This is a genomic window from Chroogloeocystis siderophila 5.2 s.c.1, assembly GCF_001904655.1.
In the GTDB taxonomy this organism is placed as follows: Bacteria; Cyanobacteriota; Cyanobacteriia; order Cyanobacteriales; family Chroococcidiopsidaceae; genus Chroogloeocystis; species Chroogloeocystis siderophila.
Window position 1 is genome coordinate 1 of the sequence record NZ_MRCC01000013.1, and the last position, 57,671, is coordinate 57,671.

The 57,671-nt window shown below is 43.4% G+C and carries 53 protein-coding genes, 2 tRNA genes, 1 pseudogene and 1 riboswitch (1 of these 57 running past the window's edge); of the genes and pseudogenes, 31 read left to right on the forward strand and 25 right to left on the reverse strand.

What is annotated here, in order from left to right:
* Positions 1 to 99: 99 nt before the first annotated feature.
* Positions 100 to 762, forward strand: a complete 663-nt coding sequence (locus NIES1031_RS15690; RefSeq protein ID WP_073550467.1) for a Uma2 family endonuclease — start codon at positions 100 to 102, stop codon at positions 760 to 762.
* Positions 763 to 883: 121 nt separating this feature from the next.
* Here NIES1031_RS15690 and NIES1031_RS15695 read toward each other — a convergent pair whose 3' ends face one another.
* Entirely contained in the window at positions 884 to 1,903 is a 1,020-nt protein-coding gene (locus NIES1031_RS15695) for a helix-turn-helix transcriptional regulator (protein ID WP_073550468.1), read from the reverse strand.
* Between the two features lie 160 nt (positions 1,904 to 2,063).
* Between NIES1031_RS15695 and NIES1031_RS15700 the strand changes: the two genes are divergently transcribed.
* The 5 genes from NIES1031_RS15700 (at position 2,064) to NIES1031_RS15715 (ending at position 7,408) form a co-directional block, all read left to right on the forward strand.
* Positions 2,064 to 2,717 (forward strand): TVP38/TMEM64 family protein, encoded by a 654-nt coding sequence (locus tag NIES1031_RS15700; protein ID WP_084544374.1) that lies wholly within the window; start codon positions 2,064 to 2,066, stop codon positions 2,715 to 2,717.
* Positions 2,718 to 2,861: 144 nt separating this feature from the next.
* Positions 2,862 to 3,830, forward strand: a complete 969-nt coding sequence (locus tag NIES1031_RS15705) for an AraC family transcriptional regulator (protein WP_073550470.1) — start codon at positions 2,862 to 2,864, stop codon at positions 3,828 to 3,830.
* A 143-nt stretch (positions 3,831 to 3,973) separates the two neighbouring features.
* Positions 3,974 to 4,312, forward strand: coding sequence for an AMIN domain-containing protein (locus NIES1031_RS25735; protein WP_236738861.1), 339 nt, complete (start codon positions 3,974 to 3,976; stop codon positions 4,310 to 4,312).
* The gene (locus NIES1031_RS15710; protein ID WP_236738862.1) at positions 4,313 to 6,427 is read left to right on the forward strand and encodes a TonB-dependent siderophore receptor; all 2,115 of its coding nucleotides are present in this window, start codon (positions 4,313 to 4,315) and stop codon (positions 6,425 to 6,427) included.
* Between the two features lie 12 nt (positions 6,428 to 6,439).
* Positions 6,440 to 7,408 carry an iron-siderophore ABC transporter substrate-binding protein gene (locus NIES1031_RS15715; RefSeq protein ID WP_073550471.1) on the forward strand — a complete coding sequence of 323 codons (969 nt, stop codon included), beginning with the start codon at positions 6,440 to 6,442 and terminating at the stop codon, positions 7,406 to 7,408.
* 379 nt (positions 7,409 to 7,787) lie between these two features.
* On the opposite strand, the gene NIES1031_RS15720 is transcribed toward NIES1031_RS15715, so the two are convergent.
* A complete protein-coding gene (locus NIES1031_RS15720) occupies positions 7,788 to 8,207 on the reverse strand; it encodes an acyl-CoA thioesterase (RefSeq protein ID WP_073550472.1) in 420 nt (139 codons plus the stop codon).
* Positions 8,208 to 8,420: 213 nt separating this feature from the next.
* On the opposite strand from NIES1031_RS15720, the gene NIES1031_RS15725 reads away from it, so the two are divergent.
* Positions 8,421 to 9,029 (forward strand): DUF2062 domain-containing protein, encoded by a 609-nt coding sequence (locus tag NIES1031_RS15725; protein ID WP_073550473.1) that lies wholly within the window; start codon positions 8,421 to 8,423, stop codon positions 9,027 to 9,029.
* 13 nt (positions 9,030 to 9,042) lie between these two features.
* On the opposite strand, the gene NIES1031_RS15730 is transcribed toward NIES1031_RS15725, so the two are convergent.
* Positions 9,043 to 9,696 carry an SGNH/GDSL hydrolase family protein gene (locus NIES1031_RS15730; protein ID WP_073550474.1) on the reverse strand — a complete coding sequence of 218 codons (654 nt, stop codon included), beginning with the start codon at positions 9,694 to 9,696 and terminating at the stop codon, positions 9,043 to 9,045.
* A gap of 338 nt (positions 9,697 to 10,034) precedes the next feature.
* Here NIES1031_RS15730 and NIES1031_RS15735 point away from each other — a divergent pair, with 338 nt between their 5' ends.
* Positions 10,035 to 10,790, forward strand: a complete 756-nt coding sequence (locus tag NIES1031_RS15735; protein ID WP_073550475.1) for a hypothetical protein — start codon at positions 10,035 to 10,037, stop codon at positions 10,788 to 10,790.
* Between the two features lie 145 nt (positions 10,791 to 10,935).
* Here NIES1031_RS15735 and NIES1031_RS15740 read toward each other — a convergent pair whose 3' ends face one another.
* The 5 genes and pseudogenes from NIES1031_RS15740 to NIES1031_RS15760 form a co-directional block, all read right to left on the reverse strand.
* On the reverse strand, positions 10,936 to 12,294 hold the full coding sequence (locus NIES1031_RS15740) for an ABC transporter substrate-binding protein (RefSeq protein ID WP_073550476.1): 1,359 nt from the start codon (positions 12,292 to 12,294) through the stop codon (positions 10,936 to 10,938).
* 151 nt (positions 12,295 to 12,445) lie between these two features.
* Positions 12,446 to 12,537: transfer RNA gene (locus NIES1031_RS15745), tRNA-Ser, on the reverse strand.
* Positions 12,538 to 12,641: 104 nt separating this feature from the next.
* Positions 12,642 to 13,574 carry a 15-cis-phytoene synthase CrtB gene (gene crtB, locus NIES1031_RS15750; RefSeq protein WP_073550477.1) on the reverse strand — a complete coding sequence of 311 codons (933 nt, stop codon included), beginning with the start codon at positions 13,572 to 13,574 and terminating at the stop codon, positions 12,642 to 12,644.
* A complete protein-coding gene (locus tag NIES1031_RS15755; protein WP_073550478.1) occupies positions 13,558 to 14,220 on the reverse strand; it encodes a hypothetical protein in 663 nt (220 codons plus the stop codon). The genes crtB and NIES1031_RS15755 overlap by 17 nt, the downstream gene beginning before the upstream one ends.
* A gap of 218 nt (positions 14,221 to 14,438) precedes the next feature.
* A pseudogene (locus NIES1031_RS15760) lies at positions 14,439 to 15,414 on the reverse strand (Rpn family recombination-promoting nuclease/putative transposase).
* Positions 15,415 to 15,545: 131 nt separating this feature from the next.
* Here NIES1031_RS15760 and dnaK point away from each other — a divergent pair.
* The 3 genes from dnaK (at position 15,546) to NIES1031_RS15775 (ending at position 20,132) form a co-directional block, all read left to right on the forward strand.
* Positions 15,546 to 17,558 carry a molecular chaperone DnaK gene (gene dnaK / locus NIES1031_RS15765; RefSeq protein ID WP_073550479.1) on the forward strand — a complete coding sequence of 671 codons (2,013 nt, stop codon included), beginning with the start codon at positions 15,546 to 15,548 and terminating at the stop codon, positions 17,556 to 17,558.
* Positions 17,559 to 17,669: 111 nt separating this feature from the next.
* Positions 17,670 to 18,659: a DnaJ C-terminal domain-containing protein gene (locus NIES1031_RS15770; protein ID WP_073550480.1), complete on the forward strand. Its 990-nt coding sequence runs from the start codon at positions 17,670 to 17,672 to the stop codon at positions 18,657 to 18,659.
* Between the two features lie 402 nt (positions 18,660 to 19,061).
* The gene (locus NIES1031_RS15775) at positions 19,062 to 20,132 is read left to right on the forward strand and encodes an iron ABC transporter substrate-binding protein (RefSeq protein WP_073550481.1); all 1,071 of its coding nucleotides are present in this window, start codon (positions 19,062 to 19,064) and stop codon (positions 20,130 to 20,132) included.
* A gap of 81 nt (positions 20,133 to 20,213) precedes the next feature.
* Here NIES1031_RS15775 and uca read toward each other — a convergent pair whose 3' ends face one another.
* The 3 genes from uca to NIES1031_RS15790 all read right to left on the reverse strand — a co-directional run bounded on the left by uca (position 20,214) and on the right by NIES1031_RS15790 (position 25,576).
* On the reverse strand, positions 20,214 to 23,810 hold the full coding sequence (gene uca / locus NIES1031_RS15780; RefSeq protein WP_073550482.1) for an urea carboxylase: 3,597 nt from the start codon (positions 23,808 to 23,810) through the stop codon (positions 20,214 to 20,216).
* A 274-nt stretch (positions 23,811 to 24,084) separates the two neighbouring features.
* A complete protein-coding gene (locus tag NIES1031_RS15785; RefSeq protein WP_015188330.1) occupies positions 24,085 to 24,726 on the reverse strand; it encodes an urea amidolyase associated protein UAAP2 in 642 nt (213 codons plus the stop codon).
* A 118-nt stretch (positions 24,727 to 24,844) separates the two neighbouring features.
* Positions 24,845 to 25,576 carry an urea amidolyase associated protein UAAP1 gene (locus NIES1031_RS15790; RefSeq protein ID WP_073550483.1) on the reverse strand — a complete coding sequence of 244 codons (732 nt, stop codon included), beginning with the start codon at positions 25,574 to 25,576 and terminating at the stop codon, positions 24,845 to 24,847.
* Between the two features lie 93 nt (positions 25,577 to 25,669).
* Positions 25,670 to 25,798: riboswitch (guanidine-I (ykkC/yxkD leader) on the reverse strand.
* A 311-nt stretch (positions 25,799 to 26,109) separates the two neighbouring features.
* Between NIES1031_RS15790 and NIES1031_RS15795 the strand changes: the two genes are divergently transcribed.
* The 5 genes from NIES1031_RS15795 (at position 26,110) to NIES1031_RS15815 (ending at position 30,611) form a co-directional block, all read left to right on the forward strand.
* Positions 26,110 to 26,853 (forward strand): biotin--[acetyl-CoA-carboxylase] ligase, encoded by a 744-nt coding sequence (locus tag NIES1031_RS15795; protein WP_236738863.1) that lies wholly within the window; start codon positions 26,110 to 26,112, stop codon positions 26,851 to 26,853.
* Between the two features lie 42 nt (positions 26,854 to 26,895).
* Positions 26,896 to 27,372: a Fe-S cluster assembly sulfur transfer protein SufU gene (gene sufU / locus NIES1031_RS15800; protein WP_073550485.1), complete on the forward strand. Its 477-nt coding sequence runs from the start codon at positions 26,896 to 26,898 to the stop codon at positions 27,370 to 27,372.
* A 236-nt stretch (positions 27,373 to 27,608) separates the two neighbouring features.
* Positions 27,609 to 28,127: a Ycf51 family protein gene (locus NIES1031_RS15805; protein WP_073550486.1), complete on the forward strand. Its 519-nt coding sequence runs from the start codon at positions 27,609 to 27,611 to the stop codon at positions 28,125 to 28,127.
* A 22-nt stretch (positions 28,128 to 28,149) separates the two neighbouring features.
* Complete coding sequence (locus tag NIES1031_RS15810; RefSeq protein ID WP_073550487.1) at positions 28,150 to 29,355, forward strand: iron-containing alcohol dehydrogenase family protein; 1,206 nt, start codon at positions 28,150 to 28,152, stop codon at positions 29,353 to 29,355.
* Complete coding sequence (locus NIES1031_RS15815) at positions 29,352 to 30,611, forward strand: aspartate aminotransferase (protein WP_073550488.1); 1,260 nt, start codon at positions 29,352 to 29,354, stop codon at positions 30,609 to 30,611. Before NIES1031_RS15810 ends, NIES1031_RS15815 begins: the two co-directional genes overlap by 4 nt.
* A 55-nt stretch (positions 30,612 to 30,666) precedes the next feature.
* On the opposite strand, the gene NIES1031_RS15820 is transcribed toward NIES1031_RS15815, so the two are convergent.
* Positions 30,667 to 31,596, reverse strand: a complete 930-nt coding sequence (locus NIES1031_RS15820; RefSeq protein WP_073550489.1) for a serine hydrolase — start codon at positions 31,594 to 31,596, stop codon at positions 30,667 to 30,669.
* 164 nt (positions 31,597 to 31,760) lie between these two features.
* Here NIES1031_RS15820 and NIES1031_RS15825 point away from each other — a divergent pair, with 164 nt between their 5' ends.
* The 3 genes from NIES1031_RS15825 to NIES1031_RS15835 all read left to right on the forward strand — a co-directional run bounded on the left by NIES1031_RS15825 (position 31,761) and on the right by NIES1031_RS15835 (position 34,902).
* Positions 31,761 to 32,522, forward strand: a complete 762-nt coding sequence (locus NIES1031_RS15825) for a C40 family peptidase (RefSeq protein WP_236738872.1) — start codon at positions 31,761 to 31,763, stop codon at positions 32,520 to 32,522.
* Positions 32,523 to 32,557: 35 nt separating this feature from the next.
* The gene (locus NIES1031_RS15830) at positions 32,558 to 33,565 is read left to right on the forward strand and encodes a glycosyltransferase family 2 protein (RefSeq protein WP_073550490.1); all 1,008 of its coding nucleotides are present in this window, start codon (positions 32,558 to 32,560) and stop codon (positions 33,563 to 33,565) included.
* Positions 33,566 to 33,678: 113 nt separating this feature from the next.
* Positions 33,679 to 34,902, forward strand: coding sequence for an MFS transporter (locus tag NIES1031_RS15835; RefSeq protein WP_073550491.1), 1,224 nt, complete (start codon positions 33,679 to 33,681; stop codon positions 34,900 to 34,902).
* Between the two features lie 6 nt (positions 34,903 to 34,908).
* Here NIES1031_RS15835 and NIES1031_RS15840 read toward each other — a convergent pair.
* Positions 34,909 to 34,982: transfer RNA gene (locus NIES1031_RS15840), tRNA-Arg, on the reverse strand.
* Between the two features lie 39 nt (positions 34,983 to 35,021).
* Between NIES1031_RS15840 and moaC the strand changes: the two genes are divergently transcribed.
* Positions 35,022 to 35,522, forward strand: coding sequence for a cyclic pyranopterin monophosphate synthase MoaC (gene moaC, locus NIES1031_RS15845; protein ID WP_073550492.1), 501 nt, complete (start codon positions 35,022 to 35,024; stop codon positions 35,520 to 35,522).
* A 55-nt stretch (positions 35,523 to 35,577) separates the two neighbouring features.
* Complete coding sequence (locus tag NIES1031_RS15850; RefSeq protein WP_073550493.1) at positions 35,578 to 36,540, forward strand: arsenic resistance protein; 963 nt, start codon at positions 35,578 to 35,580, stop codon at positions 36,538 to 36,540.
* Positions 36,541 to 36,544: 4 nt separating this feature from the next.
* Here NIES1031_RS15850 and NIES1031_RS15855 read toward each other — a convergent pair whose 3' ends face one another.
* The 3 genes from NIES1031_RS15855 to NIES1031_RS15865 form a co-directional block, all read right to left on the reverse strand.
* Positions 36,545 to 37,294 carry a glucose 1-dehydrogenase gene (locus tag NIES1031_RS15855; RefSeq protein WP_073550494.1) on the reverse strand — a complete coding sequence of 250 codons (750 nt, stop codon included), beginning with the start codon at positions 37,292 to 37,294 and terminating at the stop codon, positions 36,545 to 36,547.
* A 101-nt stretch (positions 37,295 to 37,395) separates the two neighbouring features.
* Positions 37,396 to 37,848 (reverse strand): DUF29 domain-containing protein, encoded by a 453-nt coding sequence (locus NIES1031_RS15860; protein WP_073550495.1) that lies wholly within the window; start codon positions 37,846 to 37,848, stop codon positions 37,396 to 37,398.
* 22 nt (positions 37,849 to 37,870) lie between these two features.
* On the reverse strand, positions 37,871 to 38,740 hold the full coding sequence (locus tag NIES1031_RS15865) for an AraC family transcriptional regulator (protein ID WP_073550496.1): 870 nt from the start codon (positions 38,738 to 38,740) through the stop codon (positions 37,871 to 37,873).
* A gap of 299 nt (positions 38,741 to 39,039) precedes the next feature.
* Between NIES1031_RS15865 and NIES1031_RS15870 the strand changes: the two genes are divergently transcribed.
* From NIES1031_RS15870 to NIES1031_RS15880, 3 genes are all read left to right on the forward strand, one after another.
* Complete coding sequence (locus NIES1031_RS15870) at positions 39,040 to 39,729, forward strand: hypothetical protein (protein WP_073550497.1); 690 nt, start codon at positions 39,040 to 39,042, stop codon at positions 39,727 to 39,729.
* Between the two features lie 134 nt (positions 39,730 to 39,863).
* On the forward strand, positions 39,864 to 40,124 hold the full coding sequence (locus tag NIES1031_RS15875; RefSeq protein WP_073550498.1) for a 2TM domain-containing protein: 261 nt from the start codon (positions 39,864 to 39,866) through the stop codon (positions 40,122 to 40,124).
* A 68-nt stretch (positions 40,125 to 40,192) separates the two neighbouring features.
* Positions 40,193 to 40,501 (forward strand): DUF3181 family protein, encoded by a 309-nt coding sequence (locus NIES1031_RS15880; protein WP_073550499.1) that lies wholly within the window; start codon positions 40,193 to 40,195, stop codon positions 40,499 to 40,501.
* Positions 40,502 to 40,503: 2 nt separating this feature from the next.
* Here NIES1031_RS15880 and murJ read toward each other — a convergent pair whose 3' ends face one another.
* Genes murJ through NIES1031_RS15900 form a run of 4 tightly spaced genes read right to left on the reverse strand, consistent with a single transcriptional unit; the run spans position 40,504 to position 43,310 of the window.
* Positions 40,504 to 42,096, reverse strand: a complete 1,593-nt coding sequence (murJ, locus tag NIES1031_RS15885; protein WP_073550500.1) for a murein biosynthesis integral membrane protein MurJ — start codon at positions 42,094 to 42,096, stop codon at positions 40,504 to 40,506.
* A gap of 32 nt (positions 42,097 to 42,128) precedes the next feature.
* Entirely contained in the window at positions 42,129 to 42,446 is a 318-nt protein-coding gene (locus NIES1031_RS15890) for a type II toxin-antitoxin system HicA family toxin (protein WP_236738864.1), read from the reverse strand.
* Positions 42,439 to 42,705, reverse strand: a complete 267-nt coding sequence (locus tag NIES1031_RS15895; protein WP_073550501.1) for a type II toxin-antitoxin system HicB family antitoxin — start codon at positions 42,703 to 42,705, stop codon at positions 42,439 to 42,441. Before NIES1031_RS15895 ends, NIES1031_RS15890 begins: the two co-directional genes overlap by 8 nt.
* Positions 42,706 to 42,737: 32 nt before the next feature.
* Positions 42,738 to 43,310 carry a LysE family transporter gene (locus NIES1031_RS15900; protein WP_073550502.1) on the reverse strand — a complete coding sequence of 191 codons (573 nt, stop codon included), beginning with the start codon at positions 43,308 to 43,310 and terminating at the stop codon, positions 42,738 to 42,740.
* Positions 43,311 to 43,649: 339 nt separating this feature from the next.
* On the opposite strand from NIES1031_RS15900, the gene NIES1031_RS24440 reads away from it, so the two are divergent.
* The 3 genes from NIES1031_RS24440 to NIES1031_RS15910 are packed head-to-tail and all read left to right on the forward strand — an operon-like array spanning position 43,650 to position 46,403.
* Positions 43,650 to 43,823 (forward strand): hypothetical protein, encoded by a 174-nt coding sequence (locus NIES1031_RS24440; RefSeq protein WP_178378158.1) that lies wholly within the window; start codon positions 43,650 to 43,652, stop codon positions 43,821 to 43,823.
* Positions 43,820 to 45,889, forward strand: coding sequence for an AAA family ATPase (locus NIES1031_RS15905; RefSeq protein WP_073550503.1), 2,070 nt, complete (start codon positions 43,820 to 43,822; stop codon positions 45,887 to 45,889). The genes NIES1031_RS24440 and NIES1031_RS15905 overlap by 4 nt, the downstream gene beginning before the upstream one ends.
* 43 nt (positions 45,890 to 45,932) lie before the next feature.
* Entirely contained in the window at positions 45,933 to 46,403 is a 471-nt protein-coding gene (locus tag NIES1031_RS15910) for a DNA phosphorothioation-associated protein 4 (protein WP_073550504.1), read from the forward strand.
* Between the two features lie 11 nt (positions 46,404 to 46,414).
* On the opposite strand, the gene NIES1031_RS15915 is transcribed toward NIES1031_RS15910, so the two are convergent.
* The 3 genes from NIES1031_RS15915 to NIES1031_RS15925 form a co-directional block, all read right to left on the reverse strand.
* Positions 46,415 to 47,599, reverse strand: coding sequence for a DNA sulfur modification protein DndB (locus NIES1031_RS15915; protein WP_073550505.1), 1,185 nt, complete (start codon positions 47,597 to 47,599; stop codon positions 46,415 to 46,417).
* Positions 47,600 to 47,721: 122 nt separating this feature from the next.
* A protein-coding gene (locus tag NIES1031_RS15920) for an IS630 family transposase (protein WP_143167793.1) occupies positions 47,722 to 48,593 on the reverse strand; the annotation gives its coding sequence in 2 pieces (ribosomal slippage) (positions 47,722 to 48,264 and positions 48,267 to 48,593; 870 coding nt in all).
* Between the two features lie 67 nt (positions 48,594 to 48,660).
* Positions 48,661 to 50,229, reverse strand: a complete 1,569-nt coding sequence (locus tag NIES1031_RS15925) for a DGQHR domain-containing protein (RefSeq protein ID WP_073550506.1) — start codon at positions 50,227 to 50,229, stop codon at positions 48,661 to 48,663.
* A gap of 161 nt (positions 50,230 to 50,390) precedes the next feature.
* Between NIES1031_RS15925 and dndC the strand changes: the two genes are divergently transcribed.
* On the forward strand, positions 50,391 to 52,043 hold the full coding sequence (gene dndC, locus NIES1031_RS15930; RefSeq protein ID WP_236738865.1) for a DNA phosphorothioation system sulfurtransferase DndC: 1,653 nt from the start codon (positions 50,391 to 50,393) through the stop codon (positions 52,041 to 52,043).
* Positions 52,044 to 52,124: 81 nt separating this feature from the next.
* Here the strand turns inward: dndC and NIES1031_RS15935 are convergent, their stop codons facing one another.
* Positions 52,125 to 52,637: a hypothetical protein gene (locus tag NIES1031_RS15935; protein ID WP_073550507.1), complete on the reverse strand. Its 513-nt coding sequence runs from the start codon at positions 52,635 to 52,637 to the stop codon at positions 52,125 to 52,127.
* 295 nt (positions 52,638 to 52,932) lie between these two features.
* The gene (locus NIES1031_RS15940; protein ID WP_073550508.1) at positions 52,933 to 53,484 is read right to left on the reverse strand and encodes a L,D-transpeptidase; all 552 of its coding nucleotides are present in this window, start codon (positions 53,482 to 53,484) and stop codon (positions 52,933 to 52,935) included.
* A 304-nt stretch (positions 53,485 to 53,788) separates the two neighbouring features.
* Here NIES1031_RS15940 and dndD point away from each other — a divergent pair, with 304 nt between their 5' ends.
* The 3 genes in view from dndD to NIES1031_RS15955 are tightly spaced (at most 58 nt apart) and all read left to right on the forward strand, a layout consistent with a single transcriptional unit that may run on beyond the window.
* Positions 53,789 to 55,768, forward strand: a complete 1,980-nt coding sequence (gene dndD, locus NIES1031_RS15945; protein WP_073550509.1) for a DNA sulfur modification protein DndD — start codon at positions 53,789 to 53,791, stop codon at positions 55,766 to 55,768.
* A 58-nt stretch (positions 55,769 to 55,826) separates the two neighbouring features.
* The gene (gene dndE / locus NIES1031_RS15950; RefSeq protein ID WP_073550510.1) at positions 55,827 to 56,213 is read left to right on the forward strand and encodes a DNA sulfur modification protein DndE; all 387 of its coding nucleotides are present in this window, start codon (positions 55,827 to 55,829) and stop codon (positions 56,211 to 56,213) included.
* A gap of 54 nt (positions 56,214 to 56,267) precedes the next feature.
* Positions 56,268 to 57,671, forward strand: partial view of a DNA phosphorothioation-associated putative methyltransferase gene (locus NIES1031_RS15955; protein WP_073550511.1) — the 5' portion only. 117 nt of this gene lie beyond the right edge of the window; only the first 1,404 of its 1,521 coding nucleotides appear in the window; its start codon is at positions 56,268 to 56,270; the stop codon falls past the right edge of the window.

Here is a 57,671-nt window from a genome sequence, read left to right on the forward strand (position 1 = left end):
CATCTCTATATTTTACGCCGCACAGCGGCGGGGAATTTGACCCGCAGAGATTAAAAAATCAATACAAAAGTGATAGTAAATAGCCCAGGAGTGTCAGTGATGGTCATTGCTGCACCAGAACCAAAAGCTGAATTGCAACCTGTTGGCGAACAACGGGTAGTATTGCGGGGGTTGTCCTGGGAGGCGTATCTACAAATCTTAAATGCGCTGCCTCAGTCTCGTGGTTCTCGGTTGACTTATGACAATGAAGTGTTGGAAATTACGATACCGCTAGAAGATCATGAGTTTTCGGTTCGTTTAATAGAGTGTTTCCTGCGGACGCTGGTTGAACTGATGAGAATGCGAATTAAGACAATGGGTTCAACCACCATGAACTACCCTCGACTCAAGAAAGGCGCAGAACCTGATAGTGCTTACTACATCCAAAATCAACCGCTGGTGAAAGGTCGGAATGTGGATTTTAGCCAAGATCCGCCACCGGATTTAGTGGTAGAGGTAGATATTACCCACACGGATATTGCCAAAAATCAATTCTATTCCAGTATTGGAGTACCAGAGTTTTGGCGGTTTAATGGCAAGATATGGCGGATTTACCAGCTTCAAGAAGGGGTTTATGTGGAGTTTGAAGTCAGCCCGACGTTTCCACAAGTGCCGAAAGAACAATTGTATGCGTTTCTGAAGCAGGCGAAAGAAGATGAAATTGAAGCGGTAGAGTCTTTACGAACCTGGTGGTATAGCAGTATGATGGAAGCTACGATTTGAGTGGATGAAAATAAAGTGATCGCCATATACTCAAGCATAGTGTTATAGCACTACGCATACAATGCGGACCTTTTTAAAAGGTCAACATCACTAAGCGTAAGGTTTTCACCTCCTGCCTCCCTCAAACAATCCTGCGGCTAATTTGCCGTTGCCACACCTTGGGACTCATGCCAAACTGGCGGCTAAATGCGGCGGTAAAGCTACTATGACTTCGATAACCCACGGCGATCGCAACCTCTTCAACTGACATTTCAGTATCGCTCAACAATTGCCGTGCCAACTCCAACCGCTGTTCTCGAAGATAACCAAACGGTGTTGTTCCTACAACTTGACGAAAACCTTGCTTGAGCTTGTAGTCATTTAACCCTATCTGTTGTGCTAGTTCCATAATTGATGGAGGACACATTAGGTTTTGTGCCAAAATTTCCTTGGCATTATGTACTCGCTCAACGTCATCAGAGCGAAGCAAAAGCGTTGAATTATTTATTTGATCCTGTTCAAGCCACTGGGCAAATTGTAGCGAAAGTAGCTCTAAAGCTTGACCTTCTAAATAAAGCTGTTTGGTGAAACCCTGATAAGGACAATGCAACAATCGCTGCAACACCCGCTGCATTTCAGGAGTTGTTTTTCCCAGCGGATGGTGAAAAAAAGGTCGCGTGTTGCCCTCTATAAATTGCTGTAATTCGGGTGTCAACGAAGCGATATGTTCTACACCAAGCCCTCTCAAACGCTTAGGCTGCAACCAAATCATCACAAAGTGCAAGCGCTCAGTCGCAAAATACGTTTCAATTTCTGCGGTATCAGGTAAACAATAAAGATAATTTTGACCTGTTTGCTCGACATATTCATCAGCAATTCCGCGCGTCTGCACCTGCGAACAACCTGCTAAATAAAACTTAGCCGTTATTGGAAATTCATCATCATGGTTTCGCTGCAATGACCATTTAGAGTGATAACTTTCATCTCTGATTTCAATTCGCAGAGAGTCACTCAACCAAAGCGATCGCCGCTGTCCTTTTCCTAACCAAGATGGACACGATTCAACATCCTCAATACAATCCCCATACTGCACAACATCACCACTGCGCGCGCTTTCTTGCCACCGTTGATCAAAGCTATCTGCTGTAAACGCTAACACCATAATTTTCAGGTGAGTGATGCTACACTGCATTAAGTTTAAGTATATTGAGAAGTTTTGTCAAAAACTTATCGAAAAGCAGAGTTGTTATCTTCATTCATAGCTATCTTTCAGTTTATGCAAGGTAGTAGAAGTATTTTCAGGAAGTTGAAAAGCACTAATAATGATGAAGCGCAATTTTATTAAAATCTTTCAATTGAGTTTAATTGTCTTACTCATTGCTGTAGGAATCTGGTTTGTCAATCGTGTTGGGATTGAACAAATAAGAGCAAATGTCGATCAGCTTGGTGTTTGGGCACCGTTAGCTGTTATATCCTTGCGGATGATCAGCGTTGTGATTCCAGCACTACCAAGCACCGCTTACTCGATTTTATCAGGCGTGCTGTTTGGTTTTGCTCAGGGAATTGTGGTGATTGCGATCGCTGATTTGATTGCGTGTAACCTGAATTTTTACATTGCCAAACGCTATGGGCGCAATCTTGTGCAAAAGTTTGTCGGGCAAAGGTTTATGAGTAGAGTTGATTCTCTTAGCCAAAAGTATTTAGAACGCAATATTTTTCTGGTTACGGGATTTTTGATGACAGGGTTGTTTGACTTTGTTGCTTATGCTGTTGGACTCACGCAGATGAAATGGCGTAGTTTTATACTAGCGCTGATTCTCGGCATTGCCATTTCTACGCCGCCAATCGTTGCGCTTGGTGCGGGTGTTTTTGAAGGCGGTAGAATTTTACTTGTGGGTGCGATGTTAGGAATCTTTGCGCTGGCAATGTTAACAGGATGGTTAAGTCGGAAGAAAGGAGTGAGGAGTGAGGGGTAAGTGGAAGTGTTGGCGAGTGGTAGAGATTGAGAAACTTAATTGCGATTTTTCCTTCCTACCCACCTACGGTACTACCCGCCTAGCCTGTTGAATTGTGCGATAATTTTAGGAATTATTTGCAATAGTTGATAGCGCCTCCATGCCATGACAACCACTCTTTCAAAAGAAGCTTACTGGGAATTGTTTGAAGAAACAGCAACGAAGCAGGCGCACATCAACGATATCACTTATAAGTTTCCAACGCAGCTAGGGCAGGGCTATTGTCGTGAGATTGATCTACGCGAAGGATTAGAATTGGTGATCGCCCAGTATCAACTCTATGATGACATGATTTTAGAAATGCCTGAGCGATCGCATCCGATTGAATATATCTTCTTACTTTCGGGAACAGAACAATACGACGATCAATTCATAAATGCGGGAAATTATAGCCTGTGGAGTAGCGGCATCGCGCCGAAAGAGAAACCCAAATCTTGCGCTACTCAACCGATCTTTGCGATCAATGTTCACATCAAGCCAGAGTTGTTCACTGCATTTTGGCATAGCGAATCAGAAACTACATTATCAGCACAGCAGCTATTAAGAGGAAACCAAGAATATCAACTTTATTCGGGACGCACAACAACAATTGCAATGCAAACGGCTATTCAGCAAATTCTGCAATGTCCGTATCGAGGATTAACCAAACGAATATATTTCGAAAGCAAAGTTTGGGAACTGATGGCGTTGCTGATTCACGATTTGGAACATCCACGCCATCTACCTTACAATTCACTTAAACCCGATGATATCGACCGGATTCATTACGCCAAAGAACTTTTACTACAACAGCTAGACAATCCACTGTCATTGGTTGATTTAGCGCGACAAGTTGGTTTAAACGACTGTACACTCAAGCGCGGCTTTCGCTACTGTTTTGGTAAAACTGTGTTTGGCTACCTCCATGACTACCGCCTCGAACAAGCGCGTCAGCTACTCGAACAACGTCGCCTGAATGTTTCTGAAGTTGCTCGCAGTGTTGGTTTTGCTAACCGCAGTTACTTTGCATCTGCCTTTAGAAAGAAATTTGGAGTAAATCCGAGAGATTATCTTACACAAAAAAATTCCGCCTAGCGTTCAAAAAATTCCCGCTAGTAGTCAAAGCGATCGCCAATAGCATCATAATTTCCCTTAAACTTCTTTTGAAAAAGTTTAGCAACAGAAAAAGTACTAGGGTATTGAGCCTAGTTCTCAGTCTTTAACTGGTGTGTAGAGTGATGCGGCATTATTGGCAATTGGCATTCTTAACAGGATCGTTACTAATTTCTTTTCCGGCTTGGGCACAAACCATTACAGGTGCAGCAACCGCTGTTGAACAGCAAAAGCAAATTGCGCAAACAGTCCCTCAAATTACTGGAGTGAGAATAGACACGGTACAGGGCATTGCGGTAGTTTTGGAAACAGCAGGAGTATTATCTCCAACGACTTATACGATCGATAATACGTTAATTGCGGATATTCCCAACGCCGTGTTGGCATTACCTGAAGAATTTCAAGCCGTCAATCCCGCAGAAGGTATTGCCTTAGTGCGCGTGACGAACTTACCTAACAATTAGGTGCGTGTCACTATTACCGGAATCAATGCACCGCCGACAGTCGAACTACAAATTGCAACTGAAGGATTAGTCTTCGCAGTCACACCCCCCACAGATGAAGAAATTCAAATTGTCGTGACCGGTAAGTTAGAAGCACAAGGCTATTCTGTACCCAATGCGACAACGGCAACACGTACAAATACAGAACTGCGCGATATCCCGCAATCGATTCAAGTTCTACCACAACGGGTTTTAGAAGACCAGCAAATCAATCGTCTGAGTGAAGCCTTACGCAACGTTAGCGGTGTCAGCGTCGGTGATAGCTTTGGCGACAGTCTCAACCGCATTAATATTCGCGGTTTTCAGTCCGATGTATTGCTTGAAGATGGGTTTCGTCGCGGTTCGTTTAGTTCCAGAGGTACTTCTGATATTGAACTGATTGAGCGTGTTGAAGTCCTCAAAGGACCTGCATCGGTGTTGTATGGTAATTTGGAACCAGGCGGGGTTGTCAATGTCGTCACCAGGCAACCACAGGCTGATCCAGCTTATACGATTGGCACTGTTGTTGGTAGTTTTGGATTAGTACGTCCGAGTATTGACTTTACAGGATCGTTAGATGCTAACCAACGGTTGTTATATCGCTTCACCGCACTGTATGAAGCCGAAGATGGCTTTCGCGATTATGGTCAAGATGTGAATCGCTTTGTGCTAGCGCCATCACTGACATGGGATTTGAATGATCGCACCGCATTAACATTCAATTTTAGCTACGAAGATGCACAGCGCCCGTTTGATCGCGGTCTTCCAGCGATTGGTAACAGAGTTGCAGATGTACCGCGCGATCGCTTATTTCAAGATCCGAGTGCGATTATTGAAACCGAAGAATTGAGCGCCAGCTATCGCTTAACTCACAACTTTAACGACAATTGGCAACTCAGAAACGAGTTTCGCTATCTCTCAGTCGATACTTTCGATTTCCGTCTTGATAGCTGGATTATTGAAGACGATGGCACTCTCGATCGACGCTGGCGATCTAACGATGATTATTACGAATTCTACTCACTCCAAACGAACGTTGTGGGCGAATTTGCTACAGGTAGTGTTCAACATACGCTTTTAGCCGGAATTGATTTCAACCGCAGTACCGCCCAAGGTGGTCAGCGCCGTTTACCAGGCGATCCGAGTTTCTTTCTTAATATCTTTACTCAAGAAGGCGATTTGATTTCGCGTCCTAATCTAGACGATCTCACATTGGTAGTGCGTAGTGACACCAGTCGAGAAAATAATGTGGGCTTGTATTTACAAGATCAAATTACGCTGAGTGAAAGTCTGAAAATTTTAGCAGGTGGACGATTTGACGTTTACGATTTGCAATCGTTAGATAGCTTATCAAATACCGAAGCCGAAGATACTGTACAACGTTTCACTCCTCGCCTTGGTGTGGTGTATCAGCCTAGTCGCGAAGTTTCGCTTTATGGTAGCTATAGTCAAGCTTTTACACCTAACATTTTTGGTCGAACCGCTGATGGTTCTTTTCTCGATCCAGAACTTAGCGAACAATTTGAGATTGGTGTGCGCGGCGAGTTTGCGGATGGTCGATTAGTGACGAACCTTGCAGCTTATAATCTGATTAAGCGGAATGTGGAAGGTCCCGACCCATTAAACCCAGATTTTGCGATTGCAGTGGGGAAAATCAGAAGTCGTGGAATTGAACTTGATGTAGCCGGTGAAATTTTACCAGGGTGGAATGCGATCGCATCCTATGCGTATACCGATGCTGAAATCACAGAGGATAACTATTATCCTGCGGGAAATCGTCCTAATAATGTTCCTAGAAACAGCGCCAGCGTTTGGACTACGTATGAATTTCAAAATGGCAATTTACAGGGGCTAGGCTTTGGGTTAGGACTATTCTTTGTTGGAGAACGCACGGGTGATTTTGATAACACCTATGAACTTCCTAGCTATGTTCGCACTGATGCTGCATTATATTACCGTCGCGATAACTGGCGGGCTGCATTAAACTTTCAAAATTTATTCGATGTCAACTATATTCGCAATAGTGAAGGATTCCGCGAAGCAAATGCACCTGGTGCGCCCTTTACGGTGATCGGTTCCTTATCTATCACGTTTTAAGGTAATAGCAAAATGCTTCATCGTATCTATCGTCGCATTCGCTTTGGCTTATTAACGATCTTGACGGTCTCGATTGTGGCTTGCACAAGCAATGATCGTGTTGCAGTTAATGCTGATTGTTACACAGTACAACACATTGCTGGAGAAACTTGTGTACCGCGTCAGCCTCAGCGCGTTGTGGCGCTAGATAGTGTAACGCTCGAATATTTGTTGTCTTTAGGTATTCGTTCGATTGGTGCTGTCTCTAGTGCATTTGCAGCAGACTTGCAGCAAGACTTAACCGGAGTTGCAGATATCGGTAGCACAGGCGAACCTAATCTTGAAAAGATACTAGCACTCCAACCAGATCTCATCGTAGGTATAGACTACTATCAAACAATTTATACGCAATCTTCGCAAATTGCACCCACTATCCTTTATGAAGTTGAACACAGTGGAAAATGGAATGAGATCTTTCTAGATTTTGCCCAAATGTTGCAAAAAGGCGAGGTTGCTCAACAGGTGATCAACAATTACTACACGCGCCTAGAGCAATTCAAACAACAGATGGGAGAACGTCTTAACACCACAGAAGTCTCTGTTGTTCGCATCTATCCAAACCAAATCAATCTTTACCTTAAAGATTCCTTCTGCGGCACTATTTTACAAGATGCAGGATTACCTCGTCCCCCAGCACAGGCGATCGCCGCCGATGACGCTCAAAGGCGATTTGGCAATCCAATTCAAACATCAATTAGCCCCGAATTGCTATCTCAAGCCGATGGTGATGTTATGTTCGTTTGGACAGGTGAAAATACCGTCGAAGCCGATCAGCAAGCTCAACAAAAACTGGCACAATTAAAGTCCGATCCACTTTGGCAAAAATTGGAAGTGGTACAGCAAAACAAAATTTACCAAGTACCAAGTTACTGGATTGGAAGTGGTCCAATCGCTGCCAATTTAGTAGTTGATGACTTATTTAAGTATCTGATTAATCGGTAAGAACAAAGTAACTTTAGAAAAAATAAAAAAAATATAACCCTAATCACTAGATCTCCTGCGTGAAGAGAATCGCGTATAACGTATAAATTCGCTAGCTAAATAAAAGAAAGTCATCGACCTGGTATTACCCGTAAAAATTTTGTTTTAGTATACGAAGGTACACTTTGCTTGAGTAGCCCCAACTTTAGTCGGAGGGCGTCTGTGATTCATGCAGGATGTCTATCGAACACGCTAAGTTGACAGTTGACAAAGTCTTCCCACACTCTCTTCACTGTCAACTGACCTCTGATCCCTGACCCTACTGCTATGCCCGAATTCCTCCTGTGTCAGCAGTTCATTAGAAAAAAATCGCAGTAGAATTGACTTTCTTCTACAATCTTTAATCATACTCCAAATATTTCTGCTGTAGTTCTGTGGGTACAGGAACCGGACGCCTTGTTGTCAAGTCAATAAAACAACCTGTTTGTTCCGCAGTTGCTGCAATAACACCATCGACAGATATTTCAGCATTGACAAACCATTTCATCGTTTTTAGTTTACTAATCCACATTCTGCCTATGGGTTTATCGACTAAAGTAATCGATCTTTTGTAATCAATTTGTGTTTGGATGAGCAATGGCACAACTCCGTCTTTAAGTTGTTCTTCCATCGGTAAATGATTGACCAAAATCTCACAGCGTAAATCTTCTAACCAGCGAATGAATACAATATTACTCACAATGCCTGCAAAATCTATATCGTAAGTTCTGACAGATAACGGTAGGATAACTTCAAATGGTAAAATTTTTTCGTCTTCCATAAAATCAATGTTGAATTTGTTACATTTAACCTAAAATTAACCAATTGCTGATAGGATAACTAGTATGCACAGACTCATAATTTGCCAGTTGAGCGGACTTTAAATCCTACTTAGAGGATATGTAATTGTACGTGAAATCATTAAATAAATATATTGTTTGTACTTTAATTAATAATATAAAAATTCTGTATAGCTTTATTTCTGGCAGCAGTAGTGAAAAGATATAAAATTGCTCCAAAAATTAAAAAGTTTAAGAGGCATTGGCAACAACAAATTCATCATTGGTTTTGGCGCATACTCAATCTCCGAGGTACTCCGCAATACATTGCACGGGGTTTAGCCGCAGGAATCTTTGCTGGACTTTTTCCACTGTTTGGGTTTCAAACACTAATCAGTATAGCCTTAGCAACTCTGTTCAAAGGTAACAAGCTGATGGCAGCAGCAGGAACTTGGATAAGCAATCCGCTGACTTACATACCTATTTTCCTGTTTAATTTTCAAGTTGGTCGTCGGCTAGTAGGAAATCAAGATTTAGTTTTTACATCTGAAAGTGTTGCAAGTTGGCAGCAGTTTTTAGAAGTAGGAATCGAAATTATATTTGTGCTATTTGTGGGTTGTTTTGTTGTGGGGTTAGTGTGTGCGATCGCGAGTTACTACATATGTATAATTCTCGTCCAGCATTTACGTCATCATACTATCAAACAACCTTATCAAACAAATTCACATCATAATGAAACACTATCTTATTGCTCAAAATACTACACAAAAAAGATTAAGAGTTCTGACTCAAGAACTACGCACGAGGACGGTCAGTCGTTGTAATACTCAATAATTTTTAAGCAATTTCGTTAGAATACATCTTAAAAGCAAAGATTTCATCAATAATAGAAGCAACCTTTATACCCAGTTTTAAATGCTCGCCTGCTTCAAGGTGAATTCCATCTAGATCGCTAGAATTAATAACTTCTGCTGTATCGAGAAAAGCACATCCACAGCGCTGGGCAAATTGCATATACAGTTTGCCAAACTGTTTTGATTTAGGTTCTGCGCCTTTAAACGGTCCATTATCATTTGCTATTTTTCCGATTGGTGGTGGTGCCATCAACAAAACTTTTGGTGTGCTATTGTTAGGTCCTGTTTTACTTCGTTGTACAATATTCACTAAAATACCAGCACCTTTAGCAATATCGAAAGCAGAAAGACCAAAACGCTTTTTTAAATCATTAGTTCCTAGCATAATCGCGACTAAATTAATTGGCTTGTGCGAACTCAAGCAAGGAATTAAATACTCTTTGCCATTGGTATAACGTTCAAACAAATCTTTGCGCAGCGTCGTTCGTCCGCATAATCCTTCTTCAATAATGTAATATTCGTTACCAAGCTGCTGCTGTAAAACACCAGTCCACCTAACATCACGGGGAAAGCGTTGCTGTGTAGTAGGGTTCCATCCCCAAGTATTTGAATCACCAAAACACAAAATTGTCTTCATCTTTTTGTTAAATTTTTAGCTCTTTTGAGTAGAGCCCACCTGGATAAAAAAGCTTTTACTTCAACTTACGAGTAATTCATGAGTGCCATGCTACACGCCAACACAGCTTAAATTCCTGGTGTCTATACTTTCTACAAAAATTAGGTATGTAATTGCTCAAATATATAATCTTAGCAAACAATTCGTTGATATTTTCCCACCATTCACAGTCTTGTAAATCTGTCAAACTAGCAGCACAAAATTATAAATTCGCGTGCTAGATATTGAATATTGGCGAAAGTCAATCAAAAATGTCTGAAATTATCGTCAATTTTCCTAGAAGTGGTTGAGGAGTGACTATGAACGCGATTTTTACTCAACGTATTCCTTCCCTAGTCAAAGCAGTTGTGTTAGCACCGTTAATGGCAAGTTTAACTGTAGCTGTTCAAGCACAAACAGTGGATATCGTTCCAGCACCTGATGTTCAACTATCTGCACAACCGACAAATGATTTATTAGTAGAGAGGCTTCAAAATAAACAACCAGCTTCTTTAACATCAGAGGTACCAACTCCAGGAACAACCACAACAGCCTCTGCACCGCTGACACAAGCACCAGTTGTCCCCCCAGCAGTCGAAACATCAAGCGATCGCATTGCTCAAGTTCTCGTCGATCCTGGTCAACCAACAATCGGCGGCTCTAGCTATGTAGGTGTTGCGGGTAACATTGGTTTAAGCGACAATGGCAGCACTGCCCTAGGCGGTGGTAATTTTGCCATCATCAGCAAAATTGGCTTGACTAATACCCTATCAACACGTCCTTCAGCTGTATTAGGAGACAACGCGGTCATTCTGATTCCTGTTACCTACGATTTCTCTTTCCAACCTGTAGGCGCTTTTACCGATCCGTTGCCCATCGCGCCTTACGTTGGCGGAGGTGTAGCGATTTCTACTGGTGAAGATAGCACCTTTGGAGCCGTGTTAACAGGTGGTGTAGATGTTCCTCTGACATCTCAATTCACAGCAACAGCCGCGCTTAATGTTGCATTTGTCGATAGCACCGATATCGGAATACTCATCGGAGTCGGTTATAACTTCGGTGGATTTGGCTTATAAAGAGAGCAGAGCAGCAGGGGTACTGAAGAGATGGGGAGACGAGGAGTTATGAGTGACAAATGTTGAGTTAAGAAAATTCTTTATAATTCAAAACCCACGCATCAAAACTCAAAACTAATGACTATTCCCTCGCTCCTCTCTAAACTTACTTCGGGTTAACTTTGTCTATGACTGCTAATTTTCCATCATCATTAACCGTCCAAACGTCATAAACACCGACAACATCACCGTTTTGATCGATATCGACATTACCACTCGCGCCTTGGTAATTGATATCCTGTCCCTCGCGGAGTAATCTCAACCCCTCACAAACGTCACTCACTTCGGTTCCTGGCGCATTTGAAACTTCACGAATTTTGCTCGCAATTCCTTCACCTGTGTTAGCTTGTGCTGCTTGTGCTGCTAGTACGAGGAGGGCGGTAGCATCCCACGCTTGAGGAACATACTCGCCAGGCGGTCCACCTTTTTTTGATTGCCACAATTGTGTCAGCGCCTGTAAAGCCTTGCCATCAGCCCCTGGAACCGTGCCGATCGCACCCGATACAATGTATTTACCATCGCTTGATTTACCAACTTTGGTGGGAAAGCCTGCTGACTTCACGCCGTCGGTCAGCATAACTTGTACTCCCTGGCTCACGCCTTGCTGGTACGCTGATTTGAGGAGTAAACTACCCGTTTCTTCGTAAAGGACTGCGACGACAGCATCAGGATCGCCATTGAAAGCGGCAGCAGCCTCTGTTTCAAAAGTTGTTGCCTTGGGGTCATAACGCGTTGGGTTCGCTTCATTCACCACAGTTCCACCGAGTTGCTTAAACGCTTGCACAAATGCGCGTTCAAAACCAACGCCGTAGTCATTGTTGATCACCACTGTCGAAACTCGCTTGAAACCTCTTTGGTTTGCCAATTGAGCTAAGGCGAGTGCTTGGTAAGTATCTGGAGGTGCAGTACGCGCCCAGTAGCCTTGAAACTCACCTTTGCTAGCGCGTTCGGTAAATACCGGACTGGTACTACCAGGAGAAATCAGCATCACTTTGTTGCGCACGGCGATCGGGACAGCCGCACTCGAAACGCTACTCGCAAACGAACCAACGACACCTGCAACGCGATCAACTTCAGCTAACTTGGTCATCGCCGCCGCACCAGCGCGCGGATCAGTTTGATCGTCTTGCGCAATCAGTGTAACAGGCTTGCCGTTTACTCCACCACAAGCATTAACCGTTTCCACGACTAAAGGGACAGAATCTACCATCTGTTGTCCAATCGCAGCTAAATCGCCAGTTGATGGTAATAATGAACCAATTTTAAGTCCGTCGTTACTATTCGTTGCACTTGTGGTTGTCGCAGCGGGAGAAGCGCTATTTGCTCCTGTATTGCTGGCAGGAGGAGTATTTTCACAAGCCGCTAACAAAAGCGCACTACCCAACGTCGTTAGCGTAACTAAGGTACTACGCTTTACTTGCCGTTGAGGGAGATCTGGAGTCCTCACAGCATCAAGTCTTTTCATATGCTCGCTCCTGTGCTTATGCAGTCGTATCGATTTCTATACGATTAGGGAATGAGCTTGATTGTACGGCAACCAGTGAAATAATCAGCGTGAGAAATTGTTAATTCTTCACTCAAAATTCAGATTTTGATGACTTTGATGATTTAAACAACGGAGAGGGAGGGATTCGAACCCTCGGTACAGCCTTACGTACTGTACAACGGATTAGCAATCCGCCGCTTTCGACCACTCAGCCACCTCTCCATGGTGACGAAACAATATACTATCATACCTAGAGGCAATAAGCAAAAGGTAAAAGTCAATTTTAAGCTAAACTTTTTTGACCCGTTGCGGCTCAATGCCTCTAGTTACAGCACCTGCGATCGCAACCACGCGATCGGCAATGTGCGTAATTTTCGCATCTGCGTGACATAAGCACGTTGGCGGAACACGTCGTAATCGTTACGCTCAATCACACTCAGAATTTGACTGTAATGCATTAAAGCTGCCCACACAGGCAGACGCGCATCAGACGATAGATAACTAACTCCAGTTTCCGCTTGAGCATAAATCTGTCGCGTCCGTTCGATTTGGAAGCGCATCAGTTCGCGCCAGCGATCGTTTACGACGCCTTGAAAGAGTTCTTCTTCAGAATAATCAAAGCGTTTGAGATCTTCTAGGGGTAAATAAATACGTCCCCGCCGCGCATCTTCACCGACATCACGCAGAATATTCGTGAGTTGTTTGGCAATTCCGAGCGCGATCGCTTCTGGAGTTGGATCGTGTGGTGTTTGATTTTGTTGCCATGCAGCAGTAGTCTTCGCAGTTTCAATACCCATAATCGCGGTTGACATTAAACCTACAGTTCCCGCAACTCGGTAACAGTAAAGATTTAATTGTTCAAACGTCTCATAGCGACTGCGATACAGATCCATCCGTTGTCCGGCAATCATGTCGCGAAACGGTTGAATATCCAGATCGGGAAATTGCTGGATCGTGTCTACTAAGGCAACATCCATGTCATCAACAGGATGACCCGCAAACACGGATTCTAACTGCTGTTCCCACAATTCTAATGTTTCTGGGGTTGTCATAGCAGCAGCCGGACCATCGACCAATTCATCAGTACGGCGACACCAGGCATAGATTGCCCAGATTGCGCGACGTTTCTCCTCGCTCATCAGCAGTGTGGCAAGGTAAAAAGTCTTAGCATACTTTGCCATAATCTGACGACAAAGTTGGTATGCATCCTCCACAGATGCGAGCTTTTTCATGCACAGAGAATCAGGCAGTTGCAGCATTCGTTGCAGGCTGGATGTTTTGCATTTGCAGGCTATAAGAATTTGCCGACTGATGGGCTGCATTAATTGCCTGCGCTGTCAGCTTACCAGAAAGTACGGCACCTTCCATGCTACCTAGATATGGTTGCATGGTGTCACTTCGATTGCGATAAAAATTATTGCGCATTTGCGGGCTAAAACGGTCATCTTGACGCGCTAATGTCGCTGTATCAAATGACCGTGGAGTTTTCACGACATAGTATTTCAATAACTTTAAAGTATTGTCGTTGCCAAAGTGCATTGAAATTGCGCTTTTTGCTAACTCAATTTTTTCACCCCAACTCAGCATATCGTTATGACGGAGAATTACCACGATTTTATGTACGAGTGCGGGTAAATCGGAATTGACCGTGCTGTGCATGCCTAAATTATCAGGCTGATTGAAGATCGTTGCGTGTTTTGTAAGTAACTGCAACTTCATCTTGGGGTATGTCCCAAAGAAAACCCGCAGTTTTTCATACCAGTCGCCCTTGTTGTCTTGCCAAACTGCGATCAAACTCGCCGATACATCTTGGCTTTTCCAGACAATAGGCGTGTGACCAGCGTCTGTGAGATATTTCGTGCAGGAAAGCCCTGCTAAATCTGCCCCAGCGATCGCTACTCGCATCTGTTGTGTGTCTGACCTTCAGTATTTTGACGTTTACTCGGTCTCATTATACTTTGCATTCCTTTACATTTGTAGCTGCTCAGCGAAGACGTAGGAGATCGCTACACTAAACATCTAGTATCAGAAACACGATGAAATCAACGCTATGACTAGCATTGCTATGTTTGTTAAAGCAACTTTTTTGGCTGAATCTACATGAGAAAAATGAGAACAGCGCTTTACATCACAAAAGTTTTAATCGTGCGCTCAAAGCGATCGCACTTCGAACAAGCAGCTTCACTTTCCAACCAAGTCACCAAATCAGCCGCATCTGAAAAAAAATCTAACAACGCTTCGCCTAAATTTTCTAACTGCTCAATTGATAAATGACGAATTCTGGCTTCGACTTCTGGTGTAACCGTTCCCAAGCGACGCTTGAGTTGACGCGTAATCAATGCTACTTCTCCTTCTTGTCGCCCTTGTTCAATTCCTCGTTCCATCCAACTAGTGGCAATTTCCATAACTCTTTGCTGCTCAATTGGTTCAATGCTACCAAGCTCAATGAGCAATCTTTGTTCTTCTGCTGCGTTCAAAAGTAGGTGAGTGTCAACAAAGCCAGAAATCAATTTTGTTTTTGCTGGATTCAGCCTTAAGGTGGTCAACGATCGTAAACATTCGGCTTTCATTCTAGGACGTTCTTCTGGAACAATATTCATTTTTGCCATGAGCGCGCTAGCTACAGGATTTTGCTGATCGAGAAAATCTCGCCAGTTGAAGCGATTCAGCTGAATGACTCGAAAGTTGAAACATAAAACCTCAAACCTCAAAGTCAGGAAAAGCAACTTGATGGCAGTTTGACTCTAAACGTCGAGGTGCATCATAAGAAAACAAGGCAATAAGATAAACTGGGAGAGCAAATTTTTCGTATAACCGAGCAAAATAGCGAAACATTCGTCTATCGAAATTGCTTTGTGCTGTGGCTTGATTTTCGATATGGATGAAAAAACATGATTTTTGCGCGCGAAATCGCACTTTGGCAATCAAATTAGCTTCATATTGCTTTCCTACGGTAACATCCGTAAAAACTTCTTTGTCTAAGAAGGTGAGCGATTCTGGTTCTACAGAAGTCACAACTTCTGGTAAAAATAAAGCTAAAAACTCGAAAAAGAAAGTTGATAGCAGTTCCTGGAAGAGGCGGTCGTCGTCAATCTTCATGAAAGTGTTTTACACCTTTTGCTTAAGCAAAGCGCGATCGCGCTTCGGTATCCCTCGCTAGCAAGATACAATTGATTCAGCAAAGGTTCTCAACAATAATTTATTAAAACGCGCGAGGAGAACATTCACGCATGGGTAAAGTAGTCGGCATAGACCTTGGTACAACCAACTCAGTGGTAGCTGTCATGGAGGGTGGCAAGCCGGTGGTAATTGCCAATGCCGAAGGAATGCGGACTACGCCCTCGGTGGTAAGCTTCAGCAAAGACGGCGAACGAGTTGTTGGCGAGATGGCGCGGCGACAAACCGTTCTCAACCCCCAAAATACCTTCTACGCCGTTAAGCGATTTATTGGTCGCAAATACAGCGAACTCAGTTCAGAATCCAAACGAGTCCCCTATACGATTCGGCGAGACGAAGCCGGAAACGTCAAAATTAAGTGTCCGCGTTTAGACAAAGAATTTGCGCCAGAAGAAATCAGCGCGATGGTGCTACGCAAACTCGTAGAAGACGCCAGCCGCTACCTAGGCGAACCGATAACAGGAGCCGTGTTGACGGTCCCTGCATACTTTAACGATTCGCAACGACAAGCGACACGTGATGCTGGACGAATTGCAGGATTAGAAGTGTTGCGGATACTCAATGAACCAACGGCGGCATCTTTAGCATACGGCTTAGATAAGCGAGAACACCAAACGATTTTGGTGTTTGATTTAGGTGGTGGCACTTTTGACGTATCTATTTTAGAAGTTGGTGATGGAGTATTCGAGGTCAAAGCCACAAGTGGCGATACTCAGCTTGGTGGTAACGATTTCGATAAAAAAATCGTTGATTGGCTGGCGGATCAGTTTCTTGAAACCGAGGAAGTCGATTTAAGACGCGATCGCCAAGCGCTGCAACGCCTCACCGAAGCCGCAGAAAAAGCCAAAATTGAACTTTCGGGCGTAACAGTCACCGACATTAATTTACCCTTTATCACGGCGACAGCAGATGGTCCTAAACACCTCGAAACGCGCTTAACGCGATCGCAGTTTGAAGGTCTTTGCACTGACTTGGTGGCGCGACTGCGGACACCTGTAAAACGTGCGCTAGCGGATGCGAATCTCCGCCCATCAGATATTGAAGAAGTTGTTCTTGTCGGCGGTGGCACGCGAATGCCAATGGTACAGCAACTCGTCCGCGCGATGATCGGTCAAGAACCAAACCAAAATGTTAATCCTGACGAAGTTGTGGCGGTAGGTGCAGCGATTCAAGCCGGAATTCTCGGTGGCGAAGTTAAAGACATTCTGCTACTAGATGTGACGCCGCTGTCGTTAGGGTTAGAAACGAGTAACGGCGTGATGAAAAAACTCATTCCCCGTAACACGACAATTCCTGTGCGGCGATCGGATATATTTTCCACTGCTAGTAATAATCAAACGTTGGTGGAAATCCACGTCGTGCAGGGCGAACGCGAAATGGCAGGTGATAATAAATCCTTAGGTAGGTTCAAGCTGACAGGAATTCCTCCCGCACCGCGAGGTGTACCGCAAATTCAAGTCGCATTTGATATCGATGCAAATGGCATTTTGTTAGTAACCGCAATGGATCGCACTACAGGTCGCGAACAAAGTATCACAATTCAAGGTGCTTCGACACTAAGTGAAGCGGAAGTGCAGCGAATGCTTCAAGAAGCAGAACAATACGCGCAATCTGACCGCAAACGCAAAGAGAAAGTTGAAAAGCGCACGCGCGCTGAAGCTTTAATTTTACAAGCAGAACGCCAGTTGAAAGAAATTGGTTTAGACTTTGGTATGCAGTTCGCGCGTAGTCGCAGACAACGCATCGAAGCAATCAGTCGCGAATTACGCGGATATCTTGCGGAAGAAAATGACCGAGGAATTGACCAAGCTTACGCCGATCTCCAAGACGCGGTTTACGAACTTAATCGCGAAGTTCGACAATACTTTAGCGAGGACGAGGATGATGATTTGTTCGGGTCGATTCGTCGCATCTTCACCGGTGAAGATGATTGGGAACCACCTATCCGCGAGACGCGTTCCCCTTACTATAACGACAGACCAAGACCAACTTATAATGACAGGTCAAGTAGACCGCGTCCATCGTACCAAGATAACTGGGATGATAACGATGATAACTGGCTGTAACAATAGAGCAGTTAGCGTTGACTCGACTGCAATCGGTTGCGGCGATTAAACTAGTTTGAACAGACAACTTTGAAAGCTAATGGCTGAGGGCTGATAGCTAATCGCTAAACTATGCAAAACGTGCAAAACTTTCGGAACTATTACGAAATTTTAGGAGTCCCTAAAGACGCAACTAATGAGGAGATAAAGAAGGTTTTCCGACGGTTAGCGCGACAATACCATCCTGACTTAAATCCAGGAAATAAAGAAGCCGAGGAAAAATTTAAAGATATCAACGAAGCTTACGAAATTCTTTCTGACCAAGCAAAGCGGGCGCAATATGATGAATACAGTAGTCACTGGAAAAAAGGATTTTGGGGAAAGCAAACAGCGCGCGCCAAATCGTGGAGTGATAATCGCCGTGGCGGTACAGGCGATGTTGATTACGATCAGTTTTCTGACTTTAATACCTTCATTGACCAAGTTTTAGGACGTCGTAAAGAAAGAAACGGCAAAAATACTCCGCCACCATCGTCAAGTAGCCCGCCGCGCGATCCTTTTCGCCCTGGAACAACGCGAACTGCTTACACGATTTCTTCGCGTTCGAGTCGTCGCGATGTGGAAGCAAAGCTCACTTTACCTCTAGAAAAAGCGTATCAAGGTGGAATTGAGCGTATTCGTTTGGAAGATGGGCGATCGCTGGAAATTGATATGCCTTCGGGAATGATAACAGGTCAAACAATCCGCCTGCGCGAGCAAGGTCTTGGTGGTGGTGACTTGTATCTGAAAATTACTGTGTCTCCCCACCCATTTTTTAAGCTCGAAGGTTACGATGTGGCGATTCAAGTACCCATTACTCCGAGTGAAGCGGCGTTGGGAATTCCTGTAGAAGTCCCGACTTTAGATGGTTGGGTGAAAATGAACATCCCCCCAGGCGTCAAATCAGGTCAGAGATTGCGTTTGGCAAATAAAGGCTACCCTGACGAACAAGGTAAACGCGGCGATCAATTAGTCGAAATTCAAATTGTCGTTCCCAAGAATTTGAGTTCCGAAGAACGGGAACTCTACGAAAAACTACATCAAATTGAAACTTACAACCCCCGTGATGATTTGCCAGTGTAATTAGAGATTGACCTTTAATAAGTCAAAGATGACTTTTTTATATCTTTTACGCAGCTTGAGAGATACCCAAATATCTCTTGAATAGTTTGAGCATCGCGTTCTTTACTACGTTCTCCGTAGTGAGTCACTACTACAGCTACAGCTATAGTAGCTTGCTACTGACTTGACCATTAATGCAAAATACTCCTAATTAACTAAAGAAAGTATTAAGTGTACTCATTGTCAATAGTTGATTAGCAAATTGATACACAGTGTTTGCACTCACTTGTATTTAAATTTAGAAAACTTATCGTTAAACACTAGTAGTTTTGTCATCTTTTTGTCATTATTTTTGGCAATAGTTTTGGACAAATTTATTGAATAATTAAGAAGAAGTTGCAAGATTAAAAGCGAGGGGCAATAATGAGACGTCGTAAGTTTGTCTATTTAGTAGGATTAGCAAGTGCGAGTGGAAGCATTGCAATCGCCTGCGCTGATAACCAGACAACTACCACAACAACATCGCCTGCTGCATCACCAGCGACACCTGCTTCTCCAGCAGCATTAGAAAACGAGTTAGTGATCTACTCAGGGCGTAACGAACAATTAATTGGTCCAATGATTGACCGATTTAGACAAGAAACCAACGCTAATGTCCAAGTTCGTTACGGAGACACAGCAGAACTTGCGGCAACGATTCTCGAAGAAGGTAACAATAGTCCAGCCGATATTTTCTTTGGACAAGACGCAGGGGCACTAGGTGCGCTACAACAAGAAGGAAGAACCACACAACTACCAGAAAACCTGTTAAGTCAAGTAGATAGCCGTTATCGTTCGCCCGAAGGTCAATGGATTGGCATCACAGGTAGAGTCCGGACAGTTGATTACAACACCAATTTGGTACAAGCGGCAGAACTACCACAATCAATCTTTGGTTTCACCGAGCCGACTTGGAGAGATAGAATTGGGTGGGCACCCACTAATGGCTCATTTCAAGCTTTCGTTACAGCTTTACGTGTTTCTCAGGGAGAAGACCAAGCTAGAAAATGGCTAGAAGGTATTCGTGCTAACAACCCTAGAGTTTTCCCAAATAACACTTCTATTTTAGAAGGTTTGACTCGTGGAGAAGTAGGCGTAGGCTTTGTCAACCACTACTACTTGGAACGAATCAAGCGAGAAAATCCGCAAGTTCCAGTAGAACACCATTTTACAAACGACGTTGGTTCATTAGTTAACGTTGCCGGTGTTGCCATTCTCAACTCAGCAAGACATCCTAACATTGCTCAGCGGTTTGTAGAATACTTGTTGAGTACTGATGCCCAGAATTACTTTGCGACCGAAACAAGAGAGTATCCTCTCGCCTCCGGAGTCACACCAGAAGGCGATTTGAGACCCCTTAGCCAGATTGAAAGTCAAACTCCGGAAATAAATCTGAGTGACTTGAGAGACTTGGAAGGAACATTGCAGCTGTTGCAGCAAACGCAAGTCTTGTAACCATCGGATTTTCATAGAGTTTTGGGTCACCTTATCTGCTGACCTGACTAACTCCTGACTAACTATAGAAGTAAGGGAATCTCAATCAAGTTGGATTGCTGCCAAAATTTGTCCAACTGTGACTGTTTGTCCTGGTTGACAGAATACGTCGGTAATTGTACCGCTACTATCTGCAAGCACCGCAATTTCCATTTTCATTGCTTCTAAGATAACGAGGCGATCGCCAGACGCAACGCGATCGCCAACTTTAACAAGTACTTGCCAGACATTTGCCGAAACGTGTGCAACGATCGCTTCCAAATCGTCAGGAAGCACGATTTCTGGGGTAGGTGACTCGTCGGATTGTTGGAGACTTTCTTGACGGGTGAATTCTCCCGCCGCAACCCAGCGATCGCGTTCCGCAGCAAATGCCGCCTGTTGTTTAGCTTTAAAAGCAGCAATACTCGACGCATTCGCCTGCAAAAACTCGCAATACTGCCTGAGACTAAAAGTTTCTTCCTCAATCTTCAGCTTCACCTTACCCTGAATCACATCTTCGCGGTAGCGCAGCAATTCTGCTGGCGACACGGGGAAAAAGCGAATTTGGTCGAAAAAGCGCAGCAGCCAAGGTTGCGAAAAATCCTCAGTTTGTTTGTAGCGATTCCACACAGGAACAGTGCGCCCCACAAACTGATAGCCGCCTGGACCTTCCATACCATAAATACACATATACGCACCGCCAATCCCGACTGCATTTTCCGGCGTCCAAGTGCGTGCAGGATTATATTTAGTTGTTACTAGACGATGACGCGGATCAAGCGGTGTGGCAACCGGTGCGCCCAAGTAGACATCTCCCAAACCCATCACTAAGTAGCTGGCGTTGAAGACAATTTCGCGTACTTGCTCAATGCTTTCTAACCCATTAATTCGGCGAATGAATTCAATATTACTCGGACACCAAGGCGCATCCGCACGTACTGACTGCATATATTTCTGAATCGCAAGTTGCGTCGATTCGTCATCCCACGAAAGTGGCAGATGTACCACCCGCGTTGAAACTTCCATATCATCAACTGGTGGGAGTTGCGACTCTGCAATAGCAAGCACATCGAGCAGTTCTTGAACGGGGAGAACTCGGCTATCGTAATGCACTTGTAGCGAGCGAATTCCTGGAGTGAGATCGATTATTCCCTCTAAGTAATTTGCTGTGAGCCACTCCATCAGCGCGTGTACTCGAAAGCGCAGATTGAGATCGAGGACGAGTGGACCATATTCGATGAGTAAATATTTATCACCCGCTTGGCGATAGGTGACAGCGATTTGCGTTGGTGACGGAGGAATCTCGTCTAAAATCGGTGAAAGCGAATTGGTGACATCAGTTAATTGGGTTGGCGTTGCGGCGATCGCCAATGTGGCAATTTGACGATCTTGCTCTAATTCGCGCTGTCGCGCCTCAGCCGCAGTTAGACGATAAAAGCGCACCGTGTCTCCTGGTTTGAGTTGTCCAATTTTCCAAAGTTCCGATTGGACGATCGTTGCTGGACAAACAAATCCACCCAGACTCGGACCATCGTGTGCCAAGATAATCGGCATATCACCTGTAAAATCAATCGTGCCGATCGCATAAGCGTTGTCGTGAATATTCGATGGATGCAACCCCGCCTCACCACCGTCAGTCCGCGCCCAACGCGGTTTAGGACCAATCAGACGAATTCCTGTGCGCGCCGAGTTGTGATGAATTGTCCACCGAGTGGCAAAAAACATTTCAATGTCTTCTGCGGTGAAGAAATCGGGCGCGCCGTGCGGACCATAAAGAACGCCAATTTCCCACGCATTTGTATATTCAGGAATTAATTCACTGGGTAACGATGCGATCGCGTTAGGTTTCCCTTGTTCTAATCGCAAAACATCTCCCGCACGCAGTGTGCGTCCCGCGTGTCCGCCGAATTGACCTAGAGTAAACGTTGCTTTGCTGCCCAAGTATTCGGGTACATCAAATCCGTGTTGAACCGCAACATAAGTGCGATAGCCATGTCCCTGAATTGTTTTCAATTTCAGTGTACTGCCTGCACTCACAGAAATCGCGGTCCAAAATGGTACGGGTTCGCCATCCAGCGTGGCTTTCATCGTTGCACCCGTTAAGCAAATAACAGTATCGCAATGGAAGCGCAACGTTGGACCCATAACGGTACATTCCAACCCAGGTGCTGATTCAGCATTGCCCAAAATTCGGTTTCCTAACCGAAATGCTAGATGATCCAGTGGTCCTGATGGCGGTACGCCAATGTTCCAATAGCCAATGCGTCCTGGGTAATCTTGAATCGTTGTGTAAGTGCCACCATCTAGAACATCAATCGTGCGCGGCTGATATGAAAATGTGTTGAGATAGCGCGTGCTAACACTTCCCTCCATAAACGCCGGACTCGCAATGACCTGGCGTAAATAGTCGAGATTCGTTTCTATTCCCGCGATTTCTGATTCATTCAGCACCGTTTGCAGTTGAGCGATCGCACCTGCGCGGTCTTCTTCATGAATAATAAGTTTTGCAAGCAGCGGGTCGTAAAACGGCGTGACTTCGGTTCCGGTTTCAATCCAAGCGTCACAGCGGAGGTTTTGGGGAAAGCGAACCGCGCTCAGTAACCCCGAACTCGGCTGAAAATTCTTGTGCGGATCTTCGGCATAAATTCGGACTTGAATCGAATGACCTTGAGGTTGATAAGTATAATTTTCTAAAAACGTCGCATCACCTGCGGCAAGTCGCACCATCCACTCTACTAAGTCAATTCCGCTCACCATTTCGGTGACACCGTGTTCTACCTGTAGGCGCGTGTTTACTTCCAGAAAGTAAAATTGTTGCGTTGCAACATCGAAGACAAATTCAACAGTTCCCGCCGATTGATAATTCACAGCTTGTCCCAAGCGCACCGCACAGTCATACAATTGCTGCCGTAGCGCGTCACTGATTCCTGGGGCTGGAGTTTCTTCAATGACTTTCTGATTGCGACGCTGCGTCGAACAGTCGCGTTCTCCAAGGGCAATCACTCGACCACAACCATCACCAAAGATTTGCACTTCGATATGGCGTGCGGTTTGAATGTATTTTTCTAAAAAGACACCGCTTTGCTTAAAGTTTGCTTGGCTCAAGCGCTGCACTTTCTCAAAAGCATCTGCTAATTCGGTATCATTAGCACACACTTGCATTCCAATTCCCCCACCACCTGCGGTACTTTTGAGCATTACCGGATAGGCGATCGCGGCGGCGGCGTGTTGTGCGTCTGTTAGACTCTCTAATAACCCAGTTCCTGGCACTAACGGTACTTGATTTTGTTCGGCTAACTCGCGCGCCGTATGCTTTAATCCAAAGCAGCGAATCTGTTCGGGCGTCGGACCAATAAAGACAATTCCGGCGGCGATGCACGCTTGGGCAAATTCGATGTTCTCACTCAAAAAGCCATAGCCTGGGTGAATTGCCTGCGCGCCAGTTTGTTCTGCGACTTCGAGAATGCGATCGTACCGAAGATAGCTTTCTGCAACCGGTGCAGCCCCAATACACGCCGCTTCAGTTGCCATAGAAACGTGCGGTGCGTGCGCATCTGCTTGTGAATAAACCGCAACTGAAGCAATCCCTAAGCGATCAAGTGTCCGAATTACGCGACAAGCAATTTCACCGCGATTGGCAATCAAAACTTTATTGAACATGAACATTCCACTAACCGCTGAATGAGTGCCAAAAACCACATTTAACAAAATTAGGGAGCAGGGTATTTCCCACTCCCTACGCTATTAACTAGCCTTCTAAATCCACGCTATTTGCTTCAACGGGGGATACGCCCGCACCGCAGTGGTTCTCCATTTGTGGGGACTTTGAGGAGTCTAGAAGCTCCTCAATATTGGGGGGTTGGGGGCAAATTCAGAATTTTGAGGTTGATACTGATACAACTGTAGCTCGCTATGAATCTAACTTACGATTCGCTTACGCTGCGTCCCACACAATCAATCGAATCGGTGTTGGATTATAAGCATTACAAGGATTATTAATTTGCGGACAGTTAGAAATTAACACCATCACATCCATTTCCGCACGCAGATCGACTCTTTTGCCTGCTTCCGAAATGCCGTCAACGATTTCTAGTGTACCGTCTTCACTCACGGGAACGTTCATGTAGAAATTTACATTGCTCACCAAGTCGCGTTTGTTCATTTCATACTTACTGAGTTCTAGCAAGTAATTTTCGACACAGGCATGAAGATGCTTCTTGTGCAACCCATAACGCACCGAGTTGCTTTCCATGCTGCATGCACCACCCAGCGTATCGTGCTTGCCACAATCATCATAGATGACAGTCATCATCACGTTTCCTTCGTTGGAAATGAGTTGTGTGCCGGTAGTGATGAAAATATTACCTTGGCGAACAACTGTGTCGGGTGCGCTGTATCGCTCGGAAGGGTCATGCGCATTGTAAAATAGCGTATCAACCGCTTGATTTGCTTGTAGGTCAATAATGCGCAAAATTTGCCCTTTTTTGATCACCCGCGACCAAGGTTGACGCGCAGGCAAGACCTCATCATAAATCGCTGTGGATGGATCTAGTTCGGTTGGTAGTGTGGCAACCATTGTTTTTCTCCTCTAAAAAGCTGTGAACTATCCTGATATCGCAATAGTCAATTAGGACACGATGGAAGATCAATTTTAATTCTGACCTCTGATTCCTGACTCCTGACCTCTGCTATAACTACATCTGAGCGAACAGCGCATCAGTGTTGATAAAACCGCGAATCGCTTCTTCGTTCGCAGTGCGACATAAATCGTCGGGTGCCGGCGCAGGCGATCGCCAAACTGTCAGCTGAATCGGCTTGGGCTTGTAAACAGTATCAGGATGCAACACGTGCGGACAGTTAGAAATGACAACTAACACATTCATCTCCGCCCGCAGGTCAACAAAACTACCAGGTTTCTCACAGCCGGTGATGTATTCTAGATCGCCGTTGGGATGCACTGCTACACGACTGAATAGATTAATATTGGGCATCAGATCTTTGCGCGTTAAGCCACGTTTACCCAATGCTTTGAGGAAGTTGTTCCGCGAGTTGTTGTAATCGCTTTCGCCGTATTTTGCCGCGTTGCTAGCAGCATTGCTACATCCGCAGATCAAATCGTGATATCCAGAGGTATCTTCTGTAATGGAAAACAGAATCCGTCCCATGTCAGAGTAGATCACCATGCCCTTTTTCAAAAAGGCATTGAACTGAATTTTGGCAGTATCAGCAACATTCAGTCGCTCAATTGGATTGTCCGCGTTGTAGCAAATGAGCGAAACACCTTGCGAACCTTCCAAGTCAGTCACACGTAGGGTATTTCCCCGCTTGATGACATTATGCCAGTACGCGCCACCAGGCAGTTTTTCATCGAGTAAAATCAGGCTGGGTTCTATCGCTGCTGATGGTAGAACAGATGTTTGCACCATGAAAGTCTCCTGTTACGGTTAGATGAGATGTTAGAAATTTGACATTCTCAAATGGCAAAGCCCAGGAGTCACCAACACTTCAATCCTGTGTGGCTCTCCCGGGCTTTTTTCCCGCCGTGTGACCAACTCGTATCCGGCACTCAGAATCTCAAGCTGGCTGCTTCTCTTGGACCAGCCACTCGGTTGTTAATTTACCGAATCGGAACCCTAGAAGCACATTCCTGTTTAATTACTATTTGAATTTTTGTGTCAAGTATTTTTTACTATAATACTCAATATTGCCAAAAATGCAATCCCCCTCCCAGGGATATAGCATAGATTAGAGTGAAAACAGTGGCAAGGTAATACTTCACCGGCAATGAGAAGAATGATTCTGAGCCTCTATCGTGTTCCAATCATAGAAACTCAGAACCGTTACTCTAACTTTTATCCCTAACCCCTGACCTCTGCTATATTCTGTATACAACGTGCCTTTAGATCCATTTTCGAGCGCTGGCTTTGGTTCAAGTTGTTTACCCTCGTGGTTGCATTGGGTGGAAAGTTGCTCTAGTACAAATACTTGGGCTATGCAAGCAGATAGTTTGCATCACGGGGAAGTTGTGTTCACGCGGCAGCAAACGGCAGGGCGCGGTCAACATGGGCGAACTTGGTATGCCCCCCCTGGGGTATTGACAGCTAGTTTTGTTCTTGATCGTCTACATAGTTCGCAATTACCAGGACTGAGTTTAGCCGCAGGTTTAGCAGTGATTTATGCTGTGGAAGATTTACTTCCTGATTTGTCTTCAAAGCTGTGGCTGAAGTGGTCGAATGATGTATTGATTGAAGAGCGCAAGTTAGCAGGAATTTTGTGTGAAGCTGCGAGTCGCGGATCTCATACTCGTGTCGTTGTTGGCATTGGACTCAACCGCTGTGCTGATTTCACTCAAGCTGGTTTAGATCCTGATTTAGTCAATAGCGCCGTCAGTTTATATCAAGTTTCGGAAAGTGTGCCAGAGGAATTAGCACTGTTAGAAAGATTGCGACACTATTTACTGCAAGTTAGTGACATTTGTCAACGCGATGGAATCGCAGCCTTAATTTCACAGTTGCGCGATCGCGATTTTCTCTATGGTCGTCCCGTGACGATAGAATTGGCAGGCGAGCAATTGTCTGGTCAAGCTGTTGGAATTGATACGAGTGGTCGCTTGTTATTGCAGCTACAAGCAGAAGTTAAGGCTTTGGTGTCAGGACGAGTTGTGTGGTGGAAAGACAAGACGGTCAGTTCGGTTACTGACTGATAGGATCAAAATAACGATCAATAACGTTTTAGTACAGCAATTATGGCATTGAGTAATGTGCGCGATCTGTATCAACAGGTCATTTTAGAACACTATAAAAAACCCCGACACAAAGGTAAAACGCATCCGGTGCATCGCCAGCAACGCGGACATAATCCTTCCTGCGGCGACATGATTGAACTCACCGTACAGCTAAATGATGCAGGTGACACAATTGAAGATGTGAAATTTGAAGGCGAAGGATGTGCGATCGCGATGGCATCAGCCGACTTAATGGCAGATGCATTGCGTGGTAAGCAAGTTACTGAAGCATTATCGATGGTGCAGCGTTTTCAAAAGATGATGAAAGGCGAAGATGAGTTTCCTAAAGAACTCCGCAAACTTAATGTGATGCAAGGCGTATCGCAGTTTCCTGTACGAATTAAATGCGCAAACCTCACCTGGTATACGTTAAAAGCTGCCTTGGAATCAACTCATAATACTGCTAGTGCTGGATTTGTCAGTAACGAAGACACGTAAAATATGATACGTTTGACCTTTAAACATCTTCTTCATCCGCAGGATCTAGCTTACAGCTAATTACCAAGTAGATGGACATAATTAAATATCACACGTGTTGACATCGGGTAATCGGTAATGGGAAGTTGAGCAATATTCTTACCAATTACCAGTTACAATGACCAACCCTTTTTAGGTACGTTGATTTTCACCCACTTAATATAGCTAACTGCCTTGTATTACACTTCATCAATGTCATGCTCACAACAGCTGAATTTTTTCAACTTACGCAATGGGCGGGTATCACGACACTGGTTGTCGCGATCTTAGCGATCGCAGGCTTTATCTTTAAATGGGGCGTTCGGTTTCAATTGGTGGGAGTTACAGGCTTCATGGCGGTACTCACAGGCGGTTTATTTGCGTTGAGTTTAGTTCCAATTGTGCGCACGGTAGTTCCTGGTGCGGTACGGTATTCCGTCGTTTACGACAATGGGGCAACGCAAGCCGTCATTTCGATACCGCCAACAATCACTGAAACAGAATTAGAAGCAACGCTACGGCAAGCAGCTAACGACTTATATTCCTATGGTCGCCTCGGTCGCGAACAAGATCAACTAAATATCCGCGCGCGAACCGTCATTCATCCTAAACTTGGCGTTTCTCAACCGTTGTACTTAGGAGATGTTAGGCGATCGCTGCGTAATCGAGAAGACGAACAAATCCAAATTGAAATTTTTTCTGATAAATTCGCAAAATTACCAAAATCTTCAGCATAATTTTCGGATAAACTAAGCATCGATGAATCAAACGACACAAACTGCTACTAACGTCCTCACGCTTGCTGTTGCCCCCGCACGAGTGTTACGCGGGTCGCAAATTTTGTCGCAATCAGGAGAAGAAATCGCCAAACTCGGCAAGCGTCCGCTCATAGTTGGCGGCGATCGCACGCTGGCTGTCACCTTACCGCTACTGCAACCTGTATTAGAACAGCAGCAATTACAAGCTGCAACGGCTGATTATGGTTGTGATTCGAGTGAAGCAAGTTTAGTAATGCTTAAACAAGCAGTAGCCGCGCATCAAGCCGATTTGATCGTTGGTACAGGAGGTGGTAAAGCCCTCGATACTGCAAAACTACTCGCACATCAATGCAACTTACCTGTTGTGACAATTCCGACATCAGCAGCGACGTGTGCTGCTTGGACAGCACTTTCTAATATTTACACCGATCAAGGCGGCTTTCTCTACGATGTCAGTTTATCGCGGTGTCCCGATTTGGTACTACTCGATTATGACTTGATTCAGACAGCACCCCAGCGTACCTTAGTTGCTGGAATTGGCGATGCGCTAGCAAAGTGGTACGAAGCTTCGGTTAGTAGCGCCGCTTCTGAAGATACTCTAACTATCGCCGCTGTACAACAAGCGCGAGTCTTACGCGATATTCTGTTTCAAAAATCTGTCGCCGCACTGCAAGCACCAGGAAGCGCGGCATGGCGTGAAGTTGTCGATGCAACCATATTACTTGCTGGCGTCATTGGGGGACTTGGTGGCGCACAATGTCGGACTGTCGCCGCCCACGCGGTACATAATGGGTTGACGCATCTACATATTCACGAAGTCGAAGGAAGCCCCGTCGTTGTACGGCGGGGTCTCTCCGACCACAGCATTCATGGTGAAAAAGTTGCCTATGGGATTTTGGTACAACTGCGGCTAGAAGAAATGCTGCAAGGCAATCAACTCGCGGCTACCGCACGGCAACAGCTGCTCAAATTTTATGACGAAATTGGATTGCCAAAAACGTTGAATGATTTGGGTATGGGAAGTATTACAATAGAAGACCTGCAAAGGTGTGTTGAAATAGCCTGCAATCCGCAGTCAGACATTCACCGATTACCCTTTAAAGTTGCACCCGAACAACTTATGGCGGCGATGGTTTCGACAACAGCACCGATGAGTAATTCCCTCAATCCTTCTGTAAGGATGATTCCCGATGAGGTAACTGAATGAGTTTGAATTGGATTCCAGCCGATCGCATCCAAAAATTACCCCCGTATGTGTTTGCCCGCTTAGACGAACTCAAAGCCAAAGCGCGGGAACAAGGGCTGGATTTAATAGATTTGGGAATGGGAAACCCCGATGGTGCGACACCGCAACCTGTCGTAGAAGCCGCGATCGCCGCCTTACAAAACTCAAAAAATCACGGTTATCCTCCCTTTGAAGGAACCGCAAGTTTCCGACGGGCAATTACCGATTGGTATCATCGTCGTTATGCAGTGAAACTCGATCCTGATAGCGAAGCATTACCATTACTCGGTTCCAAAGAAGGATTAGGACATTTAGCGATCGCCTATATTAACCCTGGTGATGTTGTTTTAGTGCCTTCTCCTGCGTATCCCGCACATTTTCGCGCCCCAGTCATCGCGGGTGGTGAAGTTTATAGCTTAAATTTGTCACCCGAAAACGATTGGTTAATTGATTTATCAAAAATTCCCGAAGCTGTTGCCCAAAAAGCCAAAATTTTATACTTCAACTATCCGAGTAACCCTACTGGTGCGACTGCACCCAGAGAATTTTTTACCGAAATTGTCGCCTTCGCGCGCAAATACGAAATTTTATTAGTCCACGATTTATGCTACGCCGAACTTGCCTTTGATGGTTATCAACCCACCAGTTTACTCGAAATTCCTGGTGCGAAAGAAATCGGCGTTGAATTTCATACACTTTCTAAAACCTACAACATGGCAGGCTGGCGCGTTGGCTTTGTTGTCGGAAATCGCCACATCATTCAAGGGTTACGCACGCTCAAAACAAACTTAGACTACGGAATCTTCGCCGCCCTGCAAACTGCCGCCGAAACCGCACTTCAACTCCCCGACGTCTACTTACAAGAAGTCCAACAACGCTATCAACAACGCCGCGATTTCCTGATTAAAGGATTAGCTGAACTCGGCTGGGATATTCCCAAAACCAAAGCCACTATGTACCTATGGGTACCTTGTCCTAAAGACACAACTTCGACAAACTTCGCGCTTGATGTCTTACAGCAAACCGGAGTTGTCGTCACCCCAGGAAACGCCTTTGGCGCTGCGGGTGAAGGCTACGTGCGGATTAGCTTAATAGCAGAATGCGATCGCCTCCAAGAAGTGCTGAATCGCTTCAAACAAGCAGGAATTGGCTATAGCAAAGAGGTCAGGGGACGCGCCGCAGACCTACCGGTTCAGGGAGCAGAGGTCAGGGTAGGATTAGCGAAGGGGTCAGGGTAGGATTAAGTTCTCTCTTAATTTTTATCCTCTGCGTTCTCTGTGCCTCTGTGGTTATTTACAAATCTCCAACCTCTCGCACAACCTGCTGCGAAACGAACGGCAAAAGCTGCTGATTCTGACAGTGCGCCCTACCCTCAACAAACACCACCAAAAGAAAAGGTTGCTGACCAGGAATTTCAATATAAGCCGCATCATTACGCACCTGAGATGTCCACCCCGCTTTAGACCACAACTGTGCATTATCCGGCAAACCTGCACCCAAAAAACCCGTCACTTGATTTTCTTCCACATCCGTCGCTAAGTTCAAATCGCGTTGCAGTAAACTCATCATCGCCTGCGATCGCTCACTCGATACCGCCACACCCCCAACAATACTGTGCAACAACCGCGCCGTCGCATTCGTTGTCAGCATATTGCGATTTTGCATCATCTCGCCTAAGTACATTCGTTCGCGCCCATAGGGACCTTCACACCAAGTTTTTTGATTGACATTAATCTTTTCGATTTCTTCCCAGCCCAACGACTGAAAGTAGCGGTTAACGATATTACGCTGCGATTTCCACGTCTCAAATGGTCCTGGTGGCAATTCGGGACCGCTTGTCGTTCCACTCAAAACATCGACAACTAAACTTGTGGCATCGTTACTCGAGTCGACCATCATATCGCGGATTGCGCGCTCTAATTCACCCGACGTCTGCACCAGACCATTTTCTAACCATTCGTGGATAGCGACGAGATAGAATAACTTGACGACGCTTGCTGGATAAATTCGTTCATCACCACGATAACTGAATCCTCGTACTTGGTAATTCCAAAAGGCATTAGGACTTAAAGCCCCGCCAGTGTTTACCGGAACCGGAGAGTCGTAGACAATCCATGTCAAAGCCAAAGAATCTTGAGGCAATTGCGGAAATTTTGCCCAGGTTGCTTGTAGAATGCGATCGCCTTGGTTTTTAAGTTGTTCGTCTTGTAAGAAGAAAGTCATAGGTTAAAGGGGCAAGGCAATGGCTTGCCCGTACAATGTCATCAATAAGGCAAGGCATTGCCCGTACAATGTCATCAATAAGGATAATGTCCTAATTATATTGATTGATGGTGAATTAAATTATTAGATTATAGGAATTGGGTCAGAAAGCAACAAAAATGACAATGACCGTAAAAGAGTTACAAATAATTGAATATGTGTGTCAAACGCATTTGAATATTTATGATTCTCCTAAATGCGATCGCTTGGCAACGCAGGCAGCTAAAGGGCGAAATTTACGGGTAGTGTCGCAAGAAGATGCAGCGATCGCGGTGTGTTTGTGTGAAGACGATTATCCTGGCTGGCTGTTGCGCTCAGATGTTGGGAAATTGCAAGTTGCAACGCAGGCGTATCAAGCTCAGCTTGTGGCAGAAGCAGAAATTAGAACGTTCATACCGCAAGTCATTGCGTTTACTCAGGCGGCGATGCAGCAGCCAAATTATTACCTTTGGGGTGGTAGTGTAGGACCTAATTACGATTGTTCGGGTTTGATACAGGCGGCGTTTGCTTCTGTTGGGGTGTGGTTGCCTAGGGATGCGTATCAGCAAGAGGCGTTTGCACTAGCAATTACGGTAGAGGAAATGATACCAGGAGATTTGGTGTTTTTTGGGGTTGAGAAGGCGACTCATGTCGGGCTTTTTTTAGGAGATGGTTGTTATATTCATAGTTCTGGCGAGAAAATGGGGCGCAATGGCATTGGGATTGATCGGTTATCGGAACAAGGGGATGCGGTGAGTCGGTCGTATTATCAGCAGCTAAGGGGTGCGGGAAGAGTTGTTGAGAGTTATACAGGAGCCAGGGGAGCCAGTAGTGCAGTGCGGGAGGTCGGTTGCGTGCGGAGGTGTCCTCCGTTGAGCAAACCGACCGTGAGGTTCCCTCTGTTGTAGCAACTGGCGTGAGCAGAGGAGTAGGCAATAGAACAATGAAAAGTATTGTTGTGGCGGGGAATGTGGAGCAAAATGGGTTTTCAGTGGATTACCCTGATGTTTCAGTGGTGGTGCCGGTTTATAACGAGGTGGAAAGTCTTCCGCATTTGATTGAGGCGATCGCTGCGAGTTTGCAGCAGTCGCAGTACAGTTATGAAATTATTTGTGTCGATGATGGTTCGCATGATGGTTCGGCGGAGTGGTTGAAGCAGCAAGCTTTACTTCGTCCTGATTTGCGATCAGTGTTGTTGCGGCGCAATTATGGACAAACGGCGGCGATGGCGGCGGGATTTAATTATGCTGCGGGTCGGGCGATCGTGACTTTGGATGGTGACTTGCAAAACGATCCGGCGGATATCCCGCTGCTACTTGCTAAGTTGGAGGAAGGTTATGACTTGGTGAGTGGTTGGCGTCACAAACGGCAGGATGCGGCTTTGACACGGTTGTTGCCTTCTAAGATTGCGAATTGGTTGATTGGGCGGGTGACTGGGGTGCAGTTGCATGACTATGGTTGTTCGCTCAAGGCATATAATGCGGAACTTGTCAAGGACATGCATTTATATGGCGAGTTACACCGCTTTCTTCCGGCGTTGGCTTTTATTGAGGGGGCGCGAATTACGGAATTACGAGTACGTCACCATGCGCGGCGGTTCGGTAAGAGTAAGTATGGCTTGTGGCGTACATTTCGTGTATTGATGGATTTGTTAACGATCTGGTTTATGAAAACGTTCCTGACGCGCCCGATGCACGTGTTTGGTTTGTTTGGGCTGGCTTCAATGCTATTGGGAACCGTGATCGGTTTGTACTTAACGTTTTTGAAGTTGGGTTTGGGGCAGAGTATTGGCAATCGTCCGCTGTTGATTTTAGCGGTTGTGTTATTTATCGCTGGGGTGCAACTTTTTTGTTTTGGGTTGTTGGCAGAGTTGTTGATGCGTACTTACCACGAATCGCAAGGACGACCTATCTATCGTGTGCGAGAGGTTTTGGGAAAAAATATTAAGTAAAGTAACAATGGTATGTGGGTAATGGGTAATGGGAAATTGTTGATAACTTTGCCAATGACCAATTACCAGTTACCAGTTTTACCTACTTAATAACGTTACCCATTAGCTGAACTTTGAACGTTTTTCAGACGCTTGATCCTCAACCGCGCCGTAACTTGCAAATTCTCTTTGTTGCGGGTTTATTGTTTTGGTCGAGTTTGGCTTCGTTGTTGCCAACGTTACCACTTTATATCAGCGATATTGGTGGGACACCGCAGCAGATTGGCATTGTCATGGGAAGTTTTGCGATTGGGCTGTTAACTATGCGCCCCTGGTTGGCACAATTGGCAGACTTGCGCAGTCGCAAATTGGTGTTAATTATGGCGCTAAGTGCGGTTGCTTTAGCCCCGTTGGGTTACTTGATGGTGAAATCCTTATGGTTATTGACGATTATTCGGGCGTTTCACGGAATTAGTATTGCAGCTTATTCGAGTGGTTATACAACTTTAGTCGCGGATATCGCCCCAGCCAAAAGTCGCGGCGAAATTATCGGTTACATGAGTTTGGTAAATCCGATAGGTATGGCGTTGGGACCTGCTTTAGGTGGTTATTTACAAGCGAGTATCGGTTACACGGCTTTATTTTTGTTATCGGCTGGCTTGGGAATATTGGGGATATTATTTGCATCTCAAGTTTCTAACCCAGTCGCTGATTTACACAAACTTCAAGCAACAGATAACCGCTTTTGGCAACTCTTGTGTAGTCCGCGAATTCGGACTTTGGCGCTGGTGTTGCTGTTAGTTGGGCTAGCATTTGGCACTTTGAGTACGTTTGTGCCTTTGTACATTAAATCTGTAGGTGCCGATTTTAATGTCGGTTTATTTTACACCGCAGCGGCGATCGCCAGTTTTATCATCCGCATTCCGACAGGCAGGGCAAGTGATCGCTACGGACGTGGTTTGTTTGTTACGATTAGCTTAATTTTTTACACCGTATCAATGTCGCTGTTGTGGCTAGCCAACGGCGCTACTGTGTTTTTAATCGCTGGCTTTGTGGAAGGATTGGGGGCTGGTATCTTAATTCCGATGGTGGCTACCGTAGTCGCTGATCGCACGTTACCACAAGAACGCGGACGAATGTTTGGTTTGTGTATGGTGGGGTTTGATGTCGGAATTGCGATCGCAGGGCCTGTTTTGGGGGCGATCGCGCAGCAAGTTGGTTATCGTCATCTTTTTGGCTTGGCGGCTAGCTTGACGGCGCTGGCGATCGTCGTTTTCCTCACGCAATCAAGTAAAGACATCCCACATTCCCTACGCTTTGCACTCGGTAAAGGTAGAGATGTTTATGCATTAAGGTAAATAAAACGGGCGAGGAGGGATTCGAACCCCCGACACCGTGGTCCGTAGCCACGTGCTCTAGTCCACTGAGCTACACGCCCTAACTCTTGCGAGTATCTATACTATCACGAAAAAGTGAAATGACACAAATTTCGCAAAATTCCTCTAACTTGACGCATTTGGATAACCAGGGACAAGCCCAAATGGTTGATGTTTCGCACAAAACGGCGACTGTGCGCGAAGCTGTTGCGGCGGCGAGTGTGCGAATGTTGAGCGAAACTTTTGCCACAATTCAAGCAGGAAATGCCCCTAAAGGTGATGTTTTGGGGACTGCAAGACTTGCGGGAATTATGGCGGCTAAACAGACATCAAATTTAATTCCGTTATGTCACCCTTTACCGTTACACAAAGTCAAAGTACAGATTGAGCCAGATTCACACTTACCTGGTTATCAAATTACTGCGTTAGTTAAAACTAAAGCGGAAACGGGTGTAGAAATGGAAGCGTTAACAGCGGTGTCTGTTGCAGCATTAACTTTGTACGACATGGCAAAAGCTTTAGAAAAGTCGATTTCGATTGAAGCAATTCGCTTAGTGAGTAAATCCGGTGGTAAGTCTGGAGATTATCATCAAGCTGAGTAGCGTGAATACAAATATATTTGTACAAAAATCCGTTTTTTAGCTTGAGTAAGGCAAAATGACGTTGTTCGATAAAGTCCAACCGTTTTTAGTACTGCTATCGATTTTAATCGGGCTAGTACTAGCTCAGGCAGTATGGTTTAGTGATGTAGCCTCAACAATCATTGTACCGCTGCTGGGAATCATGTTGTACGCAACGTTTTTGCCACTGCCTTTGCAACGATTCGGACGAGTGTTGCGCAACTTTAAGGTGACACTTGCAAGCTTACTCGTTAACTTTCTCTGGACACCTCTTTTTGCTTGGGGGTTGGGTGCTGTGTTTCTGCAAGGTAGCCCTGATTTACGAGTTGGGTTACTGATGCTAATGGTTACTCCTTGTACAGATTGGTATATTGTTTTTACGGGAGTTGCAGGCGGAGATGTCGCTTTGGCAACTGCTTTATTACCATTAAACTTGATATTGCAAATCCTGCTACTTCCAGCTTATCTATTCGTTTTTGCAGAAACGTTGGTTGAGTTAAACCCTATCGACCTTTTAGAAAGTATGGTTTGGGTATTACTTATTCCTTTATTTTTAGCCATTATTTCGCGACAATTTGTTTTCTGGTGGAAAGGCAATATTTGGTTTGAGCAAACAATTGCAAAAATTACAGTAGTGCAAGTTATTAGCCTTAATCTAGCGATTGTTGCTATTTTTGCATCTGAGGGAGGTACACTTTTACAGCGCCCAGAATTACTATTTTTGCTTTTTGTGCCTGTTTCTTTGTTTTTTGTGACAAATTTTCTGCTGGCGCAATGGGTTGGACGTTGCTTGCGTTTTTCCTATGAAGAGTTAGCTTGTTTTAGCTGCACTACTTTAGCTCGTAACTCTCCGTTGTCTTTGGCGATCGCTGTTTCTACATTTCCCCATCGACCTTTAATTGCTCTAACATTAGTCATTGGTCCATTAATTGAGTTACCCATCATGGTTTTCATTTCTCAATTACTGTTGCGAATTCGACGACGAGGACAATGGAAATGATACCTTATTGCACTGCTGTATATCCACCGTCAATAACAAGGTTGTGTCCAGTAATAAATGAGGCTGCATCAGAACATAACCAAACTGCTGCTTGTGCAATATCGTTAGGTTCGCCAATTCGTTGTAGTGGAATGCCAGATGCTACTTGTTCAAGCATGCTTGGCGGTGCTTCTGCCCATAAATCTGTTTTTACAGCACCAGGACTTATCGTATTAATACGAATCTTTTGTTCAGCATATTCTGCTGCGGCTGCACGCGAGAGCGATATTACACCACCTTTAGCGGCTCCGTATGCAGAGTAGTTAGCAACACCAACTAGCGCCCCTTGTGAGGAAACATTAACAATCGCTCCAGTTCCTAATTTCATCATTGCAGGAATCTGGTATTTCATACATAGCCAAATTGACTTAAGATTGACAGCTATTTCTGCTTCCCAGTCTTCTTCAGACATTTCAATTAAAGGAATCGCTTTACCGGAACCTGCATTGTTGAAGGCAAAATCAAGGCGAGTGTATGTCTCGATCGTGGTATTAACTAGGGCTTCTACTTTTTGTGCTTGCGTTACATCTGTTTTGACAAAAAGTCCTTCACCACCCGCTTGTTGAATTTGTAGAATTGTATCTTCGCCTTCTAAAGTGCGCCGCGCTGCAACAACTACTTTTGCACCTGCTTTAGCAAAGGCGATCGCTGTTGCTTTACCAATACCAGAACTACCACCTGTCACAATCGCAACTTTTCCATTCATGGAAGACATCGGGTTTCCTCACTGAAATTCATACGATTGTTCTTAATTTACGCAATCGGATATTGAGGTTCATGAGCGATACTTGCGCCGTTTTATCAAAATCTTGCGGTTTACTCTTGCGAATATGGTTCGCCAGGGAAAAAGGAATCGCTCAATATTTCCTCTAAGGTATAAGTACACTCAACCGGAAAAGTTTTGTTAGGTAGATTGGTTTCTCCTACAGCTAGCTCGATGCCTTTTTGATATGCTTTGTGTAATGCTTCTTCAAGGTACGATTTCAGGCTAGGATTTTCCTGTAATATGTCGTTAAGATCCATCCGCTGCACTCGGATTGTACTTAACCAACTACGAATGCGCTTTTGAGGCTGATATTCCCATTTAAGTAAATGTCCGATTAAAATACTCAATCGGTTTCGTAATTCCTGACGTTGTTGTTTTCCCAAACACTCAATTTCCTCAATTAAATTTGGCAAATCAAGTTCGTGCCATTGGCGATCGCGCAGTAACTTCGCTTGTTGTTGAGTCCAGGCATAAAAATCGATATCGTAGAGATTGTTGATCATTGGAGTGGTAATTGGTAATTGGTTATAAACAGTCGCGATATTGTTTTGGTGTAACTCCAGTGAGTTTGCGAAATTGTGCAGTGAAGTGACTTTGGTTATAGAAACCAACACGATAGGCTACTTCTGCAATCGCCAGCCGCGTTACAGATAGCAGAACTTTAGCGCGTTCGATACGTCTTTGTGTTAAATAACGATGGGGTGATTCTCCGGTTGCAGTTTTAAAAGCACGGGCAAAATGAAATTGACTAATATGAACAACAGCCGCCATATCAGCAATTGTGATATTTTCTGCCAATTTTTCTTCAATAAAATCTTTAACTTGCTTGAGTTTGATTGTATCTAGTAGTTTATTTCCTGATTGAGGTTTTACCCACACGCGATTGTAGTTGCGTAGTAGATGGATCATCAACAAATTTCTGAGTGACTCAGTGTAAATTTTTCCAGCTAATCCTTCATTGAAAATTTCTGCTTTGAGTAATTGCGCTATATAAAGAATAGTATTGTCAGGAAAAATGACGCGGTGTTCAATCTCAACAGGAGTGGATACACCATTTTCTACGGCAACTTGATTAAGTAATTGTTGATCAAGTGTGATGTTGATGTATTCACTAATTTGTTCTCGATAGTGCCAAACAAAATCATGTTCACAATAGAGAAACACACTGCCTGGTGGTAAAGCTGTAGTTTGAGTTGAAGCACCATCAACTGACCAAGTGACGCGATTGTGTGGTACAAACGCAACACTAATTGTGTTCTTAGGCATGGCAAAATCAAATTCACCAATCGCATTCATGCAACTATATTCAACGGTGATACCTTCCCATTGTTGAGTCAGCGTTGATAAAGGTGGCAAGTTATGTATACTTGGTAGCGATCGTACATTATTTTTCATAACCAACTACCATAAATCAATAATTTATTAAAATATAGCTTTATTCAAGAAAAGTAGAAGATCGTCATATTCTAGAAAATAACTCCTTGTACCTTAAAGTTCAACTTTATTGCTGATAAAACCCCTTTTCTTTGTGTCCTAAGAAAGCGGGAAGGCTACGCCTATGTGGTTCGTCAAAAAAGATGCTACAAAAAATTATTATCCTCTCACTTTTATCAAAGCTTTAATACTGTTAGCGATCGCGTCCCTTATCTGTAGCTAAAATAATCATAAGACGTGCATCAAGTCCGGCTAGGTAAATGAATAATATCTTCAGTAATAAATCCTATTTTGCTAAGCAAATATTCCTACTAAGCCTTGCAGTAGCTAATATCTCTATTGTTGGTATTGTACCTAGTCGAATAACACAAGCTGCCCAAGAGGTTCCTGTTGTGAGTTCCGCAGCTTTGGGGCAAAATATGGATGTTCCCTGGTCGCGTCCTGTCAGAATTAACGATCCATTTGAAGGAAGTTATTTAGGAGTTTTTGATCGCAACTACTTTTATCGCAGGTTTTTGAATAACAACGTCAGGTTTGAAATATTAAGTCTTTGGAGTCCGAATTCAGTTCGTTTTCTGTTAGCTTCGAGAGAACGTAATTGTGCGTACTCAAGGAGATTCTCATATAACCGCTTGTTAGCACCCCGCATTCTTGCTTATCGAGGTCATAAATACTTATACACAGGATTTCCTTACGCTAGCTTTCCAGTTTCAAGATGTGAGATCGCAAGTAATACTCAAAATGCTGTGAGACTGTTAATCCGAACTGACGAACAAGTTTATCAACTTGATGGTAGAAACAGTGCATTTGCGATTACTCCTGATGTTGCCAATGCTTTAAGAACAACTCCGGTTGAAAATGTCCAGATTAGGTTAGTCACAGAAAGCGGCGAAACTATTGATAGTGAAATTGGGAGGGGAACTGTTGAAGCTTGGAGAAATATCTATTAGTCATACTGTTTTTACATGATTTTCACAGATAAGGTGAGACTTTGTGGCATAATCCTGCTTCAACTAGCTACAAATCGTGAGAAAATCCTAAAATAAGTTAGTATCTCACTCATACACTTACAGATTAACGATATATGCCTCCTCGTTGGCCGCGTAAACCTGATCGCCGCGATCCAGCGTATCGTCGCTTGGACGATCGCATGAATTTTGCAATGCACGTCGCGATTTTTGCTGTAACAAATTCTGGATTGTGGTTCTTCTACAACCTTAAGTCTATTACTTGGACTTGGCTACCTTGGTTAACAGCAAGTTGGTTAGTAGTATTACTGGTGCATTTAATTTATATTTCGGCGATCGCAGATTATTCTGAGTCAAAAACACAAAAGTCTACTTAAAGATAGATGAAAATTTCTGATTAATTAGAAACTGTGGCAGTGAAGTATTACAAATTAAATCAAAAATTATGGCTAACCAAAGTACGACAGAAATCCTCGAAGCGCTAGCATCAGAAATTGGCGAAAATGTCTATATTGATGTTGCTAAATGGCATCTCTACCTTTCTGATGCCAAGTTGCACAAAGTATTAGCAGAAAAGTTTTATCCGCTACTTTCGGCTAATTCTGTTAATGAAGACGAAGTTTTAGACATATTAAAAAATATGTCAATTAAGATTGGTGGAGGGAGAAGAGAAATTCCTTTAATCGATTTATTACCGATGCAATGTCAAGTTAACTTAATTGATATTGTGGAGAAGTATCAAAGTCGATTTTAATATTATCTCACAAAGCGTTGGCGCAGGCGTGAGATTACCAAATCAACTTCAGGTAACTTCATTTGCAAAGCGATCGCCGCAAACACTCCAAGTCCGACTAAACCAGATACAGTAAGTTGCAACAGTTGAACAATTAAACCTTCACTACCGAGTAGGCGTTGAGTAGCCCATAGTGTTGCCCAACTCGCAGTTCCAGCAACAAAACTGCTAGCGGTTAAACCTAATATAGGTATACTCCAATCGCGTAGCGGTAAACCATTAAGCCGACGGTTGAGGATGAAAAGGAACATAATCGTTGAAGCAAAATTTACTCCTACTGTTGCTAATGTAATACCTGGAGCGCCAAAAGGTTTGACTAGGATGTAGTCAAGTCCTGCATTAAGCATAATATTGAGTAAACTAACGCGAAATGGAGTTGTGCCATCACCTAACGCATAAAATACTCTAACAAGGACATCACGCGCTAAGTAGACAAACATACCAATACCATATGCTATGAGTACCGATGCAACTAACTGCGAACCTTCTTGTTCAAAAGCGCCGCGTTCGTAAACTACGCGAACAATGGGAACTGCTAAAGCAACAAATAACGCACCTAATGGCAGCATCGTCACTGCTGTAACAAGTAAGCCTTGACGAATACGCAGCTTGAGATTTACCCAATCTTCCGGTGCGGCTAACTGCGAAAGCATTGGCAGTAAGGGCAACAAAATCACGTTTGAGATAATACCCAAGGGTGTTTGCACAAGTAAACCAGCATAGCTAAATGCTGCTGCTGCACCCGCAATTCCTGAAGCAAAAAATAAATCGGTATAGAGATTAATTTGCATCATTCCTGAAGAAAACGTTGCGGGAGCCATAATATTAATGACTTCGCGGACTCCAGGAAAACGAAAATCAAATCTCAAGCGTAGAGTACCTAGTCCTAACCGCCACTGTGTAATGAGTTGGGCAAGCCATTGTAAAATTGCACCAGCAAGCGTTCCCCAAGCTAAAACTTGTCCGCCTAGTAAAGCGTACCGTGGTAAAACAATATCATCTCCCAGTTGAAAGGCTAAGATTCCCAGTCCAATAATGATTGTGATGCTAGAAAGTACTGGACTAATTGAAAGTAACCAATACTGATTTGCAGTGTTTAACGTACCAAAGCCAATACCTACTAAACCCGCAAGTAATGCCATTGGTGCCATAATTTGCAGTTGCACAGTGGCGATCGCCTGCGTTTGTGAACTCAGTTGCGGACCTAGTAAGCTAATAAAAAAGTCGGCAAAGACGACTAAAATTACAGTAATCAGAATAAGTAAGCCACTCACCAGTGTGGTTGTTGTTTCGACTAACTGCGCAGATTCTTGTTTGCTGCGTTTGGATAAGACACTGACTATGGCACTATGAATTGGTCCATTGACACCACCGAGTAGCACCCAGAAGAAGCTAGGAACAACGTAGGCATAGCTATAAGCATTCGCCACCACACCAACACCAAACGCCGCCGCGATCGCTTGTTGACGCACGAGGGCTACAAGTTTACTTAGCAAAGTTGCAACTGCAACGATTCCAGCAATTCCAGCTAACGAACGAGAAGGTTTTTCAGACACAAAGCATTACTACTATCTCAACCTCATAACATTTAACCGCGAATTGCGATTTTAGTGATTGAGCTTTGGCGGTTGGCTGCAATGATTTTTTGTTCTGTGCTGTGGGATCGCTTTTTCAACAAGCCTTCAATTTCTTCATCCGTTAATCCGAACTGTCTAAAAATTCGCAATACATAAGCAGGAGACATTTCTTTTGCTCCCATGTCAATTGGGACTACTCGTGTTTTACCTTCAACAACACGGGTATAAAGACTATGATCTCCGTTACCCTCTCGGTAAAAGGTGCAACCTACCTTTTCTAAAAGTTTAATTAATTGCTTTGGCTTGAGTGAGGGAATATTTTTAGGCATAAACTGCCCTAAATTCGTATACTTGTGATACTGGCTCCTTTGACTCAACAGTCAAAAACTCATGCAATTCCTTTATTGGAACGGGAGCGCAATAAACATCAGATTTAGACTCGTAAACATCTTGAAAAGACTCAATTGCCTCTTTTAATTTTTCGATGGTGCTATCCTGCGTTTCGCCTTGACTGACAATTCCATTTTCTAGACATAAGGCAACCCAATAACCGGCACTTTGTCGCAGAATAACGGTGTAAAAATCCATACTTCTGTTGAAATAACCTTGTGTTGTTAATTTTAGTCCAATACTATATTTTGCGCGTTACCCACATAGCTTAGCCTTGTTAAGGTTCGCTGCGAATTGCTGGAGGCTGTACCGAATCTTGAGGAGATACGTATGAACTCCAGAGGTTTCGTAGCGAGGAAAGAGCAAGGACTAAAAAGGCAATGGCACAAGCTCAGTAAGTTAAATTTGTCCAACATCTTGGCGATCGCTGCAACTTGTGGATTTGTGATTGATAGCAAAATACCAGAAAGCAAAGCATTTTTACTGTGAGTGTTTGTTCGATCGAGCTTGATACTGACTTCTTTATTTGCCTCTTGCCATGTATCTCGAGCTAGCCAAAGTAGATAGAGTACGCCAGCAATCCCAATTGGTAGACGTAATAAGTCCCATTGCAGAAGTAAGCCAACGCCTGCCAAACCTAGTACAGCCGAAAGCGCATCTCCTACAAGCGAACCAATTTGAACAGCTAATGCACCTTTGAACCCACCTCTGATTCCCTGTCGAATAGTCTCTGCAAAAACTGCTCCAGGTGCAGCATTAAAGATGAATCCTAAAAGTAATGCAGTAAAGAAAAGTGCGAACATTAAGTTTCCTCTATTGCAGTCACTTCATTAAGTGTGCGATGAGATATAAGAATAAGGATAGTTGTTATTGCTTATTTCAATAATTTAGAGTATATTTGAAATAGTAGGGTTATTTCTGAAATTTTTAATTTTGGATATATTCCCATTATGAAGAAAATCATTTACTAACTTAGATATTAACAGAAAGTAACCCCAAAAATAAAGCGATTTTTTGCTGAATTTATCAAAAATAAATAATTCCTAGCTGTGCTAAAGAAACAGTGTAAAAGTATCTTGATAGATGCGATCGCTACACAATACTGGGTTAAAATGTAGCATAAAGACTACGTATAAACCCAGATGCATCCAGAGGATAGTACAGCTGACGTACAAGAGCCAATCGATAAAGCACCAGCAGAAGTTAGGCAAATCATTGAACAGGTATGGAAGTTAGAAAAGAGCAGACTTGATAAAAAAAGTAACAGCCATATCAACGATGATATTTTGCGGATTGTCAAGGAAGCGGTGCGATGAAGTTAACTTCAATTCGGCTGTGTAACTTTCGTTCGTTTTATGGCAAAACACCGGAAATTGTACTTGCAGGCGGAACAAATCGCAATACGACAATTGTTCACGGTAACAATGGTGCGGGGAAAACAAGCTTCTTAAATGCCTTTACGTGGGTACTATACGAGAAGTTTAGTGCGGCGTTTGCATCAGCTGAACAACTTGTCAATAAACGGGCGATCGCTGAAGCAAATATCGGAGAAGCAATCGAATGCTGGGTAGAAATATTTTGGGAACATGACAACAAACGCTACCGCGTTAAACGCGAGTGTCGCGTGTATAAAAATGACACCAACTTTGACGCGGGTAAAACCCAGTTGTTTATGCAAATAGCTGGCGATGATGGACGATGGTATCCTTCACAACAGCATCCAGAAGATGTAATCAATCAGATTCTACCAGGCAGCCTACATCAATACTTTTTTTTCGATGGCGAACGAATTGAACAAATTGTGCGATCGGATAAGAAAGCAGAAATTGCTGAAGCAACCAAAATCTTTCTAGGCGTAAAAGTCATAGATAACTCAATTAAGCACCTAAGCGAAGCCAAAAAAACGCTAGAAAATGAATTAAAAGCGATTGGTGATGTCCAAACCAAACAACTTTTGAGAGAACGGCAAAAAATAGAAATTGAGATTGAACAAATTACACAGCGACAAAGTGAGATTACTCAAGAGTTAGAACATCAAAACACTTTTAAAAAAGAAACAAGTCACCGTCTACGCGAACTTGCTGCGGCGCAAGAATTACAGGAAAGACGGCAAAATTTAGAAAACCAGAAAACAACAAATCAAGAAGAACTACGAAAAAGTAAAGAAACTCTCAAGAAAACTATTTCTACACACGGTTACAGTGTACTACTAGCGTCAACAACAAATCTATTTCGAGAAATTATTGCAGAATTAAAGCAGCGCGGCGAGTTAACCGCAGGAATTTCGCAAGAATTTGTGCAAGAAATACTGCGCGATCGCCGTTGTATTTGTGGTACGCAACTAGACGATGGAAGTGATGCGCGTCAAAAGGTCAGCAACTTGTTAAATCAAGCTGGTTCTTCTGCTGTCCAAGAAACTGTGATTCGGACAATTGCCCAAGTTGACGAAATTGACAAACAAGCGATCGCTTTTTGGGAAGATGTTGATCGCGAACAATTACGTATTGGTCAATTAAGAGAAAGTATATCGCAAATTGAAGCTGAGTTAGATAATATTCAAGAACGTTTGCGTAAAGATCCCAGCGAAAAAATTCGCAATTTGCAACTTCGATTGGATGATATTGATAGAAACATAACTGAATTAAATATTGAACGCGGTGAAAAGAATCAGCGTTTTGATAGTTTAAAAACTGAAGCTGCTGAATTAGATAAGCAAATTGCAAAACAAAAATTTAATGAAGAAAGACAAGCACTAGCGCAACGACGTATTGCTGCAACTTTAGATGCAATTGAACGATTAAACGAAGTTAAACAACGCCAAGAGAAGCAGTTTCGTTTGCAATTAGAAAAACGCATTCAAGAAATATTTAATAAAATTTCTATTACGCCCTATATTCCTAAAATTAGTGAAAAATATGAACTTACATTAATAGAAAATACTTCTGGAGTAGAAGCACCTGTTGCGGCTTCTACAGGTGAAAATCAAATACTTAGTTTATCATTTATTGGTAGCATCATCAACAAAGTGCGCGAGTGGAGTGAAAGAAAAATGTTGATGGTGGCTGATGGTAGTACATTTCCCATAGTGATGGACTCGCCGTTTGGAAGTTTAGATGAAACTTATCGGCGACAAATTGCCAAGATTATTCCACAATTAGCCAATCAGTTGATTGTATTAGTAAGTAATACCCAGTGGCGTGGAGAAGTCGAAACAGAAATGACTTCAAGAATTGGTAGGGAATATGTCCTAACTTACTATTCTTCTAAACCAGATTGTGAAGAGGATACGATTGAAATTACAGGACAAGAGTATCCTTTAGTTAGACAAAGTCCTAATGAGTTTGAGTATACTGAAATTCTTGAGGTAAATCGCAATGGTTGAATGCAACTACTGCGCTACAAATTATTAAAAAGCTTTAAAAAAAATGGTAGAAACTGGCAGAATCAGAGTAGCAAAAGACAAAGCTGACTTAGTTAAATTTTTAATATCCACTGATGGTAGAACAGGTCCTTTTCAGACTTATGTTGATATAATTGTCTTTGCTGCTGCTTTGGGTGCAAAGCACAACAAACGAGTACCTTTAGGAGAGATTTCCAAAAGAGAACCGTCTCCTATTCCACAAGAACAGTTTATTGTTCGCGGATATGACACAGTCATTAATCTTATAGCAATTACTGAAACCAAAAATTTAAGCGTTTTATCTTTTAGTGAAAATCAAAGTCGTGAAAAACGTAATTATATTTTTGAAGAATATGCCAATGGAGGACTAGAAATATTACAATCAGAGTTTCGAGGTGCGGTTGACTATTCAGAACGAATTTTACTGATTCTCAGTTCAGAACGAGTCGAACATAAGAAAGATAGTGAATTTGATCTGAGTAGATTTTTATCTTGAATTAAATATTATTAATTATTAATAAACTTTATCCATCCCAGCTTGACTTTTACAGTGTTAACTGCGGCGGCGATCGCACTTCCACCAAAAGATACTTTATAAGGTTTTGCTGGATTTTTGGGTTTAAGATCTATCCTAACTATATTATCTCGCCAAAGTTCATTTTCTCTTGACCAATCTAGCTGTGCTAGTTGCGAAATTTTTGTTTGATTAAAATAATTATCTTCTTGAGCGTAAGTATGATAAAGCAATCTTCCTAAAACTTCTAAACCAGCACTTACACCAAGTAGACATTCTTCCTTAAATCTACTTATATCATCAACAGTTAAATTCTGATGAGCTTTTTCAACAATATACCGCGTGTGGTGACACTCCAAGAAAAATTGATTAAGACACTCAGCTAGAGATCCGCTTACTGCTTCTACCTCGTAATTTTTCAATTCATCGGCTGGATCGTTAGCAAAAACACAACTGACAAATCTAGCAACGTAATTTGTGGTGTAAATTAGCTTACTTTTAGTTGCAGGATTTGATTTAATTTTCTCTGTCTTGTCTTGAAACATTGAAACTCTGTTAATTAATTCTTTGGTAATACCAACTCGACCAGAGTATTCACCAAATGACAATAACAAAGATTTATTTAGCGGTCTCGTTTGTGCCATATCTTTGAAGTCGATTTGACACTGATGCTTATCCGCCTCTAAAATTAAAGTAATCGGAAAATCATCATCACCAATCAAGTGGCTTTCATTACCTAAAACTAGTTCTTGAATTGCACTTTTACGATGTTGTCCATCGGTAATATCTAATTTAACTTTATTAGGAATAACGACGATACAAAGTCCTCTACCTAATTCATGGACTATAATATTGTGTTCATCAACATTGGTGGTAATTGTTCCTAAAACCCAAGGTCGATTTGCTTTAGTGCGTTCGACAACATATGTTTTGATTTCCTCCGCATGACCTTTAACTTCTGGGCGATTTTTACCCGAATCAGGATCGTTGTCAGTAGATGGCATCGCTTGGAGAAGAATAGGCAAATCTCTGGCTGGAACATTGATTTGCACCATTTTTCGCTTTCCTTGCTGAAAAATTAACCCAGGATAGCACCGTTCGCGATGATACTTTGAAAAATAAGGCTCAAGTAGCAAATCAAGTCGCTGATGATTGATATCTTCTGGCGCTTCTACCATAGAAAAGTTTATCTAAGTTAGTAAAGATTAGCCTACATGATAAGTAGTATTTATACATTATGACATCAGTAAAAGCCACAAGAGAAAACGCTTTGCGAATGCTACAGCAAGCCGCAGATAGATTAAGACGTTTGAGCGAAGGCTTGATCCACAACCTGTCGAAAGGGCAGACCGGACTGAATCTGTTTTCGCATTCGATTTTTCAAAACAAACCATTGATGCTCAATCGGATTCAAATCGGGCGAGTAAGGGGAGAGGTAGAGCAGGTGGCAACCGGCTTGCTGAATGAGCGTCTCGATGCGGCCGCCTTTGTGGAATGAAGCATTGTCGCAGATGAGGACACTGCCAGGGGACAAAACCGGCAACAAGGACTGCTCCAACCAGGCTTCAAACACGGCTCGATTACAGTATCCCTCATAGGTCATGGGGGAGATTAGGGTGTGCTCATGCCAAGCTGCGATGAAACTGACCCGCTCAGTGCGCGTCCCTCGACGCTCAGCTTGGAAGCGTTCCCCCCGAGGGCACCAACCGTATCCATAATCTTCGGTATCATCAATACCGGCCTCCTCAAGATAGACCCGTTGAGATTTGTCGAACGCGGCCAGTTGAGTCAGGAACGCTTGGCGTTTGGCTGCATCCCGTTCCTGGTAGGCATAGGTCTTTTTTTTCGCGTGAATCCGATGCGTTTAAGGGCTCGACCAATGGTGTCTTCGCTGATTTCATCCGGCCAAAGCTGGGCCATCTCGGCCTGAGTTTTTTCCCCATTCGCTTCAGCAAACTTGCGGAAGGCTTGCCAGTCGGTAATTTTATGACTATGACCGCGTTGATAGCCTTGTTTGGCTGCAATCTCACCACTTTCCCGATAGCGTTTCTTCCACTCGCTCAAAGAACTTCGGCTAATGCCAAACATAGTCTTGACCGCGGCAATTGAATGCCCCGATGCGATTGCCGCTAAAGCTTTCTCTCGCAAGTCAGCACTGTAAGGAGAGGCCATCAGATAATCCTCAAGGAACACTCAGTGCTCATTCTATCTGATTTGACCTCACTGCGGATTGCTATAATTATAAAATTGGTGGTAATCCCACTGCTTTTGGTTCTACAAACTGACCATCAAAACTGATCGCCTGTGTTTCGACAGTCCTTGCATCTGCTATAGCTTTGCGGAGTTGGGCGCGTTCCATCGGTTCTTGGATGCCGCCGAGAATGTAAACGATTAACTTTGCTGCTAAATCACGACCTGCAACTTGTATACGCTTTTTATTTGGGTCGTACAAAACACCGTACCAAAGCGATCGCGGATATTCCATTCCACTAAAACCGCCTTCTAAGTCAAACTTGTGGAGTTTCTTAAAGATGTCTTTGAGTGAGAAACCTTTTTTGAAGACTAAAATTCCCAAAGCTTGCGCTAAAGCAACTTGTCCAACAGGGCGAAACAGCATATTTCCTTCACCGCCATCCTTCTCGAAACTAAAGCGTCGTAGTAACGGTGTTTCTTCCGCTTCGAGTACCCGATAACTTGGTAGAGTCGCTAAATAATCAAATAACTTTTGAAACTCTATCATTCCCGCCTCAAGTTCTTTATCGTGTGGGCGTATCGGAATTAACTTTTTATCTAGCGGTTTCCAATGTAAAAACTTTTGTCCAAGATATCTCTCTGACATCTCTTTTAGTGCTTGTAGCGTTGTCAAAACTGTAGACTTAGTAGCAACTGTGGCGCTATTCCAATTAACACGTGGTTTTCGCGTGCTTCTTTGTTCTAACAATGGATGCTTCGTCGCAATTTTCCTGGCAACAATCGAAAACCCATCATCTTCGTTTAACTGCGCTAATTGACCTTTTGTTAAAGGGACAGCCATTAAGTTGACATGAACAAAAATCGATCTTACTCGTCGTCTTGCTTGTTCGCGAGTTTCGCCTTTCTCGACTGCACAGATAAACTCAATTCCTATTTTTTCTTGAGGTAAACTTTCCAAATAATCAACATCTACTTGATAATGCTCAATTAAATCATTTAAAGTAATGACACTACCATCAGGAGTTTTGTCTTTGCGATAACGCTGAAGTTGATGCGTCTCAATTAACTCCATCAATCCTTGTACTCCCATCAAGCGGTGTTGACCGTCAAGTGCATAGATAGTGTTTTCTGGTGCAAAATTCAGTAAACCTACGCTTCCATCACGGTCTAAAGGTCTAAAATCAATAGTAGATTTTAAGGCACGTCCTTCACGATCCCATTGTGCTGCTTCAGGATTATCTACCCAAGATTGATTGATGACAACAAGTACTGGCGGAAACTTGTGGTTTTTCCATGCGGCTAAATATTGTACGAGTGGTATCTGACGCGACCAATCAAGCGGACGCTGGTGAATTTCTGAGATAGTATCCGCATCGACTTCCACATTGCCTGTTGTAGGATTATGTTTAGGCTGAAGTAGCGGTAAACACGATGCAAAGTACACTTGCTGCGCAAACCACTCCAAGGTAACTGACCCTAAGTAAGCTTGAGTACGACCCATCATTGTTGTTTGCACGAAGATTTGATCTAAATGCTGCGCTAATAACGAAGCCAATTCTGCTGGTGTGTTCTCTGGGCGATATTTACCAGTAGTATCAGCTACTTTCTTACTCATAATTTCTGAAACTAGAAGTTCTCATAAAGCTTAAGCTACCCAGAAATTGATCGTTGAAAGTTTTTAAAAACCTTTAAACTTGACAATACAGCAGTTACCTTAAAAATATTTAAGGTTTATGTAACCACGCAGTCGCATGAGTTCAGTAGAGAAGGATAAAAATGTCTACACCACAACAGAAACCAAAAGAAGCGGAAACTTCGCGTCTACAGCCCTTTGGGCATCCTGCGGCGGGCGGCGTCCGTCACGATGCGAAAGTTTTCAAGACAGGCGATCAAGCACGGACTGTGGCAGACTTGGTGGCAGATATTCAAGCTCTCACCGCTGAAATTCAAGAATTATACTGTTTAGACGAGATACCTTGGTGTATAGGCTATAGTGGTGGAAAAGACAGCACGGCGACTTTACAACTCGTGTGGAATGCGATCGCCTCTCTCCCGCCTGAAAAGCGAACTAAAACAATTCACGTTATCACGACAGATACGTTAGTAGAAAATCCAATTGTTGCAGCTTGGGTTAGTCGTTCACTTCAACACATGAAACAAGCAGCACAACAACAAGGAATGCCGGTTGAACCACATTTACTTTATCCCGCAATTAAAGAGACATTTTGGGTCAATTTAATTGGTAAAGGTTATCCTGCGCCGCGTAACCGATTTAGATGGTGTACTGAACGGTTAAAGATTCAACCCTCGGATAACTTTATTCGGGCAATGATTCGCGCAAGTGGAGAAGTCGTACTTGTACTGGGTACGCGCAAAAGCGAAAGTGTAAAACGCGCAACCAATATGGCAAAACATCGTGAGTGGCGAATACGCGATCGCCTCAACACAAATCCCAACCGACCTAACTCACTTATTTATCTCCCAATTGAAGATTGGCATACCGATGAAGTTTGGATCTATCTCAACCAATGGCAAAATCCTTGGGGATATAGCAACAAAGATTTATTTACTATGTATCGCGGCGCAACCGCAGACAATGAGTGCCCGCTTGTTGTTGATACTTCTACTCCTAGCTGTGGCGATTCGCGGTTTGGCTGCTGGGTTTGCACAATGGTGAGTAAAGATAAATCGATGGAGGCGATGATCCAAAACGATGAAGAGAAAGAATGGATGCAGCCGTTACTCGATATCCGTAATGAACTTGATGTCAAAGACGATCGCGACAAACGAGACTTTCGCCGGATTTGGGGGCAAGTACAACTTTTTGAACGCAATGTCGATGGTGAAGTTTCTGTAGAACCGATTCCAGGTCCTTATACCAAATACTGGCGCGAGTATTGGCTAAAGAAAGTGCTACAAGCACAAACACAAATTCGCCACACTGCGCCAGAAAGTATGCGTGATATTACTTTAATTACACCAGAAGAACTCAGTGAAATTCGTCGGATTTGGTTAGAAGACAAGCACGAATTTGACGATAGCTTACCGCGAATTTATCAAGAGGTGACGGGTGAACCTTTTCGCGATCCACGCCCAGGAAGCGATCGCACTTTACTTGGTAGCGATGAATGGGCTGTATTAGAAGAAATCTGTGATGATGACGCAATGCATCTCGAACTAATGGCAAAGCTTCTCGATACCGAACGCCAGTATCGCACAATGGCGCGTCGTAATGGCATTTTTGAAGCATTAGAAAAGTGCTTTGAAACAAGTTCGCGTTCTAAAGAAGAAGCGATCGCCAACGCCCACTACAAACGCGACTTGAAAAACGCTGCTGAACAAGGCAATATCGAAACCGTCAAGCAGTTAACCTGGGCTAGCTTAAAATTCCAAGCTACAGCCGGAGATGAAAAGTTACTAAGTGATTAAAATCACTGCATATGATTATAATTTTGATACAGTTCAGATAAGGCTGAACTGTATACGACAACTAAGATCGATAGCGACTACTTACCAAAGAGCACGAACGCCTTCACCAGCAGGTTGGGTGCTTCCAGCAGCGCCATTATCGTCATTGTTATCCGTGTCTGTATCGGTTGGTGCTCCTACTCCAGGGGTAGTTGTATCAGGAGTTGTTGCGTCTGGTGTTGTCGTTCCTGGGACAGTAGGATCAGTCCCTAAACCAGGAGTTGTTGCATCTGGAGTGGTTGTTCCTGGTGCAGTCGGGTCGGTCGGTTGTCCTACACCTGGAGTGGTTGTTCCTGGTGCAGTCGGGTCGGTCGGTTGTCCTACACCTGGAGTGGTTGTTCCTGGTGCAGTCGGGTCGGTCGGTTGTCCTACACCTGGAGTGGTTGTTCCTGGTGCAGTCGGGTCGGTCGGTTGTCCTACGCCTGGAGTGGTTTGTGCAACAACGCTTTGAATGAAATTAGTTTGATTTAAAGCGGGGACAGCAAGGATTGCAGCGCCAGCAAATCCTAAAAAACCTGTAAGCTTGAGCAGCATTTGGCGTTTCCGTGTTTGCATTGATTTCTCCTCAAAATACACACTAAGAACAAGGCGAACTATCGAATAAATGTCATTAAGTTTCGCCTGAGGTAGGTTCGTAAAAGTAGAACCAAGAATTTTTACTCAGTTTAGGGAGATGTGTTAAAAATTTTCTCTTCCTTGAGTCGTAGTTTGTGCTTTTGATACGTTTTGTTTATCAAAACTAATCCGTGTGTAATTCGATTATTTTTTGACTTGTAAAGCTCAAGTTGAATGACAAATACAAGTAGTTGTTTATACACTCAAAGCAGCGAGGAATTATGTGATGATTGAGCTATTCCACAACTGTGACAAGAGTGCCTAATTTCACTTGACTGAATAACTCTTCAACATCTTCGTTGTACATCCGAATACAACCGTGAGAAGCTGCTGTACCTACAGATTCAGAATTAGGAGTACCATGAAAACCGATTGAATTTCTGCCATCACTCCAGAACCCAATCCAATACGACCCCAGAGGATTTTCGGGATGTCCGCCTGGAATTCTCTCATCCGTTAAGGGACTAATCCAAGTAGGATTTTTTAACATTTGACCTACGCGAAAATTACCAGTCGGAGTTTCCCAGCCAGGACGACCTACTGCAATAGGATAGCTTTTAATCGGTGTTTCTCCCTGATACAGAGTAACCTTACGGCTATTTAGCTGAATCTTTAACCTTAAAGGCGGAGTCACGCGATTGACTGGCTGATTAGTGGGGGGTTGAGGGATCGCCGCTTGGGTGACAGTCGGCTGCGATTCTGATAAATTTTGCTGATGAGCAATCTGGTGAGTAGCGACATTGATTGCTACTACTACACCCGCCACTGCAAATAGTTGCTTGATCATCTGAAAAATTTAGTTTCTGGGTAAAAACAACTATTTTATCTAGAAAGCAGCAAGCTTAGCCATAAAACATCTGACGTAGGTTAGAAAATCAAGGCGATTATTTGTTAAAATGACTTTCTTACAAGTACTTTACTCGATCGTTAAAAACAGGTATATTGCACCAAATTTTAATAATATTAATTAGGGTTATTATTATTTTTTACAGTGTTAAAATCATTAAATATGAGATGAATATTAAATTCTGACAATCAGTTATCAACTATTAAATTCTAGCTTTACAATTATAATATTCAAGATAAAAAAAGTGATATTTATTGAACTTGTATTACAAAATTTTGGTCCTTACCTAGGACGACAAGTTATTAACTTGCGTCCCAAAGAAGATGAGCGGTTTTGCCCGATTATTTTATTTGGTGGGATGAATGGTGGCGGAAAAACTACGCTTATGGATGCAATTCGTCTTGCTTTATACGGACAGCGCGCTCAATGTTCTACACGGGGTAACTTGAGTTATCCTGACTTTTTAACACAATCAGTTAACCGTTACACTGCCATTGGCGAACAAACTGCAATTGAATTAGCTTTTGAAAGTATTTTAGATAATGTCCAAGTTGAATTTCGGATTAAACGCAGTTGGACTAAAAACCCTCGTAATGGTAAAGATACATTAGGTATTTTAGTTGATGATTGGCCTGATAGTGCCTTGGCTCAAATTTGGGATGAACGAATTGAAGATTTACTTCCTTTAGGAATTTCAAATTTATTTTTATTCGATGGCGAACAAGTTAAAGAGTTAGCCGAACAAGATGTACCTACTCCAATGGTTGTTGAAGCAATTCGCTCTTTGCTTGGGTTAGAATTAGCTGAACGATTGGCCACAGATATAGAAATTTTAGTGAATCGGCGACGCAAACTTATTGCCAATAGTCAAGCACTCATAACTTTAGAAGATATTGAACAAAAACTGAATCATCAGCAAAAAGAATATCAAATTGCCAAAGACCATTTAGCAACAATTCAAGATAAATTAACTTATGCGCAAAAGCAACAGCAAGAAGCTTCAGATAAATTTATTCTAGAAGGTGGTAAAATTGCGGCTGAACGCAGTCAACTAGAAATTCAGTTATGTTATCAGCAAAAAGCAGTCACACGCCACCGTGATGCGCTTACTGAATTAGCTAGTGGAATTTTACCCTTGAGTTTGATATCACCGCTACTCGTTCAAGCGCATACTCAAGTACAACAAGAATACCGACAACAGCAAGCACAAGTGAGTAAAGATGTATTATCTGAGCAAGAGCAAAAATTTTTGCAATACGTTACTCAAATAGGATTAGACAGCGAGCAATTTGAAAAAATTAAATTATTTTTCAAGCAAGAAATTGAAACTTTAAAACAAGATATTCAATTGCAAGAATTATGGTTATTAGCTGATGAAGAAAGTATTTTTCAACTTAATCAAATCCTTACCCGTGATTTAGCAGATTCGCAGTCTTTAGCAAAAAAACAACTTAATAATCTCAAAATTCAAGAAGAAAATTTAGCAGCAATTGAAAGTCAACTAGCTGTCGCGCCTGCACCAGAAGTTTATGAACAATTAGGTGATGCAGTTAAATTTGCTCAAAGTGAACTTGCTAACGTTAAAGCAGCTTACGAGTTAGCAAGAAGACGATGTGACGAATTAGCAACAGTTATTGAAAATACGAAAAAAGAGTTAGCACAATATAGCGAGGAAAATATTGATAGAAAAAATGACGAACATATTATTACCGCATCAACTAAAGTACAAGCAACACTGAAACTATTTCGAGAAAAACTGACGTTGCGCAAACTAAATCAATTAGAGTCTGTGATTACAGAGTGTTTTTTATATTTGCTGCATAAGTCGGATTTGGTGCATCGAGTTGCAATTGATACGGATACTTTTAGTCTTTCGCTTTATGATTTTCAAGGACAATTAGTACCAAAACATCGTCTTTCTGCAGGAGAAAAGCAATTACTCGCGATCGCGCTATTGTGGGGACTCGCGCGTGTCTCAGGGCGCAACCTCCCAATTGCGATTGATACACCATTAGGGCGACTGGATTCTTCGCACCGCAATAACTTAGTTGAACGTTACTTTCCTTTTGCAAGTCACCAAGTCATGCTGTTTTCCACAGATACTGAAATCGGTAAAAATGAAGTTGAACAACTCCGTGCCAACAATGCGATCGCCCGTGAATATCTTCTAAAATACGATTCAGCAAAACGTTGCACCACCATCGAACCTGGTTATTTCTGGTAACTAGTAATTAGTTTTGAATTTTGAATTACAAAGAATTTTCTTAACTCACCCCTCTCTGATGGAACCACCACTTGATCGCATTCATTTATCACAAACGGCAAAAGACCAATTAACTAAACTTAAACGTATCACTAAAATTGACCAGTGGAATATTTTGTGTCGCTGGGGATTTTGTCGGTCGCTGGCGGAACCTGCTATTCCGTCACCAGTACCAATTCCTGCGGATAGTAACGTAGAGATGACGTGGCGCGTGTTTGGTGGAGAACTATCAGATATCCTAGCGATCGCTTTGAAACAACGCTGTCACAATGATGGCTTGGGTACTGATAAGGAAACGTTAGCAACACAGTTTCGCCTACACTTGCATCGCGGGATTGGTTATCTAGCAGGCGATCTGAATATCAAGAAAATCGAGGATTTAATCGAATTAGCTTTGTCGAAATGAAGCTTTCATTGATCAAATTTGCTTCTATAATTAAACACAAAAGTTTGATTTGTCATGGAAGCTCTGGAAATTGAACGTCATAGAGCAGCGATCGCGCGTACTGATTTATCACGTCCGGTGCGATTAGCTATAGAATGGGCGATTATAAATAACGATACCACGTTCTTTGATTACGGTTGCGGCTACGGTGGTGATGTTGAGCGCTTAGCAGCACGTCATTATACCTGTGCGGGGTGGGACCCGTACTACCGCCCTGATACGCCGCGTACGCCTGCGGATATTGTTAATTTGGGCTATGTTCTCAACGTCATTGAAGATCCCGAAGAACGCCGCGAAGCGCTGTGTCAAGCTTGGAACCTGACACAGAAAGTTTTAATTGTTGCTGCCCAAGTTTTAATTCATGACCGCAGCAATGCCAAAATTGCTTATGGTGATGGCATTGTGACTCGCCGCAATACGTTTCAGAAATATTACGAGCAAGAAGAGTTAAAATTATACATTGATGAAGTTCTGCAAGTTGATGCTGTCCCTGTCGCGTTAGGAATTTACTTTGTCTTTCGCGATGACACTGAAAAAGAAAGCTTCCGGGCTTTACGCTTTCGTTCGCAGAGTTTGACACCGCGCGTCCGCACGCCGAGTAAGCGGTTTGAAGATTATCAAGAACTCTTAACGCCACTGATTGATTTTGTTACCGAGCGCGGCAGATTACCTGTTAAAGGTGAATTAGCGGAAACTTCGCGTCTACAGCCCTTTGGGCATCCTGCGGCGGGCGGCGTCTGTCACGATGCGAAAGTTTCCAAGACAGCAGCACAAAGCGAGATATTACTCGAATTTGGGACTTTTCGCCGCGCTTATAATGTGATTTTGCAAGCGACCGATGAAGCCGAATGGGATGCGATCGCCTACCGTCGTTCACTGGATATTTTGGTATATCTTGCCTTAACACAGTTTGGTAAACGTCCTGGATTTAACCAGCTTGCACCCGAACTTCGTCAAGACATCAAAGCCTTTTTTGGTACGTATCAAGAAGCTTGCCAAGTTGCGGATAAAATGCTGTTCAGCTTAGGAAAACCTGGTGTTGTTGCCCAAACGTGCAAGCAAAGTAAAATTGGTAAACTCTTACCAACAGCATTATATGTCCATGTTTCGGCGTTATCCGAACTCGACCCATTACTGCGAATATATGAAGGTTGCGCTAGCCGCACGATTGGACGCATGGATAATGCAACATTAGTTAAATTTTATACTAATAAACCTAAAATATCGTATCTTTTCTATCCAGATTTTGATACAGAGGCGCATCCTGCATTACACACGAGTATGCAAATTGACTTACAAAACCTCAATGTGGTCTATCGCGAGTATGACACTGTGGCAAATCCGCCAATTCTACATCGCAAAGAAACTTTGGTGACACCAAGTTATCCGCTGTACGAAAAATTTGCGAAATTGACACGG

Excerpts from the sequence above, each read along its gene's own strand:
- NIES1031_RS15880 (WP_073550499.1), top strand. The coding sequence starts at position 40,193 with ATGGCTAACCAAAGTACGACAGAAATCCTCGAAGCGCTAGCATCAGAA.
- NIES1031_RS15740 (WP_073550476.1), bottom strand. The coding sequence starts at position 12,294 with ATGAAAAGACTTGATGCTGTGAGGACTCCAGATCTCCCTCAACGGCAA.
- NIES1031_RS15735 (WP_073550475.1), top strand. The coding sequence starts at position 10,035 with ATGAACGCGATTTTTACTCAACGTATTCCTTCCCTAGTCAAAGCAGTT.
- NIES1031_RS15705 (WP_073550470.1), top strand. The coding sequence starts at position 2,862 with ATGACAACCACTCTTTCAAAAGAAGCTTACTGGGAATTGTTTGAAGAA.
- NIES1031_RS15830 (WP_073550490.1), top strand. The coding sequence starts at position 32,558 with ATGAAAAGTATTGTTGTGGCGGGGAATGTGGAGCAAAATGGGTTTTCA.
- NIES1031_RS15690 (WP_073550467.1), top strand. The coding sequence starts at position 100 with ATGGTCATTGCTGCACCAGAACCAAAAGCTGAATTGCAACCTGTTGGC.
- NIES1031_RS15820 (WP_073550489.1), bottom strand. The coding sequence starts at position 31,596 with ATGACTTTCTTCTTACAAGACGAACAACTTAAAAACCAAGGCGATCGC.
- NIES1031_RS15855 (WP_073550494.1), bottom strand. The coding sequence starts at position 37,294 with ATGTCTTCCATGAATGGAAAAGTTGCGATTGTGACAGGTGGTAGTTCT.
- dndE (WP_073550510.1), top strand. The coding sequence starts at position 55,827 with ATGGAACCACCACTTGATCGCATTCATTTATCACAAACGGCAAAAGAC.
- NIES1031_RS15905 (WP_073550503.1), top strand. The coding sequence starts at position 43,820 with ATGAAGTTAACTTCAATTCGGCTGTGTAACTTTCGTTCGTTTTATGGC.
- sufU (WP_073550485.1), top strand. The coding sequence starts at position 26,896 with ATGGCATTGAGTAATGTGCGCGATCTGTATCAACAGGTCATTTTAGAA.
- NIES1031_RS15790 (WP_073550483.1), bottom strand. The coding sequence starts at position 25,576 with ATGGTGCAAACATCTGTTCTACCATCAGCAGCGATAGAACCCAGCCTG.
- NIES1031_RS15815 (WP_073550488.1), top strand. The coding sequence starts at position 29,352 with ATGAGTTTGAATTGGATTCCAGCCGATCGCATCCAAAAATTACCCCCG.
- NIES1031_RS15700 (WP_084544374.1), top strand. The coding sequence starts at position 2,064 with ATGATGAAGCGCAATTTTATTAAAATCTTTCAATTGAGTTTAATTGTC.
- NIES1031_RS15785 (WP_015188330.1), bottom strand. The coding sequence starts at position 24,726 with ATGGTTGCCACACTACCAACCGAACTAGATCCATCCACAGCGATTTAT.
- NIES1031_RS25735 (WP_236738861.1), top strand. The coding sequence starts at position 3,974 with ATGCGGCATTATTGGCAATTGGCATTCTTAACAGGATCGTTACTAATT.
- uca (WP_073550482.1), bottom strand. The coding sequence starts at position 23,810 with ATGTTCAATAAAGTTTTGATTGCCAATCGCGGTGAAATTGCTTGTCGC.
- crtB (WP_073550477.1), bottom strand. The coding sequence starts at position 13,574 with ATGCTGCAACTGCCTGATTCTCTGTGCATGAAAAAGCTCGCATCTGTG.
- NIES1031_RS15900 (WP_073550502.1), bottom strand. The coding sequence starts at position 43,310 with ATGTTCGCACTTTTCTTTACTGCATTACTTTTAGGATTCATCTTTAAT.
- dnaK (WP_073550479.1), top strand. The coding sequence starts at position 15,546 with ATGGGTAAAGTAGTCGGCATAGACCTTGGTACAACCAACTCAGTGGTA.
- NIES1031_RS15805 (WP_073550486.1), top strand. The coding sequence starts at position 27,609 with ATGCTCACAACAGCTGAATTTTTTCAACTTACGCAATGGGCGGGTATC.
- NIES1031_RS15770 (WP_073550480.1), top strand. The coding sequence starts at position 17,670 with ATGCAAAACGTGCAAAACTTTCGGAACTATTACGAAATTTTAGGAGTC.
- NIES1031_RS15860 (WP_073550495.1), bottom strand. The coding sequence starts at position 37,848 with ATGATCAACAATCTCTACGATATCGATTTTTATGCCTGGACTCAACAA.
- NIES1031_RS15915 (WP_073550505.1), bottom strand. The coding sequence starts at position 47,599 with ATGGTAGAAGCGCCAGAAGATATCAATCATCAGCGACTTGATTTGCTA.
- NIES1031_RS15730 (WP_073550474.1), bottom strand. The coding sequence starts at position 9,696 with ATGAAGACAATTTTGTGTTTTGGTGATTCAAATACTTGGGGATGGAAC.
- dndC (WP_236738865.1), top strand. The coding sequence starts at position 50,391 with ATGTCTACACCACAACAGAAACCAAAAGAAGCGGAAACTTCGCGTCTA.
- moaC (WP_073550492.1), top strand. The coding sequence starts at position 35,022 with ATGACACAAATTTCGCAAAATTCCTCTAACTTGACGCATTTGGATAAC.
- NIES1031_RS15935 (WP_073550507.1), bottom strand. The coding sequence starts at position 52,637 with ATGCAAACACGGAAACGCCAAATGCTGCTCAAGCTTACAGGTTTTTTA.
- NIES1031_RS15755 (WP_073550478.1), bottom strand. The coding sequence starts at position 14,220 with ATGCGAGTAGCGATCGCTGGGGCAGATTTAGCAGGGCTTTCCTGCACG.
- NIES1031_RS15875 (WP_073550498.1), top strand. The coding sequence starts at position 39,864 with ATGCCTCCTCGTTGGCCGCGTAAACCTGATCGCCGCGATCCAGCGTAT.
- NIES1031_RS15925 (WP_073550506.1), bottom strand. The coding sequence starts at position 50,229 with ATGAGTAAGAAAGTAGCTGATACTACTGGTAAATATCGCCCAGAGAAC.
- NIES1031_RS15850 (WP_073550493.1), top strand. The coding sequence starts at position 35,578 with ATGACGTTGTTCGATAAAGTCCAACCGTTTTTAGTACTGCTATCGATT.
- NIES1031_RS15810 (WP_073550487.1), top strand. The coding sequence starts at position 28,150 with ATGAATCAAACGACACAAACTGCTACTAACGTCCTCACGCTTGCTGTT.
- NIES1031_RS15865 (WP_073550496.1), bottom strand. The coding sequence starts at position 38,740 with ATGAAAAATAATGTACGATCGCTACCAAGTATACATAACTTGCCACCT.
- NIES1031_RS15870 (WP_073550497.1), top strand. The coding sequence starts at position 39,040 with ATGAATAATATCTTCAGTAATAAATCCTATTTTGCTAAGCAAATATTC.
- NIES1031_RS15715 (WP_073550471.1), top strand. The coding sequence starts at position 6,440 with ATGCTTCATCGTATCTATCGTCGCATTCGCTTTGGCTTATTAACGATC.
- NIES1031_RS15910 (WP_073550504.1), top strand. The coding sequence starts at position 45,933 with ATGGTAGAAACTGGCAGAATCAGAGTAGCAAAAGACAAAGCTGACTTA.
- NIES1031_RS15695 (WP_073550468.1), bottom strand. The coding sequence starts at position 1,903 with ATGGTGTTAGCGTTTACAGCAGATAGCTTTGATCAACGGTGGCAAGAA.
- NIES1031_RS15895 (WP_073550501.1), bottom strand. The coding sequence starts at position 42,705 with ATGGATTTTTACACCGTTATTCTGCGACAAAGTGCCGGTTATTGGGTT.
- NIES1031_RS15825 (WP_236738872.1), top strand. The coding sequence starts at position 31,761 with ATGACCGTAAAAGAGTTACAAATAATTGAATATGTGTGTCAAACGCAT.
- NIES1031_RS24440 (WP_178378158.1), top strand. The coding sequence starts at position 43,650 with ATGCATCCAGAGGATAGTACAGCTGACGTACAAGAGCCAATCGATAAA.
- NIES1031_RS15890 (WP_236738864.1), bottom strand. The coding sequence starts at position 42,446 with ATGCCTAAAAATATTCCCTCACTCAAGCCAAAGCAATTAATTAAACTT.
- NIES1031_RS15775 (WP_073550481.1), top strand. The coding sequence starts at position 19,062 with ATGAGACGTCGTAAGTTTGTCTATTTAGTAGGATTAGCAAGTGCGAGT.
- NIES1031_RS15720 (WP_073550472.1), bottom strand. The coding sequence starts at position 8,207 with ATGGAAGACGAAAAAATTTTACCATTTGAAGTTATCCTACCGTTATCT.
- NIES1031_RS15940 (WP_073550508.1), bottom strand. The coding sequence starts at position 53,484 with ATGATCAAGCAACTATTTGCAGTGGCGGGTGTAGTAGTAGCAATCAAT.